The following is a 45,308-nucleotide window of genomic DNA, read 5'->3' on the forward strand; positions in this document are numbered from 1 at the left end:
TCAGAAACGGGAGTGTTCCATGAAAGCCGTCTACATTTCGGAGCCGGGCGGCCCGGAAGTGCTGGAGGTCCGCGAGGTTGAGGCCCCGGTACCCGGTACCGGCGAGGTGCTGATCGATGTCGTCGCCGCCGGCCTCAACCGGGCGGATGTGCAGCAGCGCAGGGGTTTCTACCCGCCGCCGCCCGGTGCATCGGAGATTCCCGGGCTTGAAGTATCAGGTCGGATTGCCGGCTTCGGCCCCGGCGTCACAAGGGCATTTTCCCTTGGGGACAAAGTTGTTGCCCTGCTGGCCGGCGGCGGCTATGCCCAGCAGGTGGCCGTCCCCGCCGAGCAGGTCCTTCGGGTGCCCGACGGCGTTGACCTGGTGACCGCAGCAGCGCTCCCCGAGGTTGCCGCCACTGTCTATTCAAACCTGGTCATGACGGCACAGTTGCAGGAGGGCGAGACCGTCCTGATCCACGGGGCAACGGGCGGGATCGGCACCATGGCCATCCAGCTGGCCAAGGCGCTCGGAGCCCGGGTTGCCACCACTGCCGGTTCTGATGAAAAAGTGAGCACGGCGAAGGCTTTCCTGGGTGCCGATATCGCCATCAACTATCTTGAGGAAGATTTTCCGGAGAGCCTTCGCCGCCAAAACGGAGGAAAAGGCGCGGACGTGATCCTCGACGTCGTGGGCGCCAAGTACCTTTCCCAAAATGTGGACGCGCTGGCTGATTATGGTCGGCTGGTGGTGATCGGGCTGCAGGGCGGCAGCAAGGGCGAGCTCGATTTGGGGCAACTGCTGAAAAAGCGCGCTGCTGTGGTGGCCACCGCCTTGCGCCCCCGGCCGGTGCAGGAAAAGGGCGCCATCATGAACGCCGTCCGCGACGCCGTGTGGCCCCTTGTCAGCGATGGGAAAATCCGGCCGCTGGTGGCGAAGACCTTTCCCCTGGACCAGGTGCGCGCGGCCCACCGGTACTTCGACACAGGAGAACACGTGGGCAAGATCCTTCTGCTGATGTAGGTCCAGCATCCAACGCCCGCTGAGTGACAAGGAGCAAGCAGCATGTCCATCCGCCACAGCCTCCTCGCCCTGCTGCAGGACCAGCCGCGCTATGGCTACCAGTTGCGGATGGAGTTCGAGAACCGCACCGGCGTTACCTGGCCGCTGAATATCGGGCAGGTCTACACCACCCTGGACCGGCTGGAACGTGACGGGTTGATCGCCAGGAACGGCGACGACGGCGGCGGCCACGTGGTGTACACCATCACCGCTGCGGGCACGGCGGAGATCCAAGGGTGGTTCGAGGCTCCCGTGGAGCGGAACAATCCGCCGCGCAACGAACTGGCCATCAAGCTGGCCCTCGCCGTCACCCTGCCCGGCGTCGATGTCCAGGCCATCATCCAAAACCAGCGGCTTGCGTCCGTCCGGGCGCTGCAGGACTACACCAAAGCACGCCGCGACACGGCTCTGAACCAGCGGTCCGGTGATACGGCGTCGCTCCTGGTCCTGGACTCCCTGATTTTCCAAACAGAGGCGGAGGTCCGCTGGCTGGATCTGTGCGAGGCGAGGATGGTCCAGCAGGCGCAAGGGAAATAGGCAACACAATTGGGTCTTTTTGAATGCTGTGGGCGGGCTTACGGTGGGGTGCAGGAGCCGTCCGGCCGGGCGGTGGAAATGACGGAGGAAGCTCATGACAACGCACGTCGCCGACTGCAGCGTAACGAACTGTTCCTTTAACGATCACACCAACTGCAACGCCGCTGCCATCACCGTGGGCGGGGCCGAAAACCACGCACACTGTGCCACCTTCATTGACACCGGTATGCACGGCGGCCTCCCCAAGGTGCTGGCCGACGTCGGGGCCTGCCAGCGCGCCGAGTGCGTCCACAACGACCACCTCATGTGCAAGGCGTCCGAGGTGCACGTTGGTCCCGGTGCGGACAACGCAGACTGCCTCACCTACTCCCACGCATAGAAGTGGCAGCCTCCCACGCGTAAAAGGCAGCTTCACGGTTTTTGGTTCAGCCAAGGCCTCCGCCCGGATCCATCCGGACGGGGGCCTTTGCTGCATCGGTGCAGTTCACCGCCACCTGGCGCGGCGTTCGCCGCCACGTCTCCTCCGCTCGGCGCACAGTTCTGCGCCACCGGGCCGATCGCCTCCCCGGCGAGGGCACAGGTTGGTAGGGTGCGTCACAGCAGACATAAATAATCTCAAGGAGGAGACATGGCCGAGACGCCGGATCAGCGCCGGAACACACCCGGGGGAGAGGGAAGGGTAGCCACAGACCCGGCTCTGCCCCCGACAGCCCTTGACGAGGAGGTCCGGGAGGCGGAAGACCGGAAGTGGACGCCCGGAAAGATCGCCCTGTGGGCCGCGATCGCCCTGCTGGGCGGCGTGGCCTGGTTCATGCTTGCGATCATCCGCGGCGAGACGGTGAATGCCATCTGGTTCGTGTTTGCCTCAGTATGCACCTACCTGATCGGCTACCGTTTCTACTCCAAGGTCATCGAGCGCTACATCACCAGGCCGGATGACCGCCGCGCCACACCCGCAGAGTACAAGGCGGACGGCAAGGATTATGTCCGGACCGACCGCAATGTCCTGTTCGGCCACCACTTCGCCGCCATCGCCGGTGCCGGCCCCCTGGTGGGCCCGGTTATCGCAGCCCAGATGGGTTACCTGCCCGGCACTATCTGGATCATTATCGGCGTCGTCCTCGCCGGTGCTGTCCAGGACTACCTGGTGATGTTCTTCTCCATGCGGCGCGGCGGCCGCTCGCTGGGACAGATGGCGCGTGAAGAGCTTGGCGTCATCGGCGGCACCGCCGCCCTTATCGCCACCCTGCTGATCATGGTGATCATTGTCGCCATCCTTGCGCTCGTCGTCGTCAATGCCCTGGGTGAAAGCCCGTGGGGTGTGTTCTCGGTGGGCATGACCATCCCGATCGCGCTGTTTATGGGCGTCTACCTCCGGTACCTGCGCCCAGGAAAAGTCATGGAGGTTTCGCTGATCGGCTTCGTCCTGCTGATGGCTGCCATCGTCGGCGGCGGCATTGTGGCCGAAACGCCGTGGGGCGCGGACATCTTCAGCCTGGACAAGGTGACCATCGCCTGGGGACTCATCATCTACGGCTTCATCGCCGCCATCCTCCCTGTGTGGCTGCTCCTGGCGCCGCGCGACTACCTCTCAACGTTCATGAAGATTGGCGTCATCGTGATGCTCGCGCTGGCCATTATCGTGGTCCGGCCCGAGATCACCGTCCCGGCCTTCAGCGAGTTCGCCAGCAGGGACAACGGACCCGTTTTCCCTGGCGCCCTGTTCCCCTTCCTGTTCGTCACCATTGCCTGCGGCGCCCTCTCCGGCTTCCACGCCCTGATCTCGTCCGGCACCACGCCCAAGCTCATAGAAAAGGAACGGCAGACCCGTTTCATTGGCTACGGCGGAATGCTGATGGAGTCGTTTGTGGCCATCATGGCCCTGGTGGCGGCCATCTCCATCGACCGCGGCCTCTACTTCGCCATGAACTCGCCGGCAGCATTGACCGGCGGGACAGTGGAAACGGCAGCCACCTGGGTCAACAGCCTGGGCCTGGCCGGAGTCAACATCACGCCGGACTTCCTTGCGCAGACGGCCGCCAATGTAGGCGAGGAAAGCATCGTGTCGCGGACCGGCGGCGCTCCCACCCTGGCCGTGGGGCTCGCGCACATCATGCAGCAGTTTATTGGCGGCACCGCGATGATGGCCTTCTGGTACCACTTCGCCATCATGTTCGAGGCACTCTTCATCCTCACGGCAGTCGACGCCGGGACCCGCGTAGCCCGGTTCATGCTGCAGGATTCCATCGGCAACTTCGTCCCCAAGTTCAAGGAGCACTCCTGGCGCCCGGGTGCCTGGCTCTGCACCGCCGTCATGGTCGGCGCTTGGGGTGCGGTGCTGCTGATGGGCGTCACCGATCCGCTGGGCGGCATTAACACCCTGTTCCCGCTCTTCGGCATCGCCAACCAGCTGCTCGCCGCAATCGCGTTGTCCGTGTGCCTTGCCATCGTCGCCAAGCGCGGCACGTTCAAGTACCTGTGGATCGTGGCCCTGCCGCTGGCCTTCGCTGCCGTGGTAACCATCACGGCGAGCTACCAGAAGATCTTCTCGTCCACTCCCGCGGTGGGCTACTTCGCCAACAACGCCGCCTTCAGTAAGGCCCTGGCGGAAGGGAAGACGGAGTTCGGCACAGCGAAATCCGCGGCCGCCATGGAAGCCGTAGTGCGGAACACGGCCATCCAGGGCTGGCTTTCCGTCATCTTCGTAGTGCTTAGCATCATCGTGATTGCGACGGCGTTGCTCGCCACCATCAGGGCGTTCCGCAACCGGGCGGACGCCACAACCGCCAGGGGCAATGAGGATCCCGCCCTTCCGTCACGTGTCTTCGCCCCTGCCGGGCTTATCCCCACGCCCGCCGAGCGCGAACTGATGGCTGAGTGGGACAAGGTGCCGGCGGAGCTGAGGTTCGAAAAGGGCGGGCACCACTGATGGCTGCCGGACTCGCGGTGCTGACGCGGGGCTTCCGTGGCTTCGCGCGGTACATGGGGGGTGTCCTCGGCGCGGACGCGTACACCAGGTATCTGGAGCACCATGCTTCGGCCGGCCACGGGACGCCGCCGATGACCGAGCGGGAGTTCTGGCGCGACCAGACGGACCGCCAGGACAGCAACCCGCAGGGCCGGTGCTGCTGATTGAGCTTGCAGCGTACAAGCCTCCTGGGGGCTGTTCCAAGGGGTGCCTTGTGGATCGCTCATGAGAGTATGAACGCATGAGCGATCCACAAGACACTCAGTCAGCTGAGGACCTCCCGGTAGAGGGCACCCCGATCGATGACCGGCAGCCGCCTTTGCCTGCCCAGCCAGGGCCGGCCGAAGGCAGCAAGCCCAAGGGAAGCAGCCTTCAGGACCTGGTCGATGAACCGGCCAAGGTCATGCGGATCGGAACCATGATCAGGCAGCTTCTGGAGGAAGTGAAGTCCGCACCCTTGGATGACGCTGCCCGCGGCAGGCTGGCGGAGATTCACGAGCGCTCCATCAAGGAGCTGGAGGACGGGCTGGCTCCTGAACTGGTGGAGGAACTGGACCGGATCAGCCTTCCCTTCTCTGACGCGGCCACTCCTTCCGACGCTGAATTGCGTATTGCCCAGGCCCAGCTCGTGGGGTGGCTCGAGGGGTTGTTCCACGGCATCCAGACGGCCATTGCTGCCCAGCACGCTGCACGTGAGAATGCAGCGGCGCAGATGCAGCTCCGCCAGCTTCCGCCCGGGACAATGATCGCCCCCGGCGTGGTCATCGGGGAAAACGGGGAGCCGCAGAGGGCCGCCGCCGGTTCCCGGTCCGGGAACTCCGCAAGGCCCGGCCAGCGGGACGAACCGGACCACGGTCCCGGACAATACCTGTAGGTTCCGCTTGGGCTTTTTCAGCGCCGCCCGTCAGGGGCGCAAGGACGACGCGGAACTGGGCCAGGGCCTCTGGCGCAGGGCGCACGACCGTTTCCAGCGCGGACTGGACCGCTTCCACCAGGTCCTCGAGGGAGTGGAGGACGACCAGCTGTACGGCGAACTGCTGGAGATCGCCAACGAACTGGCAGCCCTCCTGGAAAGGGTCCGGCTGGTGTGCATGGAAGCCCAGCGGCGCTCCCCCAACGAGGGGCTTGATATTCCGGTTGCTCTGGCCGGCGTTCACCGTGCCCTGTCCAAAGCCGGCAATTCGCTTGCCACCACGGCCGAGGCCGCGGCCATGCTCCGGCTCGCCGTCGGGCCGGTCCCGGTGGGTGCGGCCTCCGTCCACCGGCGCGCCGAGTCTGTCTTCCAGCAGGTGGCCGACGCCGAGCGACACCTGAGCGAGGAGGGCTCAGGCCCGCAGCAGGTGGATATTCCCGGTTAAGCGCCTGGCTTACTTCCGCCTGACAGCCACCGTAACGGCCGGCTGGTTTGGCAGGATAGTCCAATGACTCTTTCACCTACACTGACGTTCAATGACGGAAACACGATTCCCCAGCTGGGCTATGGTGTCTGGCAGGTTGAGGACGACGTGGCCGAGAAGGTGGTCCGCCAGGCGTTTGAGGCGGGCTTCCGCCACATCGACACCGCCAGGATCTATGGCAACGAAGCGGGAGTGGGGCGGGCAATCGCCAGTTCCGGACTTTCCCCGGAGCAGCTGTTCATCACCACCAAGCTGTGGAACTCAGACCAGGGGTTTGAGTCCACACTGGCTGCCTTCGAGGCGTCCATGGACCGGCTTGGTCTCGAAACGCTGGACCTGTACCTGATCCACTGGATGCAGCCCCGGCAGGACAAGTACGTTGACACGTGGAAGGCACTGATCGAGCTCCAGAAGCGAGGCCGGGTCAAATCCATTGGTGTTTCAAACTTCACCGCCGAGGGCCTGCAGCGGCTCATCGATGAAACGGGAGTGGTTCCGGCCATTCACCAGATCGAGCTGCACCCGTACTTCAGCCAGCGTGAACTCCGCGAGTTTGGCACTTCGAAGGGGATCCTGACCCAGGCATGGTCGCCGCTGGGCCAGGGCGGCGAGCTGCTTGAGGATGCAACCGTGGCATCGATTGCAGCCAGGCACAATGCCACGCCTGCGCAGGTAGTGATCGCCTGGCACCTCGCCATTGGCAACGTTGTGATCCCGAAGTCCGTCACCGAGTCCCGGATCCGGGAAAACTACGCGGCGCTGGACGTTTCCCTTAACCCGGAGGACATCGAGGCCATCAACGCGCTGGACCGCTCTGCCGACGGTGAAGGCCGCATCGGTCCTGACCCGGCCGTTTCTGACTTCGCTTAACCAGTTCCACGAGGCGTAGCAGCCCTGCAGCCCGCCTTGCCTGTTCCGAACAGGCAAGGCGGGCTGCGTTAAGCAGCGCGCCGCCGGCTTCAAACGGGCAGGCAATCAGGCTGCGGTGCGGACCTGCTCGACTGCCACCGGGTCGATGACAGCCCAGCCGTCTTCCTCGGCGCAGTGCCGGCTGGCGAAGCGTTCAGCTTCCGCAAGGGAGTCAAAGACCTCTGCCCGGGCGCGGCCGCAGTCGGCATCAAAGTACGTGACGTGAAATTCCTGAACCAGTTGGTTTTCCATATTTCCAGTCTGCAACCGGGGTCTGACAATTACCGGGATCAAGTCCGCGTGTTGCCGAGCCGAAGGACGCGTTCCTGCGCAAGCATGGCTGTCCGTTCCGCTTTGTCCGCTGCACGCATGGCCTGCTTTGCCTCCGCAGTGGTGGCCGCCAGCAGTTTCCGCGAACGTTCCACCTGCTCCTCGGTGCTCTTCAGGCGGGCACGGAGCTCTCTTGCCTCCTCTACAAGTTCGGCGATCTCGGTACGGGTTTCGTCCGCCTGGTCCTGGAGCTCCTGCGCAGCCCGTGCCGCCTCGGCTTCTGCTGCCTGGGCTTCGGCAAGGGCCGCCTTGGCCTTGTCCAACGCAGGGGGTGACGCAGTCCGCGGAGTCTGCCGGACTGCCTGGAGCCGCGGTTTGTCCGGCCTGCGCTCCTGCGGCATGTCCGCCGTCGTCCGCGTCTTCTTCCCCGCGGGAGCTGCGGGCCCCGCAGGTGGAGCTGCGGCGGCGGAGGGCAAAACCGAGGGAACGGCCACAACGCCGTCAAGGTCAACGGAGTTCACGCCGTCGGCAGACAAGGTCTTCAGGAGTCGACCGCTCCGTACGGCCGCGGCTGCTCCTTCGTCTGCAGTCAGGGCGCGGAGGGTATCCTCGACGTCTCCCGCCATGGCGTCGCTGATGGCCCTGCCCTGCTTTTCCGCAACGGACCGGGCCGTGTCGACGGCGGCGGAGAGCATGGTGCGGCGCTCACGCCCCAGCTCACGAAGCGTTGCGGCGTCCAGCGACGCCTGTGCCTCGCGCATCCGGCCGCCCAGCTCCATCAGTTGGGCAAGGACTTCCGGTTGGTGCAGGGCCAGCATATTGACCGCCCAAGCGGCAACCGAGGGCTTTGGCAGCGAACGGACCGCGGCAGCCAATTCCTTGTCCGTGCCGGCAGCATTTTTCGCTGCGCTGGCCCGGGCTGCCACAAAGTCTTCCATGGGCCCGGCGTACAGCTCGTCTGCAATCGCTGCCAGGGCCTCGTCTTCCATGCACGCCATCATAGGTCCCGGCGTCGGGTCCGGGCGGTTACACCCTGCCGGCCGTGCGGGCTGTGCCGGAGGTGTATCGAAGGATTTGCGGACCTGGCACCTACCCACGTTCCCTGCGGAAGTCCAGCACCAGGTCCTCCGGTGCCTCGAGCCGACGCCACCCGGAGGTTAGGCCATGGGAAGGCAGGGCCGCGGCCGCCGGCATCCTGTCGACGGCTGCAAGACGGCCGAGATCCAGGCCGGTGAGGCCGGCAATGTCCCGAACCGGGGCCTGGAAGGTGCGGAAAGGGCCAAGCGGGGGTGCCTCATCCATAGCTCCCGGCAACGGGACATCGGGCAGTTCGCGCAGTTGAGGCGTTTGGTCCACTACATATCCGGTGGAAGAGAGCTCTCCGTCGTGGAGGAATACCGCCACTTTAAAGAAAAGGAGCGGAATGTCTACCCCGCGGTACACGGGGTCGGAAATGCCGAAAATGGGGCCAGTGAACACCACAAGACGTCGGTCATAGTTGGCGGCATGGTCCAGGAGGTAGGACTCCAGCCCAAGCCACAGGTCAAGGCCCTGGTTAAACTTTGCCGCTTGCGGGGCCGCGTTGGTGTAGTGGAAGGTGTCGTCGTTGGCCTGGGCTGCCTCCTGGCGGGTGTCTCCCCACACAGCAGAGGCCCTGCGGACCAGGTGGCCCCGGTCAATATCGTTCCGGGCGTACACGCGTGCTCCGGTCTGCTGGTCTTCGCCGAGCCTCGGATCGAGCCGCCATTCGATTCCGGAACGACTCACGTCCATGATCTTTTTTCCGTCTATTCCCACGGCGGTGATGGCCGCAAGACGTTTATCCAGCCGCATGAGCACCGAAAAGTGTGTGTACGGGAGCAGAACTGTCTCGACCCCTGCCAGTGTCGGAACCGCCACGGTGACGCCCAGGAAGTTGACGTCGAAACCGGAACGCTTGGACAGGTCGCCCACGGAGGCGGATGGGAACCCGGGTACCAGCGTAAATTCATCCATGGGTCGGACCCTAGCACCGCGGACTGACACGCATGTCGTGCACAGCCCAGACTTTGGTGAGGGTGGGCGCTTCTTGAGTTCACACCAGGGGTGGCAGCCATGGCCCGACTCCGGATCGGTCACATTTGGCGTGCAGGACGAGGAGGCGCCGTTCCGTCTACGCTGGGTCGACCACGTGTCCGTCACGTGACCTGGGAGCAGCGGGCAGGGTCGTAATGAGCTGGGTTAACACCACCTGCGACCGAAGGATGCCACATGCTTGAGCCGGACAACTCCTCTTTAGGCTGCGTCCAATGTGTCAGCGACGGTCGAAAACTGAGCCATTTCGTGGGTTGAAAAGTGAGCCACGTTGATGTTGGTTATTCTGCCGTATTTTCCGGTCTTGTCGAGGGCAGCGATTCCGTCTGTGTATGTTTGAGTCGGTAGCTGGAGCCTTTGAGGGTGACGACTTCGGCGTGGTGGACGATGCGGTCGATCATGGCGGAGGCGACGACCTGGTCGCCGAACACGTCTCCCCAGCGGGCGAATGGCAGGTTCGAGGTCAGGATCAGCGAGGCGTGCTCGTAGCGTGAGGAGACGAGCTGGAAGAACAGGTTCGCGGCATCCTGTTCGAATGGAATGTAGCCGACTTCATCGACGATGATCAGCCCATAGCGGCGCAGCCTGACCAGTTCCTGCGGCAGCCGCGCACTCTGATGCGCAGCCTGAAGTCGGGCGACCCAGTCGATGGCAGTCGCGAACAGGACCCGGTGTCCCAGCTGGGTGGCCCGCAGCCCCAGCCCGGTCGCGAGATGGGTTTTCCCGGTTCCGAGCAGGACGATGTTGGAGGCTTCGGTGAGGAACGCACCGGTGGCCAGGTGCGCGATGGTGTCGCGTTTGAGGCCGGGCTGATGGTGAAGTCCTCGAGGGATTTGCGGGCAGGGAACCCGGCAGCCCGGGCACGCATCTCGGCTCCGGAGGCTTCTCTGGCGGCGACTTCCCGGGACAGGACCGCGGCGAGGTATTCCTCATGGGTCCAGCTGGCCTCGCGGGCCTGATCCGCGAGCCTGGCTGCCGCTTCCCGGATCCGTGGCGCCTTCATCGCCCGGGAGTAGTACTCGATCTGCCCAGCAATTTCCTTCGCTTCAGCCATCACGCGACCTGCCCATCATCGAGCACGACACCGAACGCCCGGTCGTAGTCAGCCAGGTCCCGCAGCCCCGCCGTATCCGTTGGAGGTGCAGGGTTTTGGAAGGCTTTCCGCATCGTCCGGGCAGCCTCGACGTGGTCCGAATCAGTGACCGTCAGGCCGACGCCCCAGGACCGGGGATGGCATCCGACGCAGCGGCCGTCCAGGCTGATGGTGACCGTTTCCAGGTCCGCCGTGACGTCGACGAACCTGCCGATCGCCTGCGGGTGCACGGAGTAGTCGTTGGATCCCATCCGGACGTAGTAGTCCCGCGGGAGCCTGACCCTGGTCGCGAATCCGGTCACGGGCGGAACCGGCGGCAGCCCCAGCATCGCCGCTTTGTCCTGTCGGATCAGCTCCGCAGGCCGGGCACCGGTCCGTCGGACCATCCGGTTGTTCGCCTTGGGCAGCCACTGGCTGAGCTGGGCGTTGAAAATCCTCCGGTGAGGCGAAGGTCCGGCCGGGCAGGAACGAGGTTTCCAGGAACTGGTTGGCCCGCTCCACCACGCCCTTGCTCTCCGGATCGTAGGGGACCTGCACGATCCTGGTCGCGAGGACCCCGGCGAACGCCGCAACGCCGGCGGCGTAACTGTTCCGCCGCCCGATGCCGGTTTCGTTGTCCCAGATCAGCCGCCGAGGCACCGCGCCCAGGGATCCGATCAGCTCCCACATCCCGGCCAGCAAATCCCCGGTCATCCGCGACGGGATCATCCGGGCCATGATGAACCGTGAGTGCGAGGACACCATCACCAGCACCGGCAGAACCCTTGGCTTCTCGGACCCGACCGGTATCCGCACCTCCGGGAACCACAAATCGCACTGCGCCTGATCGCCCGGTTCGTAACTGATCCGGTCCGCGGGATCCGCTGGAGCAAACTCCGGCCGAATCCTGGCCACGTTCTCCCGGAACCACGCCGGAGACCCGGACCAGCCCACACGCTCCGCCAGCACCGTCGCTGGCATCCGCGGATTCTCCCTCAGCAGCGCACGGATGGCCGGTTCCACCGTCTTGATCCCGGAGTCCTGCGGCGCACGCACATAAGTCGGCGGACCGTCGGCGCTGACCGCTTTCGCAACGGTGTTCCGGGAAATACCCAGCCGCGCCGCTATCGACCTCATCGACTCACCCTCGGCAAGATGCAACCGCCGAATAAGCGCCCAATCCTCCACTGTGATCACCCACCCAATCGTTTGGAACGGGTGGCTCAGTTTTCAACCGTCACTATGGCTCAGTTTTCGACCATCACCGACACAATGACGGTGCCAGACGGAGTCGTGAAGCGCAGAAGAAAGCGGAACCGGATTCGTCATCAACGTTTTGCCGTCGGCGAGCACGTCCGCTTTGCTGATGGGACATTGGCAGGGACCGGGGTAGTGGATGCCGTCACGGCCGACTTCTCGATTATCTGGATCTGGGCTGACGGTGGCAGCGGCCGCCGGATGTTCCTTCAGGGCATGGGCGCCATCGTGGAACCCCTCCAGGAAAACGATGAAGGAAGGACACCAAATGTGCGTTAACCAGCGAAAAACCCCGGAAACCCCTGGGTAGACGTTGACGGGATCTGTCAGGACGACGGCGGCCTTGGTCGCACCGTTCCTCCACTCCAGTCCGTTGAAGGCAGTCATCAGGGCGTGGAGTGCGGCCTCCGGGCGGTCCCCTCCACCGGACGCGTAAATCGTAGAGAGCTGAGTAGAGAACTCCTGGGTGTCTTCCTGGAACCCACTGAGGATCCGGGCTGAGAACTGCTCTCCCGCGTCCTTGTATTCGATCAGGGCGACGCGGCCCCGGTTTGCCTTGATTGTGTCGGCCATTTCAGCGGCGAAGGCCTTGGTCGCGTCAATCCGTCCCCACATCGATCCCGTCGAGTCGATGAGGAAGACCACGTCCAGGCCTGTGGCTCCTGAAGCCGGCAGGGTGACGCTGTCGTTGACCTGCCCCGCGGGCAGAAGCGGCTTGAGCCGCTTTGCGATCCCGGCTGCAGCCTTATCGATGCTCTGACTGTCGCCCCAGTAGTTCATGTGGCCGTTGTTGTCCCAGAACACGCGGCTGGAACCGCAGACGAAGTCCTTCGGGGCGCAGGAAAGACCCGTAGCTGAGGTGAAGCCATGTGGAAGATACGGGATTCGAGAGCCGAGGGAGCCTTGGAAGACCTCACAGTTCGGAACGTCGAAGCGCCACTCAGAGTCTGACGTCTTATCAAGGCAGGCAACTGGGGCTGCGCCGGGCAGGTAGTTGGTGCCTTCCGGGAGAAAGAGTTTGGGGTCGCCAAAAAGCGCTTGGTAGACGACGCAGCCGCGTAGGCTGTTGCTGAGCTTTTCGTTGTATGCCTCGCCCACGACCTGGGCGCCCTGGGAGTACCCGCCGAGCACGAAGTGGGCGTCCGGGCGGGCGGCGGCGCGCTTGGTCAGGTAGGCATTCTGCTCGTCAACACCTTCGTTGACGCTGTCGCCGTAGGTGGACCCGCCGCCGGTAGCCCCCGCCCCGATGGTGTTCCGGATGGACTCCCAGCCCCGATCCGTTCCGACCGGCACCGCAGGATAGGAGAACCCGTCGACGCCCCCTTGCCGAGTTCGTACTCGTGAAGGGTCTCCGGGCTAGAAAGCCGAGCACGGATTTGGGATACGAAGCGATCTTCTTCATTGTTGTTCAGGCCTTGTCCCGAACCCCTCGCGAAGACGCTTTCTACAGGAGCACATGCCTCGGCCACGGGGTCAGCTGCGGCCGCTGGCGGAATCGTTACGGTCAAGGCAGCCAGTGCAGTGGCCAGGCATAGAGCGGTTGATTGGAAAGGAGTTTTTAAGCGCACAGAATTACCCCCACTGTTTCTGAACGGAATCGCCGCCTTGTTCTGCGGCTCAAAACTGCGGATGCGGCTTGAATGTCCTCAGGCCACCTGCCTGTTTATCCGGTCGCCAGAGAAATTACCCTCAAGATTTTTAAAGGTTTAGTCCACCACTGGGCGGACGATCATCGTGACGATCTGGGATTCGTTCAGGCCAGGGCTCGCTGCGTTGAGCATGTAGCTGTATTCCCCATCCGTGCCGGAGAATCTGCAAATGGTGATGGAGCCGCTTACATTCGCGGGCCGCTGGCAAGGAGCGTCGGTCTTCATCTCGAAGCCGACTCCCGACACTACAGCTGTGACGTCGCTTGTGGTCAACTGTTTCCCTGCATCCCATTGCCGGGAAAGGCTGGGGCAAGGATTAGTGCTCATGCACAGAAAACGCTCGGAGCGCACGATTTCGTCAGTCAGCTGCCAGTCCGGCGGGATGGCGAAGCGTCCGGCGCGGGCAAGCATATCCGCCGTTACCTTTTCCTCTGCAGACTGGACGAGGAAGAACGCGATCGCACCGAGGACAAAGACCGCTGCCAGGACAATTCCGACAATACGTTTCACCGGTTCCCCCAAACCCATCAGTGCCTGCATAGATCCCGGTCAACCGCCGTCAGCGCTGAACGCATCCTACCTGCATCCATGCGCCGTGTCAGCGCCTGCGACGAACGTCAGGTACTGGGTTCTTTCCTGGTGCTGGCAGAGGTCGCAGCCTGACCCTGACCAGTCCGAAGGGTCTGGTGGAGAACTTATATTGTGGCCTGACATCCAACGACGTTCCGTCGTGCGTCAAGACCCATCAGTCATCTAGCCGGCAGGGACTGAAGCGACACCCCGCGGCTGCCACCGGCAAGCGCCTGATTTTTCTCTTCAAGAAGCGAGACCGATAGACGCTTCCCGTTGCCGTTGTGACCTCGAATCACCCGTGGTCATTGCCGGTGATTCGTTGTCCTATGCCTGGACCTTATCCGCATGCTCCGTCAATGGCTTGACGGATAACAGCTGATGCTCCGATCAAAATGCGAAGGCGAGCCACGGCAGGGGGGCGATCTGAAGCGGGACTGGAATCTCATCACCCAAGCAAGCGCTGTGGAAGGAGCGACAAAGTGTGCCATAAGTGTGCCCTGCCCCGAGAAAGACTTCATCGCTTAACCAGCGAAAAACCCCCTAAAGCCCTAAAACTAGGGGCAATAGGGGGTTTATCCCGAGCTTCCTATCAGAATCGAACTGATGACCTTTTCATTACGAGTGAAACGCTCTACCGACTGAGCTAAGGAAGCACCGCATGAACGTCCAGGCGAACCGGGCTCTTCATGCAAGATTCAACTGTAATAGAGTCCCTGCGCCCGGGTCAAAATGGCTTGTCCGGTGGAGACTGAGGCCTTCAGCACACGGTGTTGTCGGCGGGAACCTGGCCGCTCACCAGATACTCGTCCACTGCGTCTTCGATGCAGCTGTTCGACCGGCCGTAAGCTGTGTGGCCTTCACCTTCCCAGGTCATAAGTGCAGCGTTTCCCAACTGCTTGCGCAATGATGCCGCCCATTCCACGGGCGTGGCCGGGTCACCCGTGGTGCCGATGACGACAATGGGGGATTCGCCCCCGTATTCCACCGGCGAGGGCGTGCGCACGTTCTCATACGGCCAGTCAATGCAGTTGGTGCCGCCATAGGCAAAGAAATATCCGAAGGTGGGGGAGTCCTGCATCAGGCGCTGCTGCTCCGCGCGCATCCCGGCGGTGTCGGACACCATGGGGTAGTCAAGGCAGTTGATGGCGTTGAACGCGAACGTCGAGTTGGACGTGTATGTTCCGTTGGAGGAGCGGTCCGCGCCCAGGTCTGCGAGCCGCAGCATAAGGCTGACATCCCCCGTCATCGCGGCTTCCAGGGCCTGCGTCAATGCGGGCCAGCTTTGGTCGTTGTACAGCGGCGTGATCAGGCCGCTCACGAACATGGTGGCATTGACCACGCGTCCGTCCTTTGCCGTGCGCGGGGTCTGCTGGACTGCGGCGATCACGTCGCGGATCTGTTGGACACCCGAATCCACGTCCCCGCTCAGAGGGCACCCGTCCTGCGCCTGGCACCTGGCAACATAGGCCCTGATTGCCTTCTCGAAGGCGCGGGCCTGGCCGCTGGTGAGTTCTTCATTGCTGATGGCGGGGTCCAGGGCGCCGTCCAGCACCATCCGCCCCACATTGTCAGGAAACAACGAAGCATAGGTGGAGCCCAGGAACGTGCCGTACGAGTAGCCGAGGTAGTTGAGCTTTGCGTCATTGACCACGGCCCGAAGAACGTCCAGGTCCTTGGCGGAACTGACAGTGTCGATATGTCCCAGCACCGGCCCGGTCTGCTCGTCGCACTTGGCAGCAATTGCCTTGTTGTCGGCAAGGGCCGCGGCCAGGCCGGCATCCGTTTCGAGGTCGTAGATCTTGGCCCTGGCGGCGTCCCGCTCAGCGTCAGTCATGCAGGTTACCGGCGCGGAGCGCTTCACGCCCCGGGGGTCGAAGCCCACAACGTCATACCCGTCACGCACAGCCTGGGAGAAATGCGTTCCGGCCGCATCCTTAACGAAGTCATACCCGGAAGCACCAGGACCACCGGGGTTGACCAGCAGGCTGCCTGTTTTCTTTCCTGTGCTTGAAGCCCTCAGGACGGCAAGCTGGATCGTCTCGCCGTCCGGAGTGTCATAGTCCATAGGCACCGTCACTTTGGCGCACTGAAACTCACCCTCACAGGGCTCCCACACGACTTCCTGGGAGTAGAAATCCTCAAGTCCTGCCGGGGCAGATGCAACGATCGACGGATCGGCCTTGGCGGTTGCGGGATCCTGACTTCGGTCATCGCCGCTTATAAGGCTGCAGGATGCCAGAACCATGGCCAGGGCCATGGCCCCCAAGGCACGGAGGCCCATCGCCGCGGCTGGCGGACGTACAGGCAGGGAGCGGGCAGTCATCGGGTCTCCTTGAAGGACTAGATCAGGCTGGCTGCCATGGACTCAATGGTCAACAGCGGTGCAACGTTGGTGGTAGTGATGCGTTCGCGGGCCTTGTTGATGGCATCCATCCTGGCAAGGGTTGCTTCCGGAGTGGAGCGGCCGGCGAACTCCTCCAATTCGCTCCTGAGCTCAACGTTCACCAGTTCCACGGCATTCCCAAGCTGAATAATCAGTACGTCCCGGTAAAAAGAGAGGAGATCCGTCAGTGTCCGGTCCAGGGAATCGGTAACGGACCGCTTCGCCCGGCGCTTCTGGTCCTCCTCGAGCTGCTTTACCTGGCTGCGCATAGCCGGCGGAAGAGTCCCGGATTCGGGGGCACCCAGCGTTGCGAGCAGGGCGGCCTTCTCCGCGGCGTCCCGTTCTTCGTTGGAACTGTTGGCCTCCGCGGTGGCGATTTTGACGAGCTTGTCTGCCATCATCACTGCAGCTGTAACGCCGCGCAGGCCGAGCGGAAACCGCACCGTTTCGAGCCGGCGTTCCCTGGCTGCAGGGTCCCTGGCCAGCCGCCGGGCGACGCCCACATGGCTTTGCGCCGCCCTGGCCGCCGCCTCTGCGAGAGCCGGATCGACGCCGTCGCGCTTTACCAGCAGGGCAGCCACGTCAGCGGCCGGCGGAAGCCTCAGCCCGACGCTCCGGCAGCGCGAACGGATGGTCACCAGGACGTCGGCCGGGGACGGAGCACACAGCATCCACACGGTCCGGGGAGTTGGTTCCTCGATGGCTTTGAGGAGAACGTTGGTGGTGCGCTCCGCCATGCGGTCCGCATCCTCCACCACGATGATGCGCCATCGCCCGGAAGAGGGCCTGTTTCCCGCGGTGGCCACCAGTTCCCGGGCTTCGTCAATGGTGATGGTCACTTTCTCGGTCCGGATGAACGTGACGTCCGAATGCGTCTCACCCAGGATGGTCAGGCAGGCCGCGCAGTGCCCGCAGCCGCGAAGGCTGACATCGTCCTGGTCGCAGTTCAGGGCAGCTGCGAACGCCTTGGCGGCGTTGGAGCGCCCGGAGCCTGGCGGACCGGTAAAAAGCCATGCATGCGTCAGTCCCTCGCCGCTGGACGCCTGCCGCAATTGTTCGACGACGGCGGGTTGCCCTTGCAGGTCATCCCACACCGTCACAGCGGGTCACCATCGGGGTTGCCTGGAATGGCTCCTGCAGGGACTCCGTGGAGCGAAGCCAGGAGGCTGCAGACCCGGTCAAGAATCCGGGCGGACAGGTCAGCAACCGAATCATGCGCCGGCAGTACCAGGTAGGACTCCGGACGCCTGCCGGCCAATTCCAGGAACGCGTCGCGGATCCGGGAATGGAAGTCATCAGCTTCCGATTCCAGCCGGTCCTCCGCAGCGGCACCTGCCTTACGGCGCTGGCGGCCGACAGCAGGATCCACATCCAGCAGGACCGTGAGGTGGGGCTGCAGGCCGGAGGTGGCCCACTCGTTAAGCGACTTCACGGCGTCCTCGCCCAGCCCCCGCCCGGCGCCCTGGTAGGCGACCGAGGAGTCGATGTACCTGTCCGTGAGGACAATGTCGCCACGCTCGAGTGCCGGCCGGATGACCTGGCCGGCATGGGCGGCCCGGGACGCGGCAAAGATGAGCGCTTCTGTGTGGGCGTCGATGTGGCCATGGCCGTGGTCCAGAACCAGGGAACGCAACTTTTCACCGATGGGGGTCCCGCCCGGCTCACGTGTGCGCAGGACGGTATGGCCCCGGGCTTCAAGGGCCGCGGCAAGGCGGGCAGCCTGCGTTGACTTGCCGGCGCCGTCGCCGCCTTCAAACGCGATGAAAAGACCGGCCCGTTGTTTGCTCACCTATCAAGCCTACCGACCCCCGGTGACAAATCCGATTGGGCCTGTGGACGGAAAGCCCGTGCAACTGCCGGTAACAGCTTTCGGGTGCCTGCCTGGCGGACAGTACGCTTTCACCATGAGTCTTTCCGAACAGCAGGCGGCAGCCCTGTCAGCCCAAACGGTTGTGGTTGCGGCCGGGCGTCCCCCGCGGGAGAGGGACCAGCCTGTTAATCATCCTGTCGTCCTTTCCTCCACATACTTCGGTACCGGGGCGCTCGGCGACGGCGACCGCGGTTACGGACGGTACTCCAACCCCACCTGGGACCCTTTCGAAGAGGCCCTCGGCCAGCTCGAAGGCGCCGAGCTTCCGGGGCTTCTTTACGCCTCTGGCCTGGCCGCAGTCAGCTCCGCCCTGTCCCTCATCCCCGCCGGGGGAGTCCTGGTGATGCCCACGCACAGCTACTCCGGGTCGTTGGTGATGGCCTCAGAGCTGGCACAGAAGGAATTCGTCGAACTGCGCACCGTGGACATTGCCGACACTGACGCCGTCAGGTCCGCCCTGGCTCCGGACGGCCCTAATGCCCGGGCCGCTTCCATGCTGTGGCTGGAAAGTCCGACCAACCCGATGCTTGGGATCGCGGACGTTGCTGCGCTGACCGAGGCTGCGCACTCTGCCGGTGCCATCGTTGTTACTGACAACACCTTTTCCACGCCATTGGTGCAGCAGCCCCTGGCACTGGGGTCCGACGTCGTCCTGCACTCGGTGACCAAGTATCTGGCGGGCCATTCCGACGTCGTCCTGGGCGCCCTGGTCACGTCCAACGGGGACATCCGCTCGGCGCTGCTCCACAACCGGACCATCCACGGCGGGATTGCAGGACCGTTTGAGGCCTGGCTGGCGCTGCGCGGACTGCGGACCCTCGCGCTGCGCGTAGAACGGTCCCAGGCTTCCGCGATGGTCCTGGCCCAACGGCTCAAAGAGCACCCGGTGATTGAGTCGATCCGTTTCCCGGGGCTGCCCACGGACCCCGGGCATGAACGCGCAAAGGTGCAGATGAAGGGGTTTGGCTCCGTCATTTGCGTCCAGGTGGCGCCGGCCGCCGGGCTGAGCGGAGCAGACGCCGCAGACAAACTTGTCCGCTCACTCGAACTGTGGCTGCCTGCCACGTCGCTCGGCGGTGTCGAATCCCTCATCGAGCGCCGACGGCGGCACACCGCTGAGCCCGCCAGCGTTCCGGAGAACCTGGTGCGGCTCAGCGTGGGAATCGAAAACGTGGAGGACCTCTGGGCCGATTTGAAGCAGGCGCTGGACCCGCTGGACGGCTAGGCTTGGCTTGTGGACGGTGAACTGATTATTCGGCCTGTAGAGCAGGCAGTGTTCTTTATCCTTGCCCTGGTTGCGCTCGGGCTGGAGCTCTGGGCCGTGGTTGACTGTGCCCGGCACCGGGCCAATGCGTTTGAGGCCACCGGCAAAAGGACCAAGACGTTCTGGCTTGCACTGACTGGCGGCGCGGCCCTGATCGGTGTCATCTCGTTTTTCGGCAGCGGGGGCGGCTTCTTCGGCACGCTGGGCCTGTTTGGTCTCGCTGCCGTCGTCGCCGCGTCCGTTTACCTGGCAGACGTGCGGCCGGCAGTGAAGGACGCCGGGCGGGGCGGCAGCCGGAACACAGGTCCCTACGGCCCCTGGTGACTTAGCCGGCGGGCCGGTCGCGCCCTCAGGGCCGGTCGAGGGGCGCCACGGCGTCCCAGTCCACAGTGAGCTCACCGAGCCGCCACCTCGACGGCCCGTCCTGAACCGGCCAGCCGGCGTCGCGCAGGCTGCGGCACATGGCTTGCCAGCGCTGCCTCGTTCCAAAGGATGCCAGCGGCGCGCTCTCCAGCCAGGCCCGGTCCATGGCCTGCATCAGTGCGTGGACCGGTTCGCCGGGAACGTTGCGGTGGATCAACGCCTTGGGCAGTCTCTCAGCTACATCTGATGGCAGGTCGAAGCTGCCGAACCGGACGGACATGCTGAGGGACAGCGGCCGTTCACGGTCAAGGGCCACCCACGTGACCCGCCGTCCGATCTCGTCGCAAGTGCCGTCGATGAATAGGCCGTCAGCAGACAGACGGTCCTGCACCATCCGCCAAATGCCGGGGACGTCGGCTTCCTCGTACTGCCGCAGCACGTTGAAGGCACGAACCAGGACAGGCCGGCCCGGGACCGGGAGTTCGAAACCGCCGACCCGGAAGGCCAGCCCCGGACGTTCGAGCGGGGCGGCTGCGCTGACCCGTTCCGGTTCAATCTCGATCCCAACGACACGCACATCCTGGCGCACGGCGGACAGCCGTTCATAAAGTTCGACGGCAGTGGCAGGGGTAGCGCCATAGCCCAGGTCCACTACCAGCGGATCGGCCGCGTTGCGAAGCCGCGGGGCCTGCGGGCCGGTCAGCCAGCGGTCCACCCGCCGCATCCGGTTGGGATTGGTGGTGCCCCGGGTAACGTTGCCCACCGGTTTGCCAAGCCTGCCGGTGCCCGTCCTGCCGGAAATCTGCGGGGCACGTACCCGTTCAGCCTTTTGCACCACCGCCCAACCTTATCCTGCGGCCCGAGGGCACTGATGGCCCTCCATCGCTCCGGCAGGGACACTCAGTGACCCCGGCCGTGACCCCGGCCGGCATTTCGCAAGGCGCCCCGGGGCTTGTAACGCTGGGCGGGCGGCCGCAGCGCTCGGCTAGGATGAAAATCATGACTTACAAGCTGATTCTGCTGCGCCACGGCCACAGCGAATGGAACGCCAAGAACCTCTTTACGGGCTGGGTTGATGTTGACCTCAACGACCAGGGACGCAAGGAAGCAGCACGCGGCGGGGAACTCCTGGTTGAGAACAATGTTCTCCCGGATGTCCTCTACACCTCCCTGTTGAAGCGGGCCATCAACACCGCAAACATCTCCCTGGACAAGGCGGACCGCGGCTGGATCCCCGTGAAGCGCGACTGGCGCCTGAACGAACGCCACTACGGGGCGCTGCAGGGCAAGGACAAAGCACAGACCCTCGCCGAATATGGCGAGGAGCAGTTCATGGAGTGGCGCCGCTCCTACGACACCCCGCCGCCGCCGCTGGACGACAATTCGGAGTTCTCCCAGGCACACGATCCCCGCTACGCAGACCTTGGGGACGCCCTTCCGCGCACCGAATGCCTGAAGGACGTCCTGGTCCGCCTGCTCCCGTACTGGGAGTCGGACATCAAAGAAGACCTCAAGGCCGGCAAGACCGTCCTGGTCACGGCCCACGGTAACTCCCTGCGCGCCCTGGTCAAGCACCTGGACGGGATCAGCGATGAAGCCATCGCCGGCCTGAACATCCCCACCGGCATCCCCCTGGTGTACGACCTGGACGAGGATTTCCAGCCGATCAAGCCCGGCGGCACCTACCTTGACCCGGAAGCTGCAGAACAGGCCATCCTGGCTGTAGCCAACCAGGGCAAAAAGTAAGCCAGGAATAAAGACGGCGGGCCGGCCACCTGAGGTGACCAGCCCGCCGTCGTGCGTTCCCGGGGATTTAGCTGTGTTCGTTTCCGGTGGGCTGCCAGGCGCCCGTCACCAGGTACGTGACCTTTTGAGCCACTGAAACCCCGTGGTCCGCGAAGCGCTCGAAGTACCTGCTGGCGAGTGCAACGTCGACAGTGGTAGCTGGCGATTCCTGCCACTCGGGCGCGGCGATCGCCTTGAAGACGCTGAGGTGGAGGTCATTGATGGCGGTGTTCGCCTTCAGGATGTCCCGCGCCACGTCGAGGTTGCGGGTTTCCAGCAGGACGGTCAGCTTGTCTGCAATCTCCTGGTCCAGCTCGGCCATGCGCTTGAATGTCCCGGTCATCGACTCCGGAATAGCGTTGGACGGGTAGCGGAGCCGTGCGAGCTGGGCGATGTGCCGGGCAAGGTCGCCCATCCGCTCCAGGGAAGCGCTCATACGGAGCGATCCCACAATCATCCGCAGGTCACTGGCGACTGGCCCCTGCAGTGCCAAAATATCAATGGCGCGCTCGTCGAGGCTGTTCTGCAGGAAGTCGATACGGGCATCCGCAGCGATGACGTCCTGGGCAAGATCCACGTCCGCCACTTCAAAGGACGTGGTGGCCTTGTTGATTGCTTCGCTCACCAGCCGGGAAATCTCCACGAGCTGGTCACCGACCTGGGTCAGCTCTTCCTGAAAAACCTTACGCACGTGGGCGTCCTTTCCTTGTAACTCCCGCCGTCCCGTTCCGGGCAGCAGGAATTGCGTCACCAATCGGCACTCCAACTGGCTACTTTGCCAGCGCCGGGTAAACGGTGAGGCCCTTGAAGGTGAACGTTAGTTGAACCGTCGGACGGGGAGGCCCGGACTCGCCGGGCGGGCCCTTTCCAGAGCATAAGGTGGAGCTGTGGATCCTATGCTCATCGGCCTGGTGGCCGGCCTCGTCGGCCTGGCTCTTGGCACGTTCGGCGTGCTCGCCTACCGGGTCAGCGAGCGGCAGCGGCAATTGCTGGACGTGGACGCCGAAGAACTGGCGCTGCCGCCTGGGGCCGCCGAGGTGCTGGCCGTCGTCGGCCGTGCCTTTGTAGTAGTGGACGCTGTGGACGGCGTGGTCCGAGCCAGCCCGGCAGCGTATGCGTACGGCCTGGTCCGGGGCCACACGGTGGTCCACAAAGAGCTGCTGGACATGACGGCCGGGGTCCGGCGCGACGGCGTCATCCTGGAGAAGCAGCTTGAGCTTCCCCGCGGTCCGCTGGGCCAGGGAACCATCATTGTCCAGGTCCGGGCCGCAATGCTGGGTGAGGAATACATCCTGCTGCTGGCCGATGACCGTACCGAGATCACCAGGACCGAAGAGATCCGGAATGATTTTGTGGCGAATGTGTCCCATGAGCTGAAAACCCCTGTCGGGGCCATCTCGCTGCTTGCAGAGGCTTTGGAGTCATCAGCGGACGATGAAGTGGCCGTCCGGCGGTTCGCGAAGCGGATGCACAAAGAGTCGGGCCGGCTGGCCGCCCTGGTTCAGGACATCATCGAGCTGTCCAGGCTGCAAGGCGCCAGTGTCGCGCAGCAGGGCACGCCGGTCGATGTCAACGCGGTGGTCAGCGAGGCGGTGGACCGGTCCCAGTTGCCCGCCGAAAGCAAGAACATCCGGATGGTGGTGGGCGGCAGGACCGGGGCCAAGGTCTTCGGGGACCAGGACCTCCTGGTGACCGCGCTCCGAAACCTCATCGACAACGCCATCCGCTATTCCCCGGAGAACACCCGGGTGGGCATCGGCGTCCGCAGCCGGGAAGGCCTGGTGTCCATCTCTGTGACGGACCAGGGTGAGGGACTCAGCCCCGAGGACCAGGAGCGCGTCTTTGAGCGTTTTTACCGGGTGGATTCGGCCCGGTCGCGCCACACCGGCGGCACTGGCCTGGGCCTGAGCATCGTCAAGCACGTGGCATCAAACCATGGCGGCGAGGTGACGCTGTGGTCCCAGCCCGGGCAGGGCTCCACGTTCACCCTCCGGCTTCCCGAAATGGAAGGCCAGGACGGAGGGGAAGAATCACTTCCTGATGCCGCCCCCGCTGCGGGCCAGGCCCCGCAGCAGCCGGAAGAACCAGCTGTTACCCAAGGACCCCGCGCCACAGGCGCACCAGAACGAGGAGCAAACGCTTGAGCAGGATCTTGATTGTCGAGGACGAGGAGTCGTTCAGCGACCCCTTGTCCTATTTGCTGGGCAAGGAAGGGTTCGAGGTGGAAGTCGTGGACAACGGCCTCGACGCTATCACCGAATTCGACCGGAACGGCGCGGACCTGGTGCTGCTGGATCTGCAGCTTCCCGGGCTGTCCGGCACGGAAGTGTGCCGCCAGCTCCGCCAGCGGTCCACAGTTCCGGTGATCATGCTGACGGCCAAGGATGCCGAGATCGACAAGGTAGTAGGGCTTGAACTCGGTGCGGATGACTACGTCACCAAGCCCTATTCCTCCCGTGAGCTGGTGGCCCGGGTCAGGGCAGTGCTGCGGCGCCAGGGCGAACCGGAAGAACTCATCTCCAGCACCGTGCAGGCGGGGCCGGTCAGGATGGACATTGAACGCCATGTGGTCAGCGTGGGGGGCGAGCAGGTGCTGCTGCCCCTGAAGGAGTTTGAGCTCCTTGAAATGCTGTTGCGCAACTCCGGACGGGTCCTCACCCGGGGCCAGCTCATCGACAGGGTCTGGGGTTCCGACTACGTGGGCGACACCAAGACCCTTGACGTCCACGTGAAGCGGCTGCGGGGAAAGATCGAGCCGGACCCTTCGGCACCGCGGTTCCTGGTGACCGTGCGGGGGCTTGGCTACAAGTTCGAGCCGTAAAGTGTTGACGGCGCCAGCAACTCCTGCACCTTCACCCGGGGGCTGGGCGGTTTAGGAACAATGACATACAAAAGGAGGGGCCGGCCGGCCCCTCCTTTTGTATGTCTCTGAATGCTGGGCGGTCAGCCCGGCTGCTCAGTGTCCGTCGCCTCCGCCGGCTTCTTCGGACGCCGACGGCGACGGGCTGGCTGAGGTGGGGGCGGGGGTGCTGCCGGCCGGAAGGTATTCCTTGTACTCGGGAAGCGTGGCGTCCAGCACGGGAACCTTCACCGTGTTGCTGACGTTGGTCCCGTCCTCCGTAATTTCGACATCGACGAGGGATCCGGGGATGCCGCCCGTGGTGCTGAGGATGGCTTCGTCGGAGCTGTCGTTGAGCAGTGTGTAGTCATTGGCCTTGACCGGGACTTCGGTCTGCGACCCTTCCGCGCCGTTCACGGTCAAGGTCACGTCCTGGGAGGAGGAATTGTAGACGGCGCCGATCAGGCGGCCCGGCTGGTCTTCACCCGCGGAGACGATCAGCATGTTTCGAAGCTGGAGGGGTCCGAGGTCGGTGATGATGCCATCGGACGACTGGTACTGCTGGCTCGTCTGCTGGGGATTGGTGTACCCGCAACCTGACGTCAGCAACCCGACGCCGAGGGCGGCTGCCGTCAGTGCCAGTTTGCCGCGCTGGGCCCGGGTCATCGCAGTGAAACGCACGTCGCGTACTCCTCAAGAGTCTTGAAACATTAATCACGCATAGCCTATCCGCAAAGCAGGCCAAACGAGGATTCGGCGCTGTCACATCGGCCTTCCTTCAAGCCCTCCGCATACACTATTATCTGCGTTCGTCAAGGGGGTAAGGGGGGCTGATTAGGCCTATTTTCCGCGTATTCCTGCGGTTCTCGCTCCTCTTCCCGGCCGGTCATATGCCTGAATCGTGATAAACTGGTCAGCGGGAAAGGGGAAATGTCCACATGGTATTTGAGGTCGGCGAGACAGTAGTTTACCCTCACCACGGTGCTGCGAAGATTGAAGAAATCAAGATGCGCACCATCAAGGGCGAAGAGAAAATGTATCTCAAGCTCAAGGTGGCTCAGGGTGATCTGACCATTGAAGTTCCAGCAGAGAACGTTGACCTTGTTGGTGTACGGGACGTAGTGGGCAAGGAAGGCCTGGAGCACGTGTTTGATGTGCTTCGCGCCGAGTTCACTGAAGAACCCACCAACTGGTCACGCAGGTACAAGGCAAACCTGGAGAAGCTTGCTTCCGGTGACGTCATCAAGGTTGCAGAGGTCGTCCGCGACCTGTGGCGCCGGGATCACGACCGGGGCCTTTCCGCAGGCGAGAAGCGAATGCTGGCCAAGGCCCGGCAGATTCTGATTTCAGAACTGGCGCTGGCTGAAAAGACCGACGAGGAGAAGGCTGCAAGCGTTCTCGACGAGGTTCTGGCTTCCTAAGAATTGAACCCCGGTGGCACCCATGTGCCGCCGGGGCTTCTTTTTGCCCAAAACAGCCTGCAAAGAATCGTGCGCAGGCGTTCAGGCGCTGCGTCCCGCAGGGACGTAGGCTAGTCCGCATGAGCGAAACACCCACCCGCCTGGTCACAGCAGTGATCCTGGTGGCAGCAGGTTCAGGGCAGAGGCTGGGCTACGGCATGCCCAAAGCAGCGGTTCCGCTGGGCGGGGAGCCTATTTTGATGCATGCCCTCCGCGGCATCGTCGCCTCCGGAGCCGGCACCCAGGTGTGCGTCGCGCTGCCCCCCGGCGACGACGGTCTCCGTCAGCTCTGCGAAGAATTCCGGCAGGAGCTGGCCGACGGCGGCCCGCTCCTTACCATCGTCGACGGCGGCAGCACCCGGGCAGATTCCGTCCGCGCGGGCATGGCTGCCCTGATGGACGGCATTGAGGCCGTGCTGGTACACGATGCCGCCCGGGCACTGACGCCTGAGTCGGTCTTCCACCGCGTCGCTGACGCTCTTGCCGCCGGGGCCGCAGCAGTCATCCCCGCTGTCCCTGTGGTGGACACGGTCAAGACCGTAGCCGCCACCACCGGCAGGGACAGTGAGGTGGCCCCTGAGGTTGTTACCGGGACCGCGCCCCGCGAGGAACTTCGGGCGGTGCAGACGCCGCAGGGCTTCCACCTCGGCACCCTTCTGAAGGCCCATGAGGCGGCCCGGAGCCTGGACCAGCAGCAGTCGGACGCAGTCACTGATGATGCGATGCTCGTTGAAATGCTGGGCACCCCTGTCCATGTCGTCCGGGGATCAACCCAGTCCCTGAAAATCACCACCCCGCTTGACTTGATCCTCGCCGAAGGGCTCCTCGAGGGGCCGCTGGGCGCCCGCTGGGTGGAAGGCTAGGACATGAAACCGACGGAAATGATCATCCCCCGTACCGGCATTGGGCTGGACGTGCACGCCTATGCCAGCGAGGATCAGTCCCGCGCGCTGTGGCTGGGAGGCCTGCTGTGGCCAGGAGAACGGGGGCTGGCAGGCCACTCCGACGGTGATCCGGTGGCTCACGCAGCCGCTGATGCGGTGTTCTCCGCCGCTGGAGTGGGAGACCTTGGGACACACTTCGGCACTGACCGGCCCGAGTTTGCCGGCGCTTCCGGCGTTGACCTCCTGGCCGAGGCCGCGCGGATTGTCCGCGCAGCCGGGTTCGAGATCGGCAACATTGCTGTCCAGTTTGTCGCCAACCGGCCTAAGTTCGGCCCCCGAAGGGAAGAATCGCAACGGGTTTTGAGTGACGCCGCCGACGCGCCCGTAAGCGTCACGGCCACCACCAGCGACCATCTGGGATTCACCGGCCGCGGTGAAGGCATCTCCGCGGTGGCCACCGCCCTGGTGTATCCAAGGCCGCACCTCCCCATCAGCTAATCTGGACCGGTGACCCTGCGCTTCTATGACACTGCCTCCGCCGAAGTCCGGACCTTCGTGCCCCTCGTCGAGGGCAAGGCCAGCCTCTACTACTGCGGGGCCACCGTGCAGGGCATGCCCCACGTCGGCCACATCCGCTCGGCCATCGCTTTTGACCAGCTCACGCGCTGGCTCACCTATCGCGGGCTCCGGGTCACCGTGGTCAGGAATGTCACGGACATCGATGACAAAATCCTCGCGAAATCGGAGGCATCCTTCGCCGCAGGATTCCAGCCTGAACCGGGCGAGGTGCAGGAAGAGGAATGGTGGGCACTTGCCTACCGCTACGAGCGGGAGTTCCTCAAGGCTTACGACACACTGGGTGTCTCCCGGCCCACGTACGAGCCCCGCGCCACGGGCCACATCCCGGAGATGCACACCCTTATCCAGCAGCTCGTTGACCGCGGTCACGCTTACCCTGCGCTGGACGACTCCGGCGACGTCTACTTCGACGTGCGTTCCTGGAGCAAATACGGCGCCCTGACCCGGCAGAACATCGACGACATGCAGGCGGCTCCGGATGCCGATCCGAGGGGTAAAAAGGACCCCCGCGACTTCGCGCTGTGGAAGGGCTCCAAAGAGGGAGAGCCGACGACGGCGAGCTGGGCCTCGCCGTGGGGCGCCGGCCGCCCGGGCTGGCACCTCGAGTGCTCCGCGATGGTTACAAAGTACCTGGGGACGGAGTTTGATATCCATGGCGGCGGGCTTGATCTCCGCTTCCCGCACCACGAGAACGAGATGGCCCAGTCACAGGCCGCCGGACACCCGTTCGCCAACTTCTGGATGCACAACGGCATGGTGACCTACGAGGGCGAAAAAATGTCCAAGTCCATCGGCAACACCATCAGCCCGGCCGAGATGCTGGAACTGGCGTCTCCGCGCGTCGTCCGTTACTACCTCGGGCAGGCCCATTACCGCTCGGTGCTCGACTACCGCCCAACATCCCTCCAGGAAGCCGCCGCCGCCGTCGAACGCATAGACGGTTTCATCGCCAAAGCCAAAGCGCGCTTCAGCCGTGACGGCGGCCTTCTGGTGGAGAATACCGGTTCGTCCGCAGCGGCTCTGCAGGCGTTCGCGGATGCGATGGACGACGACCTTAACGTTCCCCGGGCCCTGGCTGCGCTGCACGAGACAGTCCGCGCCGGCAACACTGCGGTGGCCGAAGGTGATGACACTGGCAGCAGCGAGGCCCTGGACGCAGTGATGATCATGACCGAAGTCCTCGGGCTCGATGCGGTGCAGCAGCCCGTCGAAGGGGGCGGTAAAGAGCATGCCGCACTCGAGGTCCTGGTCCAGGCCCAGCTGGAAGCCCGGGCCGCTGCCCGCGCTGATAGGAACTGGGCCGCATCGGACGCCATCCGGGACACCCTGGCTGCCGCAGGCGTGCTGGTCGAGGACGGGCCGGACGGGGCACGCTGGACCCTGAAACGGGACTGAACGCGCACGTCGGACCAGGCGGACCGAAGAGGCGGTTTATCCGGAAGCAGGCGATTTTTCCTGGTTCAGTAGACTGGTAGGCAGACTTAGTCAGCACAATCAAGGGTGGAACACAATGGCCAACAATGGTCGCCGATCGGTTAAAGCGAAGAAGGGCCCAACCATCGGTACCGGTGGCCACGGCCGCAAGGCCCTGGAAGGCAAGGGTCCCACCCCCAAAGCGGAGGACCGTCCCTACCACAAGGCGCACAAAGCCAAGCAGCTCTCCGAGCGCTCTGCGGCAAAACGCAACCCGGGAGCCCGCAGCGCCGGCGCAGCCAAGTCCGGGCCCAAGGGCCGCGCCACCGAGGAAGTCGTCACCGGCCGCAACTCGGTGGTTGAGGCACTCCGCGCGGGCATCCCGGCCAAAGCGCTCCATGTCGCCATCCGGATCGAGATGGACGACCGCGTCAAGGAATCCCTTAAGCTCGCCGCCGAACGCGGCATCCCGCTGATGGAAACCGGCAAGCCCGAACTTGACCGGATGACGGATGACGCCGTCCACCAGGGGCTGGTGCTCCAGATCCCGCCGTACGACTACCAGGACGCCTACGAGCTGGCCGAAGCCACGGTTGATAAGTGGAAGAAGGGCCATGTGGGCAACGCTCCGCTCTTCGTGGCACTGGATGGCATTACCGACCCCCGCAACCTTGGGGCAATCATCCGCTCGGTGTCCGCGTTCAGCGGCCACGGGGTCATCGTCCCGGAACGCCGCTCGGTGGGCGTCACCGCCTCGGCATGGAAGACCAGCGCCGGCGCCGCAGTCCGCGTTCCGGTGGCCCGTGCCTCGAACCTCAACAACGCCCTGAAGCAATTCAAGAGCATGGGGATCTTCGTCCTGGGACTGGACGGTGACGGCGACGTTTCCCTGCCGGACCTGACGCTGGCCACCGAACCCGTGTGCATCGTCGTGGGCTCGGAAGGAAAGGGCCTGAGCAGGCTGGTCCGCGAGAACTGCGACCAGATCGTCTCCATCCCCATCGACTCCGCGATGGAATCGCTCAACGCCTCGATGGCCGTGGGCATTTCGCTCTACGAGGTCTCCCGGCAGCGCGCCGCCAAGTAGTTTCCACAAGCCCCGCAAACAAGCGGGCATTTACCCGACGTTATCCTTGCGTCCGGGCAGGTCATGTGCCGCTGGCGGCTAATATTTAGGTGATGGTCATGCCGCTCTTCGACACTGCTTCCACCATGGACGCCTCCACGGCTGTTCCCCTCGGTGTCAGCATCCCGCGCGTCGATTCGGGCGAGATGCGCCACCGGGCTGGCGGGCGGGCCAACGTGGCCTGCTACGCCCCAGGCGTTTCCAGCCTCGAAATCGCCTACATTGCCCCGGGCGGGGAGTGGCAGGTACAAACCCTGCCCAACGTCGCCCACGGTGTGCACCACGGCATCGTCGAGGACCTGCCCTGCGGCTCCCGCTACGGCTTCCGCCGGGCGTCCCGTGAGCAGTCGCTGCCCTTTCCCGCGCCCACCACCGATGTTGAAGACCACGGCGGCCAGCCCCTGCTGCTTGACCCCTACGGCCGGGCCGTGGACCAGAGCGATGGTTTCCTTACCAGCGTGCGCATGGCCGGTGACTTCGACTGGGAAGCGGACGAACGGCTCCGGCTGCCGTGGCGGAACACGATCATTTATGAAGCACATGTCCGTGGCCAAAGCATGCTCCACCCCGATGTGCCCGAGGAACTCCGGGGCACCTACGCCGGGATGGCCCACCCGGCCATCATCGAACACCTGACCGGAATGGGTGTCACGGCGGTGCAGCTGCTGCCGGTGCACTTCCACTTGGACGAACCGCACCTGCAGGACCTGGGGCTGACCAACTATTGGGGTTACAACACGGCGGCTTTTTTCGCCCTGCACCCGGGCTACGCCACACGGGCGGCCCAGGCTGCCGGCCCGCAGGCGGTGCAGGACGAGTTCAAGGGCATGGTCAAGCTCCTCCATGCTGCCGGCCTGGAGGTCATCCTGGACGTCGTCTACAACCACACGGCCGAGGGCGGTCCTGACGGGCAGACCATCAGCTTCCGGGGGCTGGGGGAGCAAACGTATTACCGTACCGACGGCCACGGAAAGTATGTTGACACTACCGGCTGCGGAAACACCCTGAATTTCGGCGAACCGCGCGTGGTCCAGCTGGTCCTGGACTCGCTCCGTTACTGGGTGGATGAGTTCCACATCGACGGGTTCCGCTTTGACCTGGCCGTGTCACTCTGCCGGAACTCGGCCAACGAGTTTGATCCCCGGCACCCGTTCCTGGTCGCCGTCGCCGCAGATCCGGTTCTCTCCGACGTCAAGCTGATCGCGGAACCGTGGGACGTGGGCTATGGCGGCTGGCAGACCGGACGCTTCCCGGGCGGCTGGGCCGACTGGAACGACCATTTCCGTGACGCGGTCCGCTCCTTCTGGCTGGCCGACCGCGCGGCCCTTGAAGCCGGCGGCCAGGGCGGGCCCCTGGCCAAACTCGCAGACGCGCTGTCCGGGTCAGCCGCGCTCTTCCAGGCCTCCGGCCGGTCCCGCCTGGCATCGGTGAACTACGTCACCTCCCACGACGGTTTCACCCTAAACGACCTCGTCTCCTATGACCGCAAGCACAACGAGGACAACGGCGAAGAGAACAGGGACGGGCACGGGGACAACCGCAGCTACAACCACGGAGTCGAAGGTCCCACCGAGAACGGCGGGATCCTCGCCAAACGGGCCCAGTCCCGCCGCAACATGATGGCCTCGCTGCTCATTTCCCTGGGCGTTCCCATGATCACCGCCGGTGATGAATTGGCCCGGACCCAGCAAGGGAACAACAACGCCTACTGCCAGGACAACGCCATGGCCTGGATGGATTGGAGCAGGACGCCGGAATCCCACGAAATGCTCCGCAGTACCAAGCGCTACATCCGCCTGCGCAAGGAGTTCCTGGCCGCGCAGCCGCATGATTTCCCGGTCCGGGACGAGCAGTCCTACCTGTACTGGTTCGACAAAGACGGCCATCCCATGTCCCTTGACCGCTGGAACGACCCCCAACACCGTGTGGTGCAGCTTCTCCTCGGCTCCGATAACGGCGGGATCGCGGGCCTGATGGTGGTGAACGGCAGCAGCTCGGACGTTCAGATCACGCTGCCCCGGGTCACAGCCGAGGGGACCCACCAGCGGATGTTCGAGCTCCGGCTGACCACCTCGCCCCTGCATGAGGTGCGGCAGGGCGGCAGGGTTGCTTCCGGCGAGAAGGACCTCGTCGAAGCCCAGTCCATCAGCATCTACCGCACCTAGCAGCAGGGAACTCCACAATGCGTAACCGCTCCACCCTGCCCCTGCTGCTGGCCGGCCTGCTGGTGCTCGCGCTCCTGGCCTTCGGCGGCACCGGAGTCCTCGGTCAGCTGATGGAAAGCACGACGCCGGAGGCCGCCTCGAGTGCCCCGCCTGCGCCGGGTGCCGCTACCGGTAAGGCACAGACAGCACCGGTCTCACCGCCGGCTACGGGGGACAACGCGTCCGTGCAGGCCAACCAGTCCGGGCTCCCGGAAATCCGGGAGTCCGCCCTCCCGGCGGAGGGCCGCCGGATACTGGAACTGATCCGTGCCGGCGGGCCGTACCGCTACAGCCAGGACGACCAGACCTTCGGGAACTTTGAGCGCATCCTGCCGCGGCGGGACAGGGGCTACTACCGCGAGTACACCGTTCCCACCCCCGGCGAATCCGACAGGGGAGCGCGGCGCATCGTCGCCGGAACGGGCGGCGACAAGTACTACACCGACGATCACTATGAGTCGTTCAGATTCATCGCGGAAGGCAGCTGAGAAAAACCCATGAAGATCTACTCCGGCGATACCTGGACCCTCGAGGAACTGCAGGAACAGGTGGCCGACGCCGGCCGCCGCAGCCTGGTGATTCCCGCTGCAGACAGCAAGAGGGCAGTCCTGGAAACCTTCGGCGAGGTCCTGAACTTCCCGGAACACTACGGCGTGAACCTCGACGCGCTGAACGACTCCCTGCACGACTTCGCGGACAGCATCACGGAAAACGGCAATCCTCCCGTCACCGTCCTGTGGCAGGTGGCCGCCCCGTTCCGCGCTGACAGGGCTTTCGGGGTCATCTGCGAAATCCTCCAGGACGCCGAACGTTACGCAGGCAAGGACCTCGCCGTCACTGCCGTGCTGCTCTGACCAGGCAGGCCCGACCCTTAGCCGTCCGGCCGCTCCTCGTGTGAGACGTAGGCGTCGAGCAGACCGGCCGCCCGGCCGCCGTCGTCCTCTGCCGCCAGCCCCTTGCGCATGCTGTCAGCCTTCTCCCTGCCTGCCGGGAACGGCGGCAGCAGCGGGATCTCGGGATCGGTCAGCACTTCGATCACCACAGGACGGTCTGCTGCAAACGCCCGTTCCCAGGCGTCGCCGATCAGCTCCGGGTCCTCCACCCTGATTCCGGTAAGTCCCAGCAGGTCCGCGTAGCCGGCGAAGGGAAAATCGGGCAGCTCCTGGCTTGCCGCGAACCGCGGCTCGCCCTCAGATTCCCGCTGCTCCCATGTCACCTCGGTCAGTTCCCTGTTGTTGAACACGCAGACCACAAACCGGGGATCCGCCCACTGCCGCCACCTGTGGGCTACCGTCACCAGCTCGGCAATGCCCGCCATCTGCATTGCACCGTCTCCGGCCAGGGCCACTACCGGCCGGTCCGGGTGGGCCAGCTTCGCCGCAATGCCATAGGGGAGGGAGCATCCCATACTGGCCAGCGTCCCGGAAACGTGCGCCGGGACGCCCGGCGGAAGCACCAGCTGCCGGGCGTACCAGTAAACGCAGCTGCCGACGTCGATACTGAGCAAGGCGTCACCGGGCAGCCGGCCGTTCAGCTCCCGGACCACCCGCTCGGGGTTCACCGGCTTCGCCGGAACAGCCGCACGTTCTGCTGCCAGTTCACGCCAGCGGGTGACTTCCCGTTCCACGTTAGCCCGCCACTGCCCCCGTGCCCGCGGCTCCAGCCGTGACAGGAGGGCCTGGAGAGCCAGGGCCGCATCGCCCGCCAGGCCCACTTCAACCGGGTAGCGGTTACCGATCTTCCGCTCGTCAATGTCGATCTGGACCGCCCGGGCAGCGCCCGGCGGCGGATAGAACTCCGTCCAGGGATCGTTGGAGCCCACAATCAGCAGCGCATCGCAGTTGCCCAGCAGGTGTGCACTGGCGGTGGTCCCAAGGTGTCCCATGGTGCCGACGGCGAAGGGCAGGGTCTCGTCCACATAGGGCTTCCCCAGCAGGCTGGTGGCAATGCCGGCACCGAGCTTTTCAGCCGCTGCCACCACTTCCCGGGCGGCGTGCCGCGCACCTTGTCCCACCAGCAGGGCCACCCGTTCTGAGGAGTTGAGCAGCGCTGCAGCAGCGTCCAGGTCCTCGTCCCGGGGAATTTTGGCCGACGTGCTCCAGGACGGTGCTGTGACCACAATGCCGTGTTCCTGGTCCAGTTCAGGGGCGGGCGCCGACTGGATGTCGTGCGGGACAATCACAACGCAGGGCGAAGACGTGGCCTTCGCGGTGCGGAAGGCGCGGTCAAGGACCATCGGCAGCTGTTCCGGCGCGTTGACCTGCTGGAGAAACTGCGCGGCGACGTCCTTGAACAGGGACATGAGGTCAATTTCCTGCATGTAGGCCGAGCCAAGGACGGTGCGGCTTTGCTGCCCCACGATTGCCACCACCGGAACGCCGTCGAGCTTGGCGTCGTACAGTCCGTTCAACAGATGGACAGCGCCGGGCCCCTGGGTGGAAGTCACCACTCCCACCCCGCCGGTGTACTTCGCGTGGCCCACGGCCATGAAGGCCGCAGTCTCCTCATGCCGGGCCTGGACGAACTCGATCCGGTCCTCCGCCCGGCGCAGGGCCCCCATGAAACCGTTGATCCCGTCACCGCTGTAGCCGAAGACGCGGTTCACGCCCCAACTTGCGAGACGTTCCACGATGACGTCGGACACAGTGGGTTCAGGCATGGTTCCTCCCGGTGGTTCAGGCGCTCGTTCTAGGCGTTGACGATCAGTCCCAGCTCGGCTTTGGAGGCGAGTGCGTCATGCCGCGGCAGGACCCTCACGGTGTAGCCAAACGGTCCGGAGCGGTCGATCACCAATGAACCGCTGAACAGGTGGCGTCCGCTGCCCAGGTCCTCCTGTACCTTCAGGTCCATCACCGTGATGTCCGTCAGGCTGTCGCTTTCCTCGGCCTTCCCGTAGGCGACTTCGACGGAGACGTCCTCAGGGGTAAGAGTGTGCAGGGCCACGTACGCGTTGACCTGGAGGGTGTCGCCGATCTGCGGATCTTCGGAGACGCCCACGGAGTCCACGTGCTCCACGTGCACCAGCGGCCATGCCGAGCGAACGGTTGCAGTCCAGGCTGCAAGGGTGCGCGCCTGTGAATAGGAGTTGGCCGAAGCGCTCCGCCCTGCCTCCGCTGCCGGGCGGTAGAGGATGTTCACGTAGTCGCGCAGCATGCGTTCGGCCGAGACCGCCGGACCGAGGTGCGAGAGCGTGTGCTTGATCATGGAGACCCAGTGCGTGGGCACCTTCTCGGCCTCCGACGTCGAGGGCCCTGCAGCGCCGGCACCGGCCGATACGGTGCTGCCATAGAAGCGCGGCGCCACCTGCGTCTCGAGCAGCTCGTACAGAGCGGCGGCTTCGATGTCGTCCCGTTCCTCTGCTGACGCGTTGTTGTTGGCGGTCGGAATCGCCCAGCCGTTCTCGCCGTCGTACATCTCATCCCACCAGCCGTCCAGGACCGAAAGGTTCAGCGACCCGTTGAGCGCAGCCTTCATCCCGGAAGTTCCGCAGGCTTCGAGCGGCCGGAGCGGGTTGTTCAGCCACACGTCACAGCCCGGGAAGAGGGTCCGGGCCATGGCGATGTCGTAGTTGGGCAGGAAGGCGATCCTGTGCCGGACTTCGGGATCGTCCGTGAAGCGGACCAGGTCCTGGATCATCTTCTTCCCCGCGTCGTCGGCGGGGTGCGACTTACCCGCGATGACCAGCTGGATGGGGTGTTCCTTGTGCAGGAGGAGCGCCTTAAGCCGGTCAGGCTCACGCAGCATCAGGGTGAGGCGCTTGTAGGTGGGGACGCGCCGGGCAAAGCCGATGGTCAGGACGTCCGGGTCCAGGACCTTGTCGGTCCAGCCCAGCTCTGCATCAGCCGCACCACGTTTCTTCCACGCCGCGCGGAGGCGAACGCGGACATCGTCAACCAATGCCGCCCGCATCTCGCGCCGGAGCGCCCACACATCAGCGTCACTGACGTTGTACGCGAGGTCCCAGCGGCCGTTCGCCTCGGCTTCACTGCCGAACTGGTCCCGGGCCAGCTTCGAGATGCGGCTGTCGACCCAGGTAGGGACGTGCACTCCGTTCGTCACCGAGGTGATGGGGACTTCGGAATGGTCAAAGCCCGGCCACAGGGCGGAGAACATGCCGCGGGATACTTCCCCGTGCAGCTTGGCGACGCCGTTGGCGCGCTGGGCCAGGCGGAGCCCCATGACGGCCATGTTGAATACGGAGGGGTTGCCTTCAGCGTAATTTTCGCGGCCCAGCTCCAGGATGCGGTCAACGGGCACTGCCGGCGCGAGACCGGCCTGGAAGAAGTGGTGGATCTGGGCGATCTCGAACCTGTCGATGCCCGCAGGAACGGGGGTGTGGGTAGTAAAGACAGTGGACGCCCGTCCCGCTGCGAGGGCCTCGTCGAACGTCAGCCCCTGCTCCCCGGCCATGAGCTCCTGGATGCGTTCGATGCCGAGGAAGCCGGCGTGGCCCTCATTGGTATGGAACACTTCGGGGGCGGTGGTGCCCGTCAGTTGCTGGAAGGCGCGCAGCGCCTTGACCCCGCCCATGCCGAGCAGCAGTTCCTGCTGCAGCCGGTGGTCTCCGCCGCCGCCGTAGAGGCGGTCGGTGATGCTGCGGGCAGCGTCGTCATTGCCCGGCACGTTCGAGTCCAGAAGCAGCAGGGGAACGCGTCCGACGTCGGCACGCCAGATGTGTGCCAGCAGGCGGCGGCCGTTGGGCAAGGGGAGCGCGATCTGCAGGGGACGGCCGATGCCGTCGGCTGAAGGCTCGCGGAGCAGGGTGAGCGGCAGCCCGTCCGGGTCCAGGACCGGGTAGGTCTCCTGCTGCCAGGCATCCCGGGACAGCGACTGCTTGAAGTAGCCCGCCTGGTACAGCAGCCCCACGCCGATCAGAGGCACACCCAGGTCGGAAGCAGCCTTCAAATGGTCGCCGGCGAGGATTCCCAGGCCGCCCGAGTACTGGGGGAGTACTTCCGTGATGCCGAACTCAGGGGAGAAGTAGGCGATCGACGCAGGGGCATCCGGGCCCAGGCTCTGGTACCAGCGGGGCTCCTCAAGGTAGCGGTCAAGGTCCTCCTCAGCGGCCCTCACCCGCTCCACAACGGAGCGGTCCGCAGCAAGCTGCTGGAACTCTTCGCGGCTTACCATTCCCAGGAAACCCACCGGATCCTGGCCGCTTTCCTTCCAGAGACGCGGGTTCAATCCAGCAAAAAGATCCCGCGTGGGGCGGTGCCAGGACCAGCGCAGGTTGCTCGCCAAACGGGCCAGCGGCCGGATCGGTTCTGGGAGGACTGTACGGACGGTAAATCTGCGGATTGCCTTCACCTGCGTCACACTAACCGACAACATGCGCGGCTGGAACCAGCTTCAGGTTTCTTTTGGGTAAATGACAGTTGGCACCGGGGAAATGACGGCGGACGCGCCCAAATTAGTGCGCAGGCTTAGCATTCCAGCTCTTTTCTCGCTAACGTCGAGCTTGTGACGACTAACTCAGGAACCAGTGCCGCATCAATGAAAATGTCGAAGGGCCTCATCACTGACGGGCTGCGGTTCGGACGATTTCCGATCACCGCCGTGCAGCCGGTCGTTGAGGATGGCAAGTTTCCCGCTAAAGCCCTGCCGGGCGAAGGCATCGTGGTGGGAGCCACGGCTTTCCGCGAGGGACACGACCAGCTGGGCGTCGACGCCGTGCTCTTTGACCCCGAAGGCAACGAACGCCAGCGGGTCAGACTCGCACCGCCCCGCGGGGAACGAGGCATGGGGACCGACCGCTGGGAAGGCGTCCTCACGCCGTCGGAAACCGGCAACTGGTCCTTCGCGATCGAAGCCTGGCATGACCGCTACGGCACCTGGCACCACAACGCCGAAGTGAAGGTGGACGCCGGGATCGACGTTGAACTCATGCTGGCAGAGGGCTCAGCGCTCCTTGGCGAAGCCTCCGGTGACGACTCCCGTGATGAAGCGGACCGGGAAACGCTGCGTACGGCCGCCGGTACCCTGGCTGATGCGTCGCTGACTCCTGAGGAGCGGCTCGGCGCCGGATTCAGCAAGGAGGTGACGGACGTTGTTGCCCGCCAGCCCATCCGGGAACTGGTCACTGTTTCCGACCGATTCCCCTTGCTGGTTGAGCGTGACCGCGCCGGACGCGGAGCCTGGTACGAGTTCTTCCCCCGATCTGAAGGTGCCGTCAAGGACCACACCACAGGCGCCTGGACCTCCGGCAACTTCCGCACTGCTGCCAGCCGGCTTGACGCCGTTGCCGCAATGGGCTTCGACGTCATTTACATGCCGCCCATCCACCCGATCGGCGTGCAGCACCGCAAGGGACCCAACAACACGCTGATTGCCGGCCCGAACCATCCCGGCTCACCGTGGGCCATCGGAGCGGCCGAAGGTGGCCACGATGCCATCCACCCGGACCTGGGCACCTTCGATGATTTTGATGCCTTCGTGGCCCGGGCCAACGAACTTGGCCTGGAAGTGGCCCTGGACCTTGCACTCCAGGCGGCCCCGGACCACCCCTGGGTGCAGTCCAACCCCGAATGGTTCACCACCCGTGTGGACGGCACTATTGCCTATGCCGAAAACCCGCCGAAGAAGTACCAGGACATTTATCCGCTCAATTTCGATAATGATCCTGAGGGCCTGTCGAACGAAATCCTGCGGATTGTGCTCCTGTGGGTAAGCCACGGCGTAAAGATTTTCCGGGTGGATAATCCGCACACCAAACCGGTGTGGTTCTGGGAATGGCTTATTGCGCAGGTCAATAAGGAAGTTCCCGGTGTGGTGTTCCTTGCCGAGGCGTTTACCCGGCCTGCAATGATGCATGCCCTGGGCCGTGCCGGATTCCAGCAGTCCTATACATACTTCACGTGGCGCAACACCAAGAAGGAAATCGAGGATTACTTCACTGAAGTCAGCCACGAGTCGGCTGCGTTCTTCCGCCCCAACTTCTTCGTCAACACCCCGGACATCCTGACGGAGTACCTGCAGTTCGGTGGCCCGGCGGCGTTCAAGATCAGGGCTGTCCTGGCGGCCTCCGCCAGTCCGCTGTGGGGCGTCTACGCCGGCTATGAACTCTATGAGCACGTGGCCCGGCCCGGCGCGGAGGAGTACATCGACAACGAAAAGTTCGAGTACAAGGCACGCGACTGGGACGCAGCCGCCCACTCCGGGCGGACCCTTGCCCCATACATCACCAGGCTCAACGAGATCAGGCACGCGCACCCGGCGCTGCAGGACCTGCAGAACCTGACGGTCCACCACAGCACAGACGACGCCACGGTTGTCTACTCCAAGCACAAGACGCTGCCGGATGGGTCAAAGGACACCCTCATCGTGGTGGTCAATGTTGATCCGCACGGAACCCGGGAGTGCACTGTTTCACTTGACCTGGCCGCCCTTGAACTGGGCCCCGAAGACCTGACCCACAACGGAGGCTTCCACGTGGATGACCTCATTTCCGGTGACAGCTGGGAATGGGGCGAGTACAACTACGTGCGTCTTGACCCCCATGTGGAGCCCGCACACATCCTGCGCGTTAGGAGAATGCATCAGTGAATTTTAATCCGCAAGGTTCCGGGCAGCATTTCACACCTAAGAGCACGTTCGAGTTAAATGCACCGGGACTCCCGCACGATCCGCTGTGGTACCGGAAAGCGGTGTTCTACGAGGTACTCGTTCGAGCTTTTGCGGATGCCAACGGTGACGGCTCCGGTGACTTCTCCGGCCTCATCGACAGGCTTGACTATCTTCAGTGGCTGGGCGTCGACTGCCTCTGGCTGCCGCCGTTCTTCCAGTCGCCGCTGCGCGACGGCGGTTATGACATCTCGGACTACAACTCGGTCCTGGACGAGTTCGGAACCATCAGCGACTTCAAACGCCTGGTCGCCGAGGCCCACGCGAGGGGTGTCCGGGTAATTATCGACCTGCCCCTGAACCACACCTCGGACCAGCACCCCTGGTTCCAGGAGTCGCGCAAGGACCCGGACGGCCCGTACGGGGACTTTTACGTCTGGAGCGACACAGACGAGAAGTACCAGGACGCGCGCATCATCTTCGTGGACACCGAGGAATCCAACTGGACCTTCGACCCCATCCGGCGCCAGTTCTTCTGGCACCGCTTCTTCAGCCACCAGCCGGACCTGAACTTCGAAAACCCGAAGGTCATCGAAGCGCTGTTCGATGTTGTCCGGTTCTGGCTGGACCAGGGCATTGACGGCTTCCGAGCAGACGCCATCCCGTACCTGTTCGAGGAGGAAGGGACGAACTGCGAGAACCTTCCGGCCACCCACGAGTTCCTTCGGAAGCTCCGCACCATGGTGGACGAGAGCTACCCCGGCCGGGTGATCATCGCCGAGGCCAACCAGCCGCCGAACGAAGTGGTGGAGTACTTCGGTACGGAAGAGGAACCCGAATGCCACATGGCCTTCCACTTCCCGATCATGCCGCGGTTGTACTACGCCCTTCGGGACCAGAAGGCCGCGCCCATCATCGAAACCATGCAGGATACGCCGGAAATCCCTGACGGAGCGCAGTGGGGGACCTTCCTGCGGAACCATGATGAGCTGACCCTTGAAATGGTCACCGCAGATGAGCGCGCGGCCATGCTTGGCTGGTACGCGCCGGATCCCCGCATGCGGGCCAACATCGGCATCCGGCGGAGGCTCGCGCCGTTGCTGGACAACTCGCGCGCTGAAATTGAGCTGATCAACGCGCTCCTCCTCTCGCTTCCAGGCAGCCCGTTCCTCTATTACGGGGACGAGATCGGCATGGGAGACAATATCTGGCTCGAAGACCGCGATGCCGTGCGCACTCCGATGCAGTGGAATCCGGACCGGAACGCCGGGTTCTCCAACGCGGATCCGGGCAAGCTCTACCTGCCTCCCATCCAGTCCCTGGTGTACAACTACGCCATGGCCAACGTCGAGGCGGAAGCGGCCCACTCAGGGTCCCTGCTGCGCTGGACCCGGCAGATCCTGAGCGTCCGCAAGAACCACCCGGCGTTCGGTCTGGGCGGTTTCAGGCACGTGGATGCCGATCATGACGCCGTACTCGCATATCTCCGCGAGCTGCCGGACGGCAACTCCGCCGGCGCTGACGGCGAGACCATCCTGTGCGCGTTCAACCTTTCGCAGCATCCGGTTGCAGCCCAGCTGCGGCTCCCGCAATTCGCGGGGCGCGGGTTGCGCGACGTCTTCGGCGGCCAGCCGTTCCCCGGCGTCAACGATGACGGAACCCTCACGTTGACCTTGGGCAGCCACGATTTCTTCTGGTTGCGGCTCCGGTCGGCGGCCTCCAATCCATCGTCGCCCTACACCCAGGCGATGCCGATCCTCTCGATCGAGAACTGAGGCTGAGATGAATCAACCAATCCTTACCCCCGCCCTTACCGCCCTCCTCCAGGAATGGCTTCCGCAACAGCGGTGGTTCCCGGTCAAGACACCAGACTTTGACATGCTGCAGGTTGGCAGCCTGGGCCTGGAGGACGCTTCCGGCCATGCCGGGCTGGCAGTCTTCCTCCTGGCCGTCACCACGCAAACGTCCGACGGCGGCCAGCGGACCGCCGTCGTCCAGGTCCCCTTGAGCTTCCGGCAGGCGCCCGCAGCCGGGATGGAACGCGCCATGGTGGGCCAGGCAGCCGGCATGGACCCCTCCAGGACCTGGGTTTATGACGCCGTCCACGACCCCGACTTCGTGGGCAGCTGGCTGGAGCTTATCCGGCAGGAGGAAAAGGCGCCCAACGGCAGCGCAACCGGATTCCGCGTTCCCGGGGACCGCCGCCTTCCTACCGCCCGCGGCGTTGTGAAGGTGCTGTCCGGCGAGCAGTCCAACAGTTCAGTCATCGTGGACGACGGCGAGTCCGCGGCCATCGTGAAATTCTTCCGTGTGCTGTCCGACGGGACGAATCCCGAAGTTGAAGTGGGCGCGGCGCTGACGGCTGCGGACACCTTCGAAGTTCCCGCCACTCTTGGGTGGGTTCGGGGCGAATGGCTGGCCCAGGGAACGGCTCAGTCTGCCAATGGATCGCGCTATGTCCAGGGCGAACTGGCGGTGGCGCACGAGTTCCTGGCAGGGGGCCGCGACGCCTGGCGCCTGGCCGTTGATGCCGCCCGTTCCGGCACTGACTTCACGGCAGAAGCGCAGGCACTGGGCGCGGCGACGGCCACGGTTCATCAGCGGCTTGCGCAGGCACTGGGGCAGTCCGCCGAGCACGAACCGGGTCAGACCATTGCACCGGCAGTAGCCCAGCGTGTCCGCGAGGCGTGGGCAGAGGCCGCTGCCGCCGTCGGTCCTTATGACGAAGCCTTGAACGCGCTCCTGGACAAGCTTGACCATGTGCCCGCGGGTCCGTTGCAGCGTATCCACGGGGACTTCCACCTGGGCCAGATTCTCCAGGTCCCCGGGCACACGGGAAGCCCAGTGGCCGGCGGTGGCGCACAGGGCCCCGCCCCCGCACGGTGGGCCATCCTTGATTTCGAAGGCGAACCACTGCGTCCGGTGGTAGAACGGAACGTTCCCGACGTACCCCTGAGGGACGTCGTGGGCATGCTCAGGTCCTTCGACTACGCAGCCGGAGCAGCGCAACGCGAACAGGAGGGCGCGCAGGTACCGGCTTCCTGGGTTGACGACTGCGCCGATGCCTTCCTCGCCGGATATGCGGGTGTGACGCCGGGGACGGTGGACCGGGAATCGCCCCTCTTTGTGGCATTGTGGCTGGACAAGGCACTGTACGAAGTAGTTTATGAAATGCGCAACAGGCCCGACTGGCTGGCGATCCCCGTGAACGCCTCCAGGCGGCTCCTGGGCAGTAATGGCGCCGGTGGTAACGCCGGGGCAGCATCGGAAGGTAACGACATGACAGGCTCAGCACGAATTGACCGGCCAGGGGTGCCGCTGAATGTAGATGAAGGCACCCTGGGCAGGATTGCGAACGGCGAACACCACGCCCCCCACTCAGTCCTGGGCGCACACCTCGACGATTACGGCCACGTCACCATCCGCACCGTGAAGCACCTCGCCGATTCCGTCACCGTCATCACACCGGCGGGTGATGTTCCCATGGAGCACGAGGCACACGGCGTATGGGTGGCCGTCCTCGAACCCCTGCAGCAGGGGCACGTTCCGGACTACCGGCTGTCCGTCACGTATCCGGGCGCGGAACCGGTCACCGTCGACGACCCCTACCGCTACCTGCCAACCGTGGGTGAAGTGGACCTGCACCTGATCGGCGAAGGGCGGCACGAAAAGCTCTGGGAGGTGCTTGGCGCCCACGTCCAGCACTACAAGTCCGCGATGGGGGACGTGGACGGTGTTTCCTTCGCAGTCTGGGCGCCCAACGCGCAGGCCGTCCGGGTGAAGGGCGACTTCAACGCTTGGGACGGCCGCGAGAACTCCCTCCGCTCACTGGGGTCCTCGGGAGTCTGGGAAATCTTCGTCCCCGGTGTTGTAGCAGGGGCGTGCTACAAATTTGAAATCCGGACCAAGGCCGGCCACTGGGTGGAAAAAGCTGACCCCCTGGCATTCGGTACGGAGGTGCCGCCCTTGACCGCCTCCAGGGTGGTGGAGCCGTCGTACGCCTTCAAGGACCAGGAGTGGATGGAAGCACGCGCCCAACGGGATCCGCACAACTCGGCCATGAGCGTCTACGAGGTCCACCTCGGCTCCTGGAAGCTTGGCCTCGGGTACCGGGAGCTCGCCAAGGAACTGGTGGAGTACGTCAAGTGGCTCGGCTTCACGCATGTGGAGTTCATGCCGGTTGCTGAGCACCCGTTCGGCGGGTCGTGGGGCTACCAGGTCACGTCCTACTTCGCGCCGACGTCCCGTTTTGGACACCCCGATGAGTTCCGCTATCTGGTGGACACCCTGCACCAGGCCGGCATTGGCGTGCTCCTGGACTGGGTTCCGGCCCACTTCCCCAAGGACGCCTGGGCGCTCGCCCAGTTCGACGGCGAGCCGCTGTACGAGCACGCGGACCCCAATCTGGGCGAACACCCCGACTGGGGTACCCTGATCTTCGACTTTGGACGGACGGAAGTACGCAACTTCCTCGTGGCCAACGCCTTGTACTGGCTGGACGAGTTCCACATCGATGGCCTGCGCGTGGACGCCGTCGCTTCCATGCTGTACCTGGACTACTCCCGTGAGGAGGGCCAGTGGCAGCCCAATCGCTTCGGCGGCAGGGAAAACCTGGAAGCCATCTCCTTCCTGCAGGAAGTCAACGCCACGGTGTACAAGACGCACCCCGGCGCGGTCATGATCGCCGAGGAATCCACCGCATTCCCCGGAGTGACCGCGCCCACCAGCCATGGCGGACTCGGTTTCGGCCTGAAGTGGAACATGGGCTGGATGCACGACTCCCTCAAGTACGCGTCTGAGGAGCCCGTCAACCGCAAGTGGCACCACGGAACAGTCACGTTCTCCCTGGTTTACGCCTTCACGGAAAACTTCCTGCTGCCCATCAGCCACGATGAGGTAGTCCACGGCAAGGGATCCATGCTGCGCAAGATGCCGGGCGACCGCTGGCAGCAGCTGGCAAACCTGCGCGCCTTCCTGGCCTACCAGTGGGCCCACCCGGGCAAGCAGCTGATCTTCATGGGCACCGAATTCGGCCAGGAAGCGGAATGGTCCGAACAGCACGGGCTCGACTGGTGGCTTGCTGAGATCCCGGCACACCAGGGTGTGCAGCTGCTGACCAAGGATCTCAACGAGCTCTACAGCTCTACCCCGGCGCTCTATGCCCGGGACAACGAGCCCGGCGGGTTCCAGTGGATCAACGGGGGAGACGCGGACCGCAATGTCCTGTCGTTCATCCGTTGGGACAAGGACGACAATCCGCTGGTCGTCGCCATCAACTTCTCAGGCGCACCCCACGTTGGATACACCCTGGGTGTGCCGGAAGCCGGCGCCTGGACCGAGGTCCTGAACACGGACGCGGCAACCTATGGCGGGTCCGGTGTCCTCAACTCGGGCGAGCTCAAAGCTGCGGACAAGGGGCAGGACGGTCAGCCGGCCACCCTTAGCGTCACTTTGCCGCCGCTGGGCGCTGCCTACTTCAGGCCCGGAGCTTCTGCCGCCGGCTAACTGTTGGATTGATGGTTGGAAGGGCCCGGGATCCGCGTGATTCCGGGCTTTTTCGCGTCCTGCCGCAGGACTGGGGGACGCTGCCCCCGGGCGGGTTGGCTATCTGGAAAAAGTGGTGGTAGAGTTTATTTCCGCGCTGCTCCACGGAGTCAGACGGAAAAACCGACACTCAAGCCTCTGGCTAAAGAGCGTCGCGGAAGCCGGTTTGACAAGTGAGAGAGCAGCCGGTAAGTTTGAGAAGTTGCTCCGGAGCGATCCACGGCTGAGAAGTGCTGGTGGTGGTGCCGGGTGTGTCTGTTGTTTGAGAACTCAATAGTGTGCCAAGT

General features: G+C 64.4%; 37 protein-coding genes, 1 tRNA gene and 2 pseudogenes. 24 read left to right on the forward strand and 16 right to left on the reverse strand.

What is annotated here, in order from left to right:
• Positions 1 to 19: 19 nt before the first annotated feature.
• The 8 genes from CXX84_RS11670 to CXX84_RS11705 all read left to right on the forward strand — a co-directional run bounded on the left by CXX84_RS11670 (position 20) and on the right by CXX84_RS11705 (position 6,814).
• Positions 20 to 1,003, forward strand: a complete 984-nt coding sequence (locus tag CXX84_RS11670) for an NAD(P)H-quinone oxidoreductase (RefSeq protein ID WP_102976859.1) — start codon at positions 20 to 22, stop codon at positions 1,001 to 1,003.
• Between the two features lie 42 nt (positions 1,004 to 1,045).
• On the forward strand, positions 1,046 to 1,579 hold the full coding sequence (locus tag CXX84_RS11675) for a PadR family transcriptional regulator (RefSeq protein ID WP_102976860.1): 534 nt from the start codon (positions 1,046 to 1,048) through the stop codon (positions 1,577 to 1,579).
• A gap of 94 nt (positions 1,580 to 1,673) precedes the next feature.
• Positions 1,674 to 1,958 carry a DUF1540 domain-containing protein gene (locus CXX84_RS11680; RefSeq protein WP_102976861.1) on the forward strand — a complete coding sequence of 95 codons (285 nt, stop codon included), beginning with the start codon at positions 1,674 to 1,676 and terminating at the stop codon, positions 1,956 to 1,958.
• A 249-nt stretch (positions 1,959 to 2,207) separates the two neighbouring features.
• The gene (locus CXX84_RS11685; protein ID WP_102976862.1) at positions 2,208 to 4,508 is read left to right on the forward strand and encodes a carbon starvation CstA family protein; all 2,301 of its coding nucleotides are present in this window, start codon (positions 2,208 to 2,210) and stop codon (positions 4,506 to 4,508) included.
• A complete protein-coding gene (locus CXX84_RS11690) occupies positions 4,508 to 4,711 on the forward strand; it encodes a YbdD/YjiX family protein (RefSeq protein ID WP_102976863.1) in 204 nt (67 codons plus the stop codon). Before CXX84_RS11685 ends, CXX84_RS11690 begins: the two co-directional genes overlap by 1 nt.
• A 77-nt stretch (positions 4,712 to 4,788) precedes the next feature.
• Positions 4,789 to 5,421 (forward strand): bacterial proteasome activator family protein, encoded by a 633-nt coding sequence (locus CXX84_RS11695; RefSeq protein WP_102976864.1) that lies wholly within the window; start codon positions 4,789 to 4,791, stop codon positions 5,419 to 5,421.
• Between the two features lie 7 nt (positions 5,422 to 5,428).
• A complete protein-coding gene (locus CXX84_RS11700) occupies positions 5,429 to 5,905 on the forward strand; it encodes a hypothetical protein (RefSeq protein ID WP_102976865.1) in 477 nt (158 codons plus the stop codon).
• Positions 5,906 to 5,968: 63 nt separating this feature from the next.
• Positions 5,969 to 6,814 carry an aldo/keto reductase gene (locus CXX84_RS11705; RefSeq protein ID WP_102976866.1) on the forward strand — a complete coding sequence of 282 codons (846 nt, stop codon included), beginning with the start codon at positions 5,969 to 5,971 and terminating at the stop codon, positions 6,812 to 6,814.
• A 105-nt stretch (positions 6,815 to 6,919) separates the two neighbouring features.
• On the opposite strand, the gene CXX84_RS11710 is transcribed toward CXX84_RS11705, so the two are convergent.
• The 11 genes and pseudogenes from CXX84_RS11710 to tmk all read right to left on the reverse strand — a co-directional run bounded on the left by CXX84_RS11710 (position 6,920) and on the right by tmk (position 17,919).
• Positions 6,920 to 7,105: a hypothetical protein gene (locus CXX84_RS11710; RefSeq protein ID WP_102976867.1), complete on the reverse strand. Its 186-nt coding sequence runs from the start codon at positions 7,103 to 7,105 to the stop codon at positions 6,920 to 6,922.
• 38 nt (positions 7,106 to 7,143) lie between these two features.
• The gene (locus CXX84_RS11715; RefSeq protein ID WP_102976868.1) at positions 7,144 to 8,112 is read right to left on the reverse strand and encodes a hypothetical protein; all 969 of its coding nucleotides are present in this window, start codon (positions 8,110 to 8,112) and stop codon (positions 7,144 to 7,146) included.
• A 100-nt stretch (positions 8,113 to 8,212) separates the two neighbouring features.
• Positions 8,213 to 9,118: a DNA/RNA non-specific endonuclease gene (locus tag CXX84_RS11720; RefSeq protein WP_102976869.1), complete on the reverse strand. Its 906-nt coding sequence runs from the start codon at positions 9,116 to 9,118 to the stop codon at positions 8,213 to 8,215.
• A 359-nt stretch (positions 9,119 to 9,477) separates the two neighbouring features.
• A pseudogene (gene istB / locus CXX84_RS11725) lies at positions 9,478 to 10,250 on the reverse strand (IS21-like element helper ATPase IstB).
• Positions 10,250 to 11,456: pseudogene (gene istA, locus CXX84_RS11730) on the reverse strand (IS21 family transposase). Before istA ends, istB begins: the two co-directional pseudogenes overlap by 1 nt.
• Positions 11,457 to 11,498: 42 nt before the next feature.
• Positions 11,499 to 12,818: a cutinase family protein gene (locus CXX84_RS11735; RefSeq protein ID WP_102976870.1), complete on the reverse strand. Its 1,320-nt coding sequence runs from the start codon at positions 12,816 to 12,818 to the stop codon at positions 11,499 to 11,501.
• 413 nt (positions 12,819 to 13,231) lie between these two features.
• On the reverse strand, positions 13,232 to 13,684 hold the full coding sequence (locus CXX84_RS11740; protein WP_146031875.1) for a hypothetical protein: 453 nt from the start codon (positions 13,682 to 13,684) through the stop codon (positions 13,232 to 13,234).
• Between the two features lie 643 nt (positions 13,685 to 14,327).
• Positions 14,328 to 14,400 (reverse strand) — tRNA-Thr (locus CXX84_RS11745).
• A 104-nt stretch (positions 14,401 to 14,504) separates the two neighbouring features.
• Positions 14,505 to 16,070, reverse strand: coding sequence for an alpha/beta hydrolase (locus CXX84_RS11750; RefSeq protein WP_102976872.1), 1,566 nt, complete (start codon positions 16,068 to 16,070; stop codon positions 14,505 to 14,507).
• Between the two features lie 17 nt (positions 16,071 to 16,087).
• Positions 16,088 to 17,230, reverse strand: coding sequence for a DNA polymerase III subunit delta' (locus tag CXX84_RS11755; RefSeq protein ID WP_102976873.1), 1,143 nt, complete (start codon positions 17,228 to 17,230; stop codon positions 16,088 to 16,090).
• Positions 17,227 to 17,919 carry a dTMP kinase gene (tmk, locus tag CXX84_RS11760; RefSeq protein WP_102976874.1) on the reverse strand — a complete coding sequence of 231 codons (693 nt, stop codon included), beginning with the start codon at positions 17,917 to 17,919 and terminating at the stop codon, positions 17,227 to 17,229. The genes CXX84_RS11755 and tmk overlap by 4 nt, the downstream gene beginning before the upstream one ends.
• 115 nt (positions 17,920 to 18,034) lie before the next feature.
• On the opposite strand from tmk, the gene CXX84_RS11765 reads away from it, so the two are divergent.
• Together CXX84_RS11765 and CXX84_RS11770 are read left to right on the forward strand one after the other, a co-directional pair.
• On the forward strand, positions 18,035 to 19,225 hold the full coding sequence (locus CXX84_RS11765; protein ID WP_102976922.1) for a trans-sulfuration enzyme family protein: 1,191 nt from the start codon (positions 18,035 to 18,037) through the stop codon (positions 19,223 to 19,225).
• A gap of 9 nt (positions 19,226 to 19,234) precedes the next feature.
• Positions 19,235 to 19,588 (forward strand): DUF2516 family protein, encoded by a 354-nt coding sequence (locus tag CXX84_RS11770; protein WP_102976875.1) that lies wholly within the window; start codon positions 19,235 to 19,237, stop codon positions 19,586 to 19,588.
• Between the two features lie 25 nt (positions 19,589 to 19,613).
• Here the strand turns inward: CXX84_RS11770 and CXX84_RS11775 are convergent, their stop codons facing one another.
• A complete protein-coding gene (locus tag CXX84_RS11775) occupies positions 19,614 to 20,465 on the reverse strand; it encodes a class I SAM-dependent methyltransferase (protein WP_189337570.1) in 852 nt (283 codons plus the stop codon).
• Between the two features lie 161 nt (positions 20,466 to 20,626).
• Here CXX84_RS11775 and CXX84_RS11780 point away from each other — a divergent pair, with 161 nt between their 5' ends.
• The gene (locus CXX84_RS11780; protein WP_102976876.1) at positions 20,627 to 21,373 is read left to right on the forward strand and encodes a phosphoglyceromutase; all 747 of its coding nucleotides are present in this window, start codon (positions 20,627 to 20,629) and stop codon (positions 21,371 to 21,373) included.
• Between the two features lie 67 nt (positions 21,374 to 21,440).
• Here CXX84_RS11780 and phoU read toward each other — a convergent pair whose 3' ends face one another.
• On the reverse strand, positions 21,441 to 22,103 hold the full coding sequence (gene phoU, locus CXX84_RS11785; RefSeq protein WP_102976877.1) for a phosphate signaling complex protein PhoU: 663 nt from the start codon (positions 22,101 to 22,103) through the stop codon (positions 21,441 to 21,443).
• 205 nt (positions 22,104 to 22,308) lie between these two features.
• Here phoU and CXX84_RS11790 point away from each other — a divergent pair, with 205 nt between their 5' ends.
• Both CXX84_RS11790 and CXX84_RS11795 read left to right on the forward strand, forming a co-directional pair.
• Positions 22,309 to 23,556, forward strand: a complete 1,248-nt coding sequence (locus CXX84_RS11790) for a sensor histidine kinase (RefSeq protein ID WP_102976878.1) — start codon at positions 22,309 to 22,311, stop codon at positions 23,554 to 23,556.
• Positions 23,553 to 24,233 (forward strand): response regulator transcription factor, encoded by a 681-nt coding sequence (locus CXX84_RS11795; protein WP_102976879.1) that lies wholly within the window; start codon positions 23,553 to 23,555, stop codon positions 24,231 to 24,233. The genes CXX84_RS11790 and CXX84_RS11795 overlap by 4 nt, the downstream gene beginning before the upstream one ends.
• Positions 24,234 to 24,368: 135 nt before the next feature.
• Here the strand turns inward: CXX84_RS11795 and CXX84_RS11800 are convergent, their stop codons facing one another.
• A complete protein-coding gene (locus CXX84_RS11800) occupies positions 24,369 to 24,917 on the reverse strand; it encodes a hypothetical protein (protein WP_102976880.1) in 549 nt (182 codons plus the stop codon).
• A gap of 272 nt (positions 24,918 to 25,189) precedes the next feature.
• Here CXX84_RS11800 and CXX84_RS11805 point away from each other — a divergent pair, with 272 nt between their 5' ends.
• The 8 genes from CXX84_RS11805 (at position 25,190) to CXX84_RS11840 (ending at position 32,771) form a co-directional block, all read left to right on the forward strand.
• Positions 25,190 to 25,672, forward strand: a complete 483-nt coding sequence (locus tag CXX84_RS11805; RefSeq protein WP_011690592.1) for a CarD family transcriptional regulator — start codon at positions 25,190 to 25,192, stop codon at positions 25,670 to 25,672.
• 119 nt (positions 25,673 to 25,791) lie between these two features.
• Complete coding sequence (gene ispD, locus CXX84_RS11810; RefSeq protein WP_102976881.1) at positions 25,792 to 26,574, forward strand: 2-C-methyl-D-erythritol 4-phosphate cytidylyltransferase; 783 nt, start codon at positions 25,792 to 25,794, stop codon at positions 26,572 to 26,574.
• Between the two features lie 3 nt (positions 26,575 to 26,577).
• Entirely contained in the window at positions 26,578 to 27,093 is a 516-nt protein-coding gene (gene ispF / locus CXX84_RS11815) for a 2-C-methyl-D-erythritol 2,4-cyclodiphosphate synthase (RefSeq protein ID WP_102976882.1), read from the forward strand.
• Positions 27,094 to 27,102: 9 nt separating this feature from the next.
• The gene (cysS, locus tag CXX84_RS11820) at positions 27,103 to 28,569 is read left to right on the forward strand and encodes a cysteine--tRNA ligase (RefSeq protein ID WP_102976883.1); all 1,467 of its coding nucleotides are present in this window, start codon (positions 27,103 to 27,105) and stop codon (positions 28,567 to 28,569) included.
• Positions 28,570 to 28,684: 115 nt separating this feature from the next.
• Complete coding sequence (rlmB, locus tag CXX84_RS11825; protein ID WP_102976884.1) at positions 28,685 to 29,674, forward strand: 23S rRNA (guanosine(2251)-2'-O)-methyltransferase RlmB; 990 nt, start codon at positions 28,685 to 28,687, stop codon at positions 29,672 to 29,674.
• Between the two features lie 92 nt (positions 29,675 to 29,766).
• Entirely contained in the window at positions 29,767 to 31,878 is a 2,112-nt protein-coding gene (gene glgX, locus CXX84_RS11830; RefSeq protein ID WP_102976885.1) for a glycogen debranching protein GlgX, read from the forward strand.
• 17 nt (positions 31,879 to 31,895) lie between these two features.
• The gene (locus CXX84_RS11835) at positions 31,896 to 32,405 is read left to right on the forward strand and encodes a ribonuclease domain-containing protein (protein WP_102976886.1); all 510 of its coding nucleotides are present in this window, start codon (positions 31,896 to 31,898) and stop codon (positions 32,403 to 32,405) included.
• Positions 32,406 to 32,414: 9 nt separating this feature from the next.
• A complete protein-coding gene (locus CXX84_RS11840; RefSeq protein ID WP_102976887.1) occupies positions 32,415 to 32,771 on the forward strand; it encodes a barstar family protein in 357 nt (118 codons plus the stop codon).
• A gap of 17 nt (positions 32,772 to 32,788) precedes the next feature.
• On the opposite strand, the gene CXX84_RS11845 is transcribed toward CXX84_RS11840, so the two are convergent.
• Together CXX84_RS11845 and glgP are read right to left on the reverse strand one after the other, a co-directional pair.
• The gene (locus CXX84_RS11845) at positions 32,789 to 34,576 is read right to left on the reverse strand and encodes a thiamine pyrophosphate-requiring protein (RefSeq protein ID WP_102976888.1); all 1,788 of its coding nucleotides are present in this window, start codon (positions 34,574 to 34,576) and stop codon (positions 32,789 to 32,791) included.
• Positions 34,577 to 34,605: 29 nt separating this feature from the next.
• Positions 34,606 to 37,224: an alpha-glucan family phosphorylase gene (glgP, locus tag CXX84_RS11850; RefSeq protein ID WP_189337571.1), complete on the reverse strand. Its 2,619-nt coding sequence runs from the start codon at positions 37,222 to 37,224 to the stop codon at positions 34,606 to 34,608.
• A 192-nt stretch (positions 37,225 to 37,416) separates the two neighbouring features.
• Here glgP and CXX84_RS11855 point away from each other — a divergent pair, with 192 nt between their 5' ends.
• The 3 genes from CXX84_RS11855 to CXX84_RS11865 are packed head-to-tail and all read left to right on the forward strand — an operon-like array spanning position 37,417 to position 44,982.
• Positions 37,417 to 39,459, forward strand: coding sequence for an alpha-1,4-glucan--maltose-1-phosphate maltosyltransferase (locus CXX84_RS11855; protein WP_102976924.1), 2,043 nt, complete (start codon positions 37,417 to 37,419; stop codon positions 39,457 to 39,459).
• Complete coding sequence (treS, locus tag CXX84_RS11860; RefSeq protein WP_102976890.1) at positions 39,456 to 41,252, forward strand: maltose alpha-D-glucosyltransferase; 1,797 nt, start codon at positions 39,456 to 39,458, stop codon at positions 41,250 to 41,252. The genes CXX84_RS11855 and treS overlap by 4 nt, the downstream gene beginning before the upstream one ends.
• Before the next feature lie 7 nt (positions 41,253 to 41,259).
• Positions 41,260 to 44,982 (forward strand): 1,4-alpha-glucan branching enzyme, encoded by a 3,723-nt coding sequence (locus CXX84_RS11865; protein ID WP_102976891.1) that lies wholly within the window; start codon positions 41,260 to 41,262, stop codon positions 44,980 to 44,982.
• Positions 44,983 to 45,308: the final 326 nt, after the last annotated feature.

The sequence above is a fragment of the Arthrobacter sp. AFG7.2 genome (assembly GCF_002892835.1).
In the GTDB taxonomy this organism is placed as follows: Bacteria; Actinomycetota; Actinomycetes; order Actinomycetales; family Micrococcaceae; genus Arthrobacter.

Bases quoted from the DNA above. Each gene is read 5' to 3' on its own strand.
- ispF (WP_102976882.1), top strand. From the start codon at position 26,578: ATGAAACCGACGGAAATGATCATCCCCCGTACCGGCATTGGGCTGGAC.
- CXX84_RS11790 (WP_102976878.1), top strand. From the start codon at position 22,309: ATGCTCATCGGCCTGGTGGCCGGCCTCGTCGGCCTGGCTCTTGGCACG.
- CXX84_RS11840 (WP_102976887.1), top strand. From the start codon at position 32,415: ATGAAGATCTACTCCGGCGATACCTGGACCCTCGAGGAACTGCAGGAA.
- CXX84_RS11685 (WP_102976862.1), top strand. From the start codon at position 2,208: ATGGCCGAGACGCCGGATCAGCGCCGGAACACACCCGGGGGAGAGGGA.
- CXX84_RS11715 (WP_102976868.1), bottom strand. From the start codon at position 8,112: ATGGAAGACGAGGCCCTGGCAGCGATTGCAGACGAGCTGTACGCCGGG.
- CXX84_RS11690 (WP_102976863.1), top strand. From the start codon at position 4,508: ATGGCTGCCGGACTCGCGGTGCTGACGCGGGGCTTCCGTGGCTTCGCG.
- CXX84_RS11705 (WP_102976866.1), top strand. From the start codon at position 5,969: ATGACTCTTTCACCTACACTGACGTTCAATGACGGAAACACGATTCCC.
- CXX84_RS11845 (WP_102976888.1), bottom strand. From the start codon at position 34,576: ATGCCTGAACCCACTGTGTCCGACGTCATCGTGGAACGTCTCGCAAGT.
- CXX84_RS11780 (WP_102976876.1), top strand. From the start codon at position 20,627: ATGACTTACAAGCTGATTCTGCTGCGCCACGGCCACAGCGAATGGAAC.
- glgX (WP_102976885.1), top strand. From the start codon at position 29,767: ATGGTCATGCCGCTCTTCGACACTGCTTCCACCATGGACGCCTCCACG.
- CXX84_RS11865 (WP_102976891.1), top strand. From the start codon at position 41,260: ATGAATCAACCAATCCTTACCCCCGCCCTTACCGCCCTCCTCCAGGAA.
- ispD (WP_102976881.1), top strand. From the start codon at position 25,792: ATGAGCGAAACACCCACCCGCCTGGTCACAGCAGTGATCCTGGTGGCA.
- CXX84_RS11695 (WP_102976864.1), top strand. From the start codon at position 4,789: ATGAGCGATCCACAAGACACTCAGTCAGCTGAGGACCTCCCGGTAGAG.
- CXX84_RS11800 (WP_102976880.1), bottom strand. From the start codon at position 24,917: ATGACCCGGGCCCAGCGCGGCAAACTGGCACTGACGGCAGCCGCCCTC.
- CXX84_RS11670 (WP_102976859.1), top strand. From the start codon at position 20: ATGAAAGCCGTCTACATTTCGGAGCCGGGCGGCCCGGAAGTGCTGGAG.
- CXX84_RS11855 (WP_102976924.1), top strand. From the start codon at position 37,417: ATGTCGAAGGGCCTCATCACTGACGGGCTGCGGTTCGGACGATTTCCG.
- CXX84_RS11710 (WP_102976867.1), bottom strand. From the start codon at position 7,105: ATGGAAAACCAACTGGTTCAGGAATTTCACGTCACGTACTTTGATGCC.
- rlmB (WP_102976884.1), top strand. From the start codon at position 28,685: ATGGCCAACAATGGTCGCCGATCGGTTAAAGCGAAGAAGGGCCCAACC.
- CXX84_RS11805 (WP_011690592.1), top strand. From the start codon at position 25,190: ATGGTATTTGAGGTCGGCGAGACAGTAGTTTACCCTCACCACGGTGCT.
- CXX84_RS11680 (WP_102976861.1), top strand. From the start codon at position 1,674: ATGACAACGCACGTCGCCGACTGCAGCGTAACGAACTGTTCCTTTAAC.
- CXX84_RS11675 (WP_102976860.1), top strand. From the start codon at position 1,046: ATGTCCATCCGCCACAGCCTCCTCGCCCTGCTGCAGGACCAGCCGCGC.
- CXX84_RS11720 (WP_102976869.1), bottom strand. From the start codon at position 9,118: ATGGATGAATTTACGCTGGTACCCGGGTTCCCATCCGCCTCCGTGGGC.
- CXX84_RS11765 (WP_102976922.1), top strand. From the start codon at position 18,035: ATGAGTCTTTCCGAACAGCAGGCGGCAGCCCTGTCAGCCCAAACGGTT.
- CXX84_RS11835 (WP_102976886.1), top strand. From the start codon at position 31,896: ATGCGTAACCGCTCCACCCTGCCCCTGCTGCTGGCCGGCCTGCTGGTG.
- CXX84_RS11750 (WP_102976872.1), bottom strand. From the start codon at position 16,070: ATGACTGCCCGCTCCCTGCCTGTACGTCCGCCAGCCGCGGCGATGGGC.